At 70.0% G+C, this 57,671-nt stretch carries 52 protein-coding genes (1 of these 52 running past the window's edge); 25 read left to right on the top strand and 27 right to left on the bottom strand.

From position 1 onward, the window contains the following. Window positions 1-42: 42 nt before the first annotated feature. Window positions 43-636, top strand: a complete 594-nt coding sequence (locus tag HCA58_RS13040) for an ATP/GTP-binding protein (RefSeq protein WP_169598082.1) — start codon at window positions 43-45, stop codon at window positions 634-636. 201 nt (window positions 637-837) lie between these two features. On the opposite strand, the gene HCA58_RS13045 is transcribed toward HCA58_RS13040, so the two are convergent. The 9 genes from HCA58_RS13045 to deoC all read right to left on the bottom strand — a co-directional run bounded on the left by HCA58_RS13045 (window position 838) and on the right by deoC (window position 12,948). After that, window positions 838-3,177 (bottom strand): transposase, encoded by a 2,340-nt coding sequence (locus tag HCA58_RS13045; protein ID WP_169598083.1) that lies wholly within the window; start codon window positions 3,175-3,177, stop codon window positions 838-840. Window positions 3,178-3,216: 39 nt separating this feature from the next. Further along, window positions 3,217-4,224, bottom strand: a complete 1,008-nt coding sequence (locus HCA58_RS13050; protein ID WP_169598084.1) for a DNA primase — start codon at window positions 4,222-4,224, stop codon at window positions 3,217-3,219. A 186-nt stretch (window positions 4,225-4,410) separates the two neighbouring features. Further along, window positions 4,411-6,228, bottom strand: a complete 1,818-nt coding sequence (gene cydC, locus HCA58_RS13055) for a thiol reductant ABC exporter subunit CydC (RefSeq protein WP_169598085.1) — start codon at window positions 6,226-6,228, stop codon at window positions 4,411-4,413. A gap of 67 nt (window positions 6,229-6,295) precedes the next feature. After that, window positions 6,296-7,969, bottom strand: coding sequence for a thiol reductant ABC exporter subunit CydD (gene cydD / locus HCA58_RS13060; RefSeq protein WP_169598086.1), 1,674 nt, complete (start codon window positions 7,967-7,969; stop codon window positions 6,296-6,298). Window positions 7,970-8,188: 219 nt separating this feature from the next. Continuing rightward, on the bottom strand, window positions 8,189-9,094 hold the full coding sequence (locus tag HCA58_RS13065; protein WP_169598087.1) for a M56 family metallopeptidase: 906 nt from the start codon (window positions 9,092-9,094) through the stop codon (window positions 8,189-8,191). An 8-nt stretch (window positions 9,095-9,102) separates the two neighbouring features. Further along, a complete protein-coding gene (locus tag HCA58_RS13070) occupies window positions 9,103-9,603 on the bottom strand; it encodes a BlaI/MecI/CopY family transcriptional regulator (RefSeq protein ID WP_169598088.1) in 501 nt (166 codons plus the stop codon). A 102-nt stretch (window positions 9,604-9,705) separates the two neighbouring features. Continuing rightward, on the bottom strand, window positions 9,706-10,530 hold the full coding sequence (locus HCA58_RS13075; RefSeq protein WP_169598089.1) for an aldehyde dehydrogenase family protein: 825 nt from the start codon (window positions 10,528-10,530) through the stop codon (window positions 9,706-9,708). Then, a complete protein-coding gene (locus HCA58_RS13080) occupies window positions 10,523-11,953 on the bottom strand; it encodes an aldehyde dehydrogenase family protein (protein ID WP_169598090.1) in 1,431 nt (476 codons plus the stop codon). Before HCA58_RS13080 ends, HCA58_RS13075 begins: the two co-directional genes overlap by 8 nt. 5 nt (window positions 11,954-11,958) lie before the next feature. Next, window positions 11,959-12,948: a deoxyribose-phosphate aldolase gene (gene deoC / locus HCA58_RS13085; protein ID WP_169598091.1), complete on the bottom strand. Its 990-nt coding sequence runs from the start codon at window positions 12,946-12,948 to the stop codon at window positions 11,959-11,961. A 133-nt stretch (window positions 12,949-13,081) separates the two neighbouring features. Here deoC and upp point away from each other — a divergent pair, with 133 nt between their 5' ends. Then, the gene (gene upp / locus HCA58_RS13090; RefSeq protein WP_169598092.1) at window positions 13,082-13,714 is read left to right on the top strand and encodes a uracil phosphoribosyltransferase; all 633 of its coding nucleotides are present in this window, start codon (window positions 13,082-13,084) and stop codon (window positions 13,712-13,714) included. A gap of 83 nt (window positions 13,715-13,797) precedes the next feature. Further along, window positions 13,798-14,472, top strand: a complete 675-nt coding sequence (locus HCA58_RS13095) for a GPP34 family phosphoprotein (RefSeq protein ID WP_169598093.1) — start codon at window positions 13,798-13,800, stop codon at window positions 14,470-14,472. Between the two features lie 68 nt (window positions 14,473-14,540). Here the strand turns inward: HCA58_RS13095 and HCA58_RS13100 are convergent, their stop codons facing one another. Then, entirely contained in the window at window positions 14,541-16,223 is a 1,683-nt protein-coding gene (locus tag HCA58_RS13100) for a phospho-sugar mutase (protein ID WP_169598094.1), read from the bottom strand. Between the two features lie 48 nt (window positions 16,224-16,271). Further along, window positions 16,272-18,350 (bottom strand): serine/threonine-protein kinase, encoded by a 2,079-nt coding sequence (locus tag HCA58_RS13105; RefSeq protein WP_169598095.1) that lies wholly within the window; start codon window positions 18,348-18,350, stop codon window positions 16,272-16,274. 205 nt (window positions 18,351-18,555) lie between these two features. Between HCA58_RS13105 and HCA58_RS13110 the strand changes: the two genes are divergently transcribed. From HCA58_RS13110 to HCA58_RS13130, 5 genes are all read left to right on the top strand, one after another. Continuing rightward, window positions 18,556-20,139 carry a methylmalonyl-CoA mutase family protein gene (locus HCA58_RS13110; protein WP_169598096.1) on the top strand — a complete coding sequence of 528 codons (1,584 nt, stop codon included), beginning with the start codon at window positions 18,556-18,558 and terminating at the stop codon, window positions 20,137-20,139. 472 nt (window positions 20,140-20,611) lie between these two features. Then, window positions 20,612-21,871: an amidohydrolase gene (locus tag HCA58_RS13115; protein ID WP_169598097.1), complete on the top strand. Its 1,260-nt coding sequence runs from the start codon at window positions 20,612-20,614 to the stop codon at window positions 21,869-21,871. 119 nt (window positions 21,872-21,990) lie between these two features. Next, entirely contained in the window at window positions 21,991-22,620 is a 630-nt protein-coding gene (locus HCA58_RS13120) for an MBL fold metallo-hydrolase (RefSeq protein WP_169598098.1), read from the top strand. A 4-nt stretch (window positions 22,621-22,624) separates the two neighbouring features. Beyond that, a complete protein-coding gene (locus HCA58_RS13125) occupies window positions 22,625-23,560 on the top strand; it encodes a hypothetical protein (protein ID WP_169598099.1) in 936 nt (311 codons plus the stop codon). Between the two features lie 74 nt (window positions 23,561-23,634). Then, window positions 23,635-24,372 (top strand): hypothetical protein, encoded by a 738-nt coding sequence (locus tag HCA58_RS13130; protein ID WP_169598100.1) that lies wholly within the window; start codon window positions 23,635-23,637, stop codon window positions 24,370-24,372. 93 nt (window positions 24,373-24,465) lie between these two features. Here HCA58_RS13130 and HCA58_RS13135 read toward each other — a convergent pair whose 3' ends face one another. Further along, window positions 24,466-24,921, bottom strand: a complete 456-nt coding sequence (locus tag HCA58_RS13135; protein WP_169598101.1) for a gamma-glutamylcyclotransferase — start codon at window positions 24,919-24,921, stop codon at window positions 24,466-24,468. 106 nt (window positions 24,922-25,027) lie between these two features. Here HCA58_RS13135 and HCA58_RS13140 point away from each other — a divergent pair, with 106 nt between their 5' ends. Then, complete coding sequence (locus tag HCA58_RS13140; RefSeq protein WP_169598250.1) at window positions 25,028-26,431, top strand: NAD(P)H-quinone dehydrogenase; 1,404 nt, start codon at window positions 25,028-25,030, stop codon at window positions 26,429-26,431. A 303-nt stretch (window positions 26,432-26,734) separates the two neighbouring features. Here HCA58_RS13140 and HCA58_RS13145 read toward each other — a convergent pair whose 3' ends face one another. After that, window positions 26,735-28,174 carry a GuaB1 family IMP dehydrogenase-related protein gene (locus HCA58_RS13145; RefSeq protein WP_169598102.1) on the bottom strand — a complete coding sequence of 480 codons (1,440 nt, stop codon included), beginning with the start codon at window positions 28,172-28,174 and terminating at the stop codon, window positions 26,735-26,737. A gap of 14 nt (window positions 28,175-28,188) precedes the next feature. Next, entirely contained in the window at window positions 28,189-28,785 is a 597-nt protein-coding gene (locus tag HCA58_RS13150) for a LysE/ArgO family amino acid transporter (RefSeq protein WP_169598103.1), read from the bottom strand. A gap of 70 nt (window positions 28,786-28,855) precedes the next feature. Here HCA58_RS13150 and HCA58_RS13155 point away from each other — a divergent pair, with 70 nt between their 5' ends. Beyond that, on the top strand, window positions 28,856-29,752 hold the full coding sequence (locus tag HCA58_RS13155; protein WP_169598104.1) for a LysR family transcriptional regulator ArgP: 897 nt from the start codon (window positions 28,856-28,858) through the stop codon (window positions 29,750-29,752). Window positions 29,753-29,761: 9 nt separating this feature from the next. Here the strand turns inward: HCA58_RS13155 and HCA58_RS13160 are convergent, their stop codons facing one another. Continuing rightward, window positions 29,762-31,513: a biotin carboxylase N-terminal domain-containing protein gene (locus tag HCA58_RS13160; protein WP_169598105.1), complete on the bottom strand. Its 1,752-nt coding sequence runs from the start codon at window positions 31,511-31,513 to the stop codon at window positions 29,762-29,764. A 183-nt stretch (window positions 31,514-31,696) separates the two neighbouring features. Here HCA58_RS13160 and HCA58_RS13165 point away from each other — a divergent pair, with 183 nt between their 5' ends. Both HCA58_RS13165 and HCA58_RS13170 read left to right on the top strand, forming a co-directional pair. Beyond that, window positions 31,697-32,656 (top strand): ATP-binding cassette domain-containing protein, encoded by a 960-nt coding sequence (locus tag HCA58_RS13165; RefSeq protein WP_169598106.1) that lies wholly within the window; start codon window positions 31,697-31,699, stop codon window positions 32,654-32,656. 17 nt (window positions 32,657-32,673) lie between these two features. Then, entirely contained in the window at window positions 32,674-33,429 is a 756-nt protein-coding gene (locus HCA58_RS13170) for an ABC transporter permease (protein WP_169598107.1), read from the top strand. A gap of 159 nt (window positions 33,430-33,588) precedes the next feature. Here HCA58_RS13170 and HCA58_RS13175 read toward each other — a convergent pair whose 3' ends face one another. From HCA58_RS13175 to HCA58_RS13200, 6 genes are all read right to left on the bottom strand, one after another. Further along, window positions 33,589-34,242: an O-methyltransferase gene (locus HCA58_RS13175; RefSeq protein WP_169598108.1), complete on the bottom strand. Its 654-nt coding sequence runs from the start codon at window positions 34,240-34,242 to the stop codon at window positions 33,589-33,591. 9 nt (window positions 34,243-34,251) lie between these two features. Further along, entirely contained in the window at window positions 34,252-34,908 is a 657-nt protein-coding gene (locus tag HCA58_RS13180; RefSeq protein ID WP_169598109.1) for a Maf family nucleotide pyrophosphatase, read from the bottom strand. 181 nt (window positions 34,909-35,089) lie between these two features. Beyond that, window positions 35,090-36,256, bottom strand: a complete 1,167-nt coding sequence (mycP, locus tag HCA58_RS13185; RefSeq protein ID WP_169598110.1) for a type VII secretion-associated serine protease mycosin — start codon at window positions 36,254-36,256, stop codon at window positions 35,090-35,092. Next, on the bottom strand, window positions 36,253-37,608 hold the full coding sequence (locus HCA58_RS13190) for a hypothetical protein (RefSeq protein ID WP_169598111.1): 1,356 nt from the start codon (window positions 37,606-37,608) through the stop codon (window positions 36,253-36,255). Before HCA58_RS13190 ends, mycP begins: the two co-directional genes overlap by 4 nt. Next, window positions 37,605-38,108 carry a hypothetical protein gene (locus HCA58_RS13195; protein WP_169598112.1) on the bottom strand — a complete coding sequence of 168 codons (504 nt, stop codon included), beginning with the start codon at window positions 38,106-38,108 and terminating at the stop codon, window positions 37,605-37,607. Before HCA58_RS13195 ends, HCA58_RS13190 begins: the two co-directional genes overlap by 4 nt. A gap of 101 nt (window positions 38,109-38,209) precedes the next feature. After that, complete coding sequence (locus HCA58_RS13200) at window positions 38,210-38,422, bottom strand: acyl-CoA carboxylase subunit epsilon (protein ID WP_169598113.1); 213 nt, start codon at window positions 38,420-38,422, stop codon at window positions 38,210-38,212. 92 nt (window positions 38,423-38,514) lie between these two features. Here HCA58_RS13200 and HCA58_RS13205 point away from each other — a divergent pair, with 92 nt between their 5' ends. From HCA58_RS13205 to HCA58_RS13215, 3 genes are all read left to right on the top strand, one after another. After that, window positions 38,515-40,917 carry a serine/threonine-protein kinase gene (locus tag HCA58_RS13205; RefSeq protein ID WP_169598114.1) on the top strand — a complete coding sequence of 801 codons (2,403 nt, stop codon included), beginning with the start codon at window positions 38,515-38,517 and terminating at the stop codon, window positions 40,915-40,917. A 9-nt stretch (window positions 40,918-40,926) separates the two neighbouring features. Further along, complete coding sequence (locus HCA58_RS13210) at window positions 40,927-41,073, top strand: hypothetical protein (protein WP_169598115.1); 147 nt, start codon at window positions 40,927-40,929, stop codon at window positions 41,071-41,073. A 184-nt stretch (window positions 41,074-41,257) separates the two neighbouring features. Further along, complete coding sequence (locus HCA58_RS13215) at window positions 41,258-41,998, top strand: M50 family metallopeptidase (protein ID WP_169598116.1); 741 nt, start codon at window positions 41,258-41,260, stop codon at window positions 41,996-41,998. Between the two features lie 163 nt (window positions 41,999-42,161). Here HCA58_RS13215 and HCA58_RS13220 read toward each other — a convergent pair whose 3' ends face one another. After that, window positions 42,162-43,745 (bottom strand): acyl-CoA carboxylase subunit beta, encoded by a 1,584-nt coding sequence (locus HCA58_RS13220; RefSeq protein ID WP_169598117.1) that lies wholly within the window; start codon window positions 43,743-43,745, stop codon window positions 42,162-42,164. Between the two features lie 75 nt (window positions 43,746-43,820). Here HCA58_RS13220 and HCA58_RS13225 point away from each other — a divergent pair, with 75 nt between their 5' ends. Next, window positions 43,821-44,696: a biotin--[acetyl-CoA-carboxylase] ligase gene (locus HCA58_RS13225; protein WP_169598118.1), complete on the top strand. Its 876-nt coding sequence runs from the start codon at window positions 43,821-43,823 to the stop codon at window positions 44,694-44,696. Window positions 44,697-44,849: 153 nt separating this feature from the next. Continuing rightward, window positions 44,850-45,407: a PH domain-containing protein gene (locus HCA58_RS13230; protein ID WP_169598119.1), complete on the top strand. Its 558-nt coding sequence runs from the start codon at window positions 44,850-44,852 to the stop codon at window positions 45,405-45,407. A gap of 42 nt (window positions 45,408-45,449) precedes the next feature. Here the strand turns inward: HCA58_RS13230 and HCA58_RS13235 are convergent, their stop codons facing one another. Further along, on the bottom strand, window positions 45,450-46,151 hold the full coding sequence (locus HCA58_RS13235; protein ID WP_169598120.1) for a GtrA family protein: 702 nt from the start codon (window positions 46,149-46,151) through the stop codon (window positions 45,450-45,452). 63 nt (window positions 46,152-46,214) lie between these two features. Further along, entirely contained in the window at window positions 46,215-46,742 is a 528-nt protein-coding gene (locus HCA58_RS23165; RefSeq protein WP_205808514.1) for a GtrA family protein, read from the bottom strand. Between the two features lie 426 nt (window positions 46,743-47,168). Here HCA58_RS23165 and HCA58_RS13245 point away from each other — a divergent pair, with 426 nt between their 5' ends. The 4 genes from HCA58_RS13245 to HCA58_RS13260 all read left to right on the top strand — a co-directional run bounded on the left by HCA58_RS13245 (window position 47,169) and on the right by HCA58_RS13260 (window position 51,971). Next, a complete protein-coding gene (locus tag HCA58_RS13245) occupies window positions 47,169-49,019 on the top strand; it encodes a phosphoenolpyruvate carboxykinase (GTP) (protein ID WP_169598122.1) in 1,851 nt (616 codons plus the stop codon). 31 nt (window positions 49,020-49,050) lie between these two features. Then, window positions 49,051-49,893, top strand: coding sequence for a hypothetical protein (locus HCA58_RS13250; RefSeq protein WP_169598123.1), 843 nt, complete (start codon window positions 49,051-49,053; stop codon window positions 49,891-49,893). 133 nt (window positions 49,894-50,026) lie between these two features. Then, the gene (locus HCA58_RS13255) at window positions 50,027-51,169 is read left to right on the top strand and encodes a geranylgeranyl reductase family protein (RefSeq protein WP_169598124.1); all 1,143 of its coding nucleotides are present in this window, start codon (window positions 50,027-50,029) and stop codon (window positions 51,167-51,169) included. 31 nt (window positions 51,170-51,200) lie between these two features. Continuing rightward, window positions 51,201-51,971 carry an isoprenyl transferase gene (locus HCA58_RS13260; RefSeq protein WP_169598125.1) on the top strand — a complete coding sequence of 257 codons (771 nt, stop codon included), beginning with the start codon at window positions 51,201-51,203 and terminating at the stop codon, window positions 51,969-51,971. A gap of 34 nt (window positions 51,972-52,005) precedes the next feature. Here the strand turns inward: HCA58_RS13260 and otsB are convergent, their stop codons facing one another. From otsB to HCA58_RS13275, 3 genes are all read right to left on the bottom strand, one after another. Beyond that, complete coding sequence (gene otsB / locus HCA58_RS13265) at window positions 52,006-52,830, bottom strand: trehalose-phosphatase (protein ID WP_169598126.1); 825 nt, start codon at window positions 52,828-52,830, stop codon at window positions 52,006-52,008. Between the two features lie 69 nt (window positions 52,831-52,899). Then, a complete protein-coding gene (locus HCA58_RS13270; protein ID WP_169598127.1) occupies window positions 52,900-53,253 on the bottom strand; it encodes a hypothetical protein in 354 nt (117 codons plus the stop codon). Window positions 53,254-53,471: 218 nt separating this feature from the next. Then, the gene (locus HCA58_RS13275) at window positions 53,472-53,912 is read right to left on the bottom strand and encodes a helix-turn-helix domain-containing protein (RefSeq protein WP_169598128.1); all 441 of its coding nucleotides are present in this window, start codon (window positions 53,910-53,912) and stop codon (window positions 53,472-53,474) included. Window positions 53,913-54,176: 264 nt separating this feature from the next. Between HCA58_RS13275 and HCA58_RS13280 the strand changes: the two genes are divergently transcribed. The 4 genes from HCA58_RS13280 to HCA58_RS13295 all read left to right on the top strand — a co-directional run. Further along, window positions 54,177-54,521, top strand: coding sequence for a hypothetical protein (locus HCA58_RS13280; RefSeq protein WP_169598129.1), 345 nt, complete (start codon window positions 54,177-54,179; stop codon window positions 54,519-54,521). Window positions 54,522-54,549: 28 nt separating this feature from the next. Continuing rightward, window positions 54,550-54,978, top strand: a complete 429-nt coding sequence (locus tag HCA58_RS13285; protein ID WP_169598130.1) for a hypothetical protein — start codon at window positions 54,550-54,552, stop codon at window positions 54,976-54,978. Window positions 54,979-55,355: 377 nt separating this feature from the next. Next, entirely contained in the window at window positions 55,356-56,771 is a 1,416-nt protein-coding gene (locus HCA58_RS13290; RefSeq protein WP_169598131.1) for a PhoH family protein, read from the top strand. A 284-nt stretch (window positions 56,772-57,055) separates the two neighbouring features. Continuing rightward, window positions 57,056-57,671 carry the 5' portion of a lytic transglycosylase domain-containing protein gene (locus tag HCA58_RS13295; protein WP_169598132.1) on the top strand. 59 nt of this gene lie beyond the right edge of the window, so only the first 616 of its 675 coding nucleotides appear in the window; it begins with the start codon at window positions 57,056-57,058; its stop codon lies off the right edge, out of view.

A 57,671-nucleotide genomic window follows, 5' to 3' on the forward strand; every position in this document is an offset into this window, starting at 1 on the left:
AATTGCTGGAGAGGGTGCTGAGTGGACTTCGCAGGCTCTGACATGTCGCACCGGCCGCCGGCCCCGAGCGGGCGCGTGACGTCGGCGAAGATCGTTATCGCCGGTGGATTCGGCGTCGGCAGGACGACGCTGGTCGGCTCGGTCTCGGAGATCACGCCGCTGACCACCGAGGCCATCATGACCTCCGCCGGAGTCGGCGTCGACGACACCCGGCAGGTGCCGGGAAAGACGACGACCACGGTGGCCATGGACTTCGGCCGCATCTCAATCGATCGTGATCTGATCCTGTACCTGTTCGGTACGCCGGGTCAGACCCGTTTCTGGTTCATGTGGGATGAGCTGGTACGGGGTGCGATCGGTGCGGTCGTGCTGGTGGACACCCGCCGGCTGGCCGACTGCTTCGCGGCGATCGATTTCTTCGAGCACCGGCGGCTGCCGTACCTGGTGGCCATCAACTGCTTCGACGGGATGCAGTACCACGATCCGCAGGATGTCCGGGAGGCACTCGCCATCTCGAGCAACGTGCCGGTGGTGGCCTGCGACGCCCGCAACCGGGAGTCGACGAAGCACGTACTCATCTCGCTTGTGGAGTACGTGCTCACGATGCGGCGCTCCCGGGCTGTGGCGCCCGCCTGATATCGACGCCAGCGCCCGGTGACGGCCACCGCCGACACCGGGCGCTGGTGCATGCCCGCGTGATGCCGGTGAAAGCCCGCGTTAGTCAGTTGCGCCGGTTACCGGCGCCGCACCCTCCACCTCACCGTCGGCTCAGGCTTGGCAGAAGGAGCTTCTGCGTCACCGGAGGCCGTCGGCCGGCGACGACGCCCGGTGCGGACGTCAGGAGCGGTGACTGGCGGAGCGGTACTCGTACTCCCGGTCGTCGTCGCGATCGCCGGTGTCGCGGGTGAAGTCCCAGCCACCGGCGGATTCGCGCCCGGGGCGCCCGCCGACCGCGAACCCACCGATCTCCTGCCCTCTACGCCAGCCCCGGAAGTATCCGGTCGTGTTCTCAGCCAGGCTGGCCGCGTCCCGCACTATCCGCAGCGGACGCTCCTCGCGCAACGGCGACCCGGGCACCAGGTTGGCCTGCGGTACTCGCTTGGGTAGGCCCGCGCCGGTTTCGGCACCGACCGCGGGACGGGCGGCCTGCTCGGCGGCCTCCCATCCGCTGTCGGCCATTGTCGACCAGTCGAGGTCGGCCTCTTCGCCGTGCCCGACGAACCAGGCGGAGCGGGCCTGCGCGAAGATCAGCAGATCGCCGTCGCCCTCGTCGGAGACCGGTGGCGTCCGGTGTTCGATCGGCGGCTCCGCCGCTGGCCTGCGGGCCGGGGGAAGGTCCAGCCGCTCGGCCTCCCGGTCGCCGCGTTCGGCGCCGCTATGGTCGACGAGCCGTAGCGGTGGCGTCTCGGTCGTCGACTGGTCCGCGTTACGCAGCGCCCGATCGGCCAGCGGCGGCGGCTCGACCAGCCGCAGCACAGGCGGTTCCGGCGGCAGATCGTCGGCGAGCCACGGCGGGGTGACCCGGCGGTCCGAACCGTGGTCGTTGGGAGTTTCGGGGGCGCTGCGCCGGCCCCGTTCCTCGTACGGGCCGACGACCGGATTGAGGGGTGTAGTGTCTGCCGGATTCTCCGGGTTGTTGACAAGCGGCCAGTTGGAGCGGGATCCCGGCGGTGCGCTTTCCGGCTCCGGCCGGGAGGCAGGCAGCGGCACGCTGAGATCGGTGGCGCTGAAGCCGCCGGAAGGCGCGGGTGGTTCGCTGTTCGTCTTCGGCCGGGGCGGGATGACGGTGCGCTGGCGTTCGGCCCGCGCATTGTTGATCGCCGCCGTGGTGAGGGTCGGCCGGAACGGCTCACCCGCCTCGGCAGGGGGGATCGAGCCGCGCTGCGTCGGCGCGATCGGCGTGATCCCGGGCGGCGGTGGGGGCGGCGCGGAGATCGGTCGGTTGGCCGGACCGTCCCCGCGGGACGGGTTGGACTCGGTACGGGACGGTGAGCTGGCGACGGCGGCCGGCGTCACCGGCGCGGGCGCGACGGGCGGGGGAGTAAGTGGCGCGGGTGCCATCGGCGGGGGGCCGAGAGGACGTGGGGAGGCTGGCGGGGCGTTGCCCGGCACCGGCTCCGGGCGGCTACGTCGACCACCGGACGGCTCGGGTCCGCCGGGGCGCACCGACCGCAGGCCACTCGGGGCGCCAGGGGTGCTCGCCGACAGCTCGCCGACCTGTTCGCCGCGTCGTGCGGCAGCTCGCCGGCCGGACGCCTGCACAGGCCCGGAGGTGCGGGCACGCAGAGCGCCGACGAGCGCCTCACAGCCGGCGTCGCAGGCCCGCACCGAGGCGACCGCCTGCCTGATCGTCTCTGCGGCAGCGGAGGTGAGGGCCCGGTTGACGGTGGCCCGTCGCGGGGTTTCGGAGATGGCGACCCGCAGCGCGGTGACCGCCTCGTCGATCGCCGCCGCGTCACCCGCCCCTTCGGCGACGAGCTGAGCGGTGACCGCGTCCGCGGTGACCGCGGCGTCGCGGCCCCGGCCGGCCCCGTCGGTGAGCATGCCCGGCTCGGGAAGGGCGTCCAGCACGGCCAGCGTGATCGGCTCGGCCGGGTCGGGGTATGCCCGCAACGCGGCCGGGTAGAGCTCGCGGAGCACCTCACGCAGCGCGACGGTGGCGGAGTGTCGGCCGCTGGCGAGCGCGGCATGCGCGGCGAGGATCTGTTTGTACCCGGCGAGGTCCCGTGGGGCGGGCAGGGTCACCGCTGACAGGGCCCCGGCCTGCAACGCCCGAGCGAGACCGACGGCGCGCCGCACGGCCGGCGGCGACTGCATCTCCTCGAGAGAGTCGTCGTCGGCGAACCGTTCGGCGAAGTCGTCGACCGAGTCGTCGTCAGCGATCGCCAAGGGGCGACCGGCGGCGCTGAGTAGAGAGGTGATGGTGTGGTCGTCGCTGTCGGCGGCGATCGCCGCACCGCTCGGCCCGCCTGAGCGTTCCACGAGCAGCGTGACCAGCCGGGCATAGCCCGTCGGGTCGTCGCCGATCTCGCGGACATGCAGCAGCCGGCCTGCGTCGTCGACCACAGCGGACGTCAGCGCCGATCCGGTCGAAACCGGTCGGTCGGCCGCATCCGCCGAGGTCAGACCGCAGTACACGCGCACGAGCGCCACGGCGTCGTCCTCCTCCCGGGACACAGGTTTTCTCTGCCAGAGACTGATGCTCCCTGGTACGGGTCAGTCGCGCCAGTCCACGACCGCAGAGATCTTCCCGACAATGGTCCGCCAACCCAGGCTTGCGGTCTGTGCCCCGATCTTCTTCAGCCTACGCCGACCCATGAAGCCGCCGATTCCGCCGCCGACCGAAGACCGGAGCGCCTCGTCCAGGTCGTCGAGACTGGAGCCGGTGGCGAGCATGTCCAGCACCGCGGGCAGCCGCAGGGCGTACGCCACGTCGCGGGCGACCTCGCCGGCCTCGATGAGTAGCGTCGGATCCCAGGTGTCGTGTCCGCCGCGGAGATTCTCCACGACGAGGTCGAGCTCGTAGACGTCATCGTCCAGCGGCGCGATGTCGGCCGGTTCCACCCGTTCGGACAGTTCATTCCAACTATCCAGCTGAGACAGGTCGTTGGGCGCGCCGGACCGGACGAAACTGACAAGCGACTCGGGTGTCTTGAACAGCAGCAGTCGGCCCTTGTGGGTCAGGAAGACCGGCACCTCCTCGTCGCCGGCCCCGTCCGCGGCGACCTCGTCGGTGTCGTCCTTGCCGTCCTCCGAGGTGTCGTCCGTGCGGCTCTGCGCGGCATCGTCGCGCCGCGCCTGCTGCTCCTCGTCCTCGCTCTCGGCGAACTCCCGGGCGACGTCCTCGTCGAGGATGACGACGTCACCCTCCTCGGCGTCGTCCTCGACCGAGCCGACCTGGCGACGGGCGAGGAATGGGTCGTCGGCGTCCCGCTCGGCCACGTCGGTCGGGGTCAGCTCCCTCGCCGGCCGGTACGCCCGCAGGGTGAAACCGGTGCCGGCTGGCAGGGCGATCTCCACCGGATCGATCCGCAGCTCGTCCCAGAGTGCGCGGTTCGCGGTGTCCACTGCGGCGTCGTCGGCCGGCTCGCTGGCGCCGGTGGTGTCATCGAGCTCGGGCTCGTCGGCGTCCGGCCGTTGGGGCGACTGGCGGGCCACGGTGACCTCCGTGTGCGTCGGGCTACCACCCCCGGCGCTGATGCCGGCGAGTGACTCTGGGCACATACCCTAGTTGGCTGCGCTCGGTAACCGCTGGCCGCACCCCGGTGGCGCACCACCGGGACGACCAGCGGCGTGTCCGTACGGGTGCGCCCAGGCCGGCGACGTGGTCGGCGAGTGGAGCACCGTCAATGGGCGGAAGCGGCGCACCTACGAGGCGGCCCAGCAGGCAGGTGCGGCCCGGTCTCTGGATCAGTCCGACACCGTGAGGTAGCCGCGCTCGGCGGCCTGCTGCAGGATCCACTGGTCCCGGTACCACCCGGGCGTCGCCACGAGCGTCTGGTGTCGACCCCGCTGCACGACCCGGCCGGCGTCCAGCACCACGATTTCGTCGAGTTCGGCGAGGCCGCTGAGCCGGTGGGTGATCAACAGTACCGAGTGCCCGGCGGGAGTCGCGGCCAACGTGCTGGCCAGCACCTGGTCGGCGGCGGCCGGGTCCAGGCCCTCCGTGGGCTCGTCGAGCACCAGCATGCCCGGTGCGGCCAACAGGGCGCGGGCCAGTGCGAGTCGCTGCCGTTGACCACCGGAAAGCTGCCCGCCCTCCTCGCCGACCACCGTGTCCCAGCTGTCCGGCTGGGCCCGGACCCAGTCCGACAGCCCGGCTGCGGTGGCGGCGGAGAACAGCGCGTCATCGTCCGCCCCCGGTCGGCCGAGCAGCATGTTGTCCCGCACCGTGGCGTGGAAGACGTACGCCTCGGCGAGCAGCCCACCGACCAGGCGAGGCAGCTCCTGGGTCGGGTACGTCGACACGTCCCGCCCATCCAGGGTCACCCGGCCGGCGGTCGGTGGCACCGCGCCGGTCAGGACGGCGGCCAGGGTGCTCTTGCCCGCGCCGCTCGGCCCGACCACCGCGACCCGACGTCCGGGCGGCACGTGGAGGGCGATCTCGTCGAGCGCAGCTGCGGCACCGGGCCGGTACCGGACCGTCACCCCGTCGAACCGGACCGACGGTGCCGTGTCGACCATCCGTTCCGGGCCAGGCGGGTCGGCCGGACTGGTAAGGCTCGGTTCGGCTGTCGTGGTGCCGTGCCACCCGCTCGACGCCCGAGCGACCTCGGAGCCAGCGTCGTCGGTTCCCAACAGGTGCGCGACCCGGTCCAGCCCGGCCCGCGACCCGGTCCACTGTCGGGCCGCACCGACCAGCGCGAGGGCGATCTCCACGGCGGCCAGGGTGCCGACTGCCAGGACGCCGACCAGGACCCCGTCCAGGCCGGTGCCGAGAGCCACGTACACCACCGTGCCGGCGGTGAGACCGGCCACCAGCACCCCGGCCGCGTCGACGGCGAAGCCGAGTGCGGCGAGTCGCCGCTCCAGCCGGGCCAGTCGGCGGGCCCGCTGCCCGGCTGTCGCCAGCGCGTCGGAGGTCGCACCGAAAGCCGCCAAGTCGGCGGCGCCGTGGGTCAGATCGACCGCATCGGTGGCGAGGGCACCGCGTAGCGGTGCCAGCTCAGCACCGGCCCGACGGGTCAGCGCGGTCGCGAGCCCCGGCAGGACGACGGCGGCCACCACCAGCCCCGCAGCGAGTGCGAACGCTGCCGGCAGCGAGACCAGTGCGGTCAACCCGACGGCAAGTACGCAGACCAGCCCGGCTGCGACGGCAGGTACGACCACTCTCAGCAGCAGATCCTGTACCGCCTCCACGTCGGAGACCAGCCGACTGAGCGTGTCCCCACTAGGGTGCGGGTTGCCGCGCCGGCTCGCCAGGGTGTCGAAGATCCGCGCCCGAACGTCGGTGACCAGACGCAGCACCGCGTCGTGTCCGGCCAGGCGTTCGGTGTAACGCAGCACCCCCCGGCTCACCGCCAGCGCCCGTACCGCCACGATCGCCACGGTGAGGCGATCCAGCGGGGGTTGCCCAGCGGCGGTCATCAGCAGCCAGGTTGCGGTCGCCATCAGGGCCAACCCGGCGAACTCGGTGGCCGCGGCGAGCAACCCGGCACCGATCAGGCGTTTCAGGTACGGCCTGGCCAGCCGCAGTACGACCAGTTCGGATGAGGTGCCACTGCTCATCGCACAACCTCGCTGCGCTCGCCGTCACGATGCGCGACCACCCCGGGGGACCGCATGATCCGACGGATCATCGGCGCTCCCCGGCCGGCACCGGCGTCAGTTCGGTGACCCGCCCGTCCTCGACCCGCAGGATGCGGTCGACGCCGGTCAGCAGCGCGGGTCGGTGGGCCACCAGGAGCGCGGTACGGCCGGTGACCAGTTGACGGGTGGATGCCAGCACCGCCGCTTCGGCGGCGGTGTCGAGGCGCGCAGTCGGCTCGTCGAGCAGCACCACCGGCGCGTCCCTAAGGAAGGCCCGCGCCAGCGCCACCCGTTGCCGCTGCCCGCTGGACAGGCCGTGCCCCCGCTCGCCGAGTAGGGTGTCCAGCCCGTCTGGCAGCGCGGCGACCACCTCGTCCAACGCGGCGAGGTGGACTGCGGCGGCGAGAGCGGCAGGTGCGGCGTCGCGGTTGCCCAGTCGGATGTTGTCGGCAAGCGACACGGCGAACAGGTGGGCCCGCTGCGGTACCCACGCCACCTGCTGCCGCCAGCCGTCGAGGTCTGCGTCGGCCAGGTCGACCCCGCCGACGGTGACGCGGCCGGTGGTCGGCTTCACGAAACCGAGCAGCAGATTGAGCAGGGTGCTCTTGCCGGCGCCGCTCGGCCCGATGACTGCGATGCGCTCGCCGGGCCGGATCGTGAGCGTCACGTCGCGCAGCGCCGTGGTCCGCTCGTACGTGACGGTCACCGATTCGAAGCGGATCTCACCGGTCGCGTCCGGGAGTGTGCTCCCGTGGCCGGCCGGTGCCGGGGGTGCCGAGTCGCAGAGGGTGAGCGCATCGTCCAGCGCGGTGAGACCCTCCATGCTGGCGTGGAACCGACTGCCGGCCGCCCGTAGCGGCAGGTACGCCTCCGGGGTCAGCAGCAGCACCAGCAGAGCGGTCTGTAGCGCCAACCCGCCACCGAGCAGCCGAATGCCGACCGGCACGGCGACAAGCGCCACCGACAGGGTGGCGACCAGTTCGAGTACGAGCGCGGAGAGGAAGGCGATCCGCAGCGTTTTCATGGTGGCGATCCGGTGACCGTCGGCCATCCGCCGGACCGAGTCGGTTTGTGCACGGGCCCGACCGAAGGCGCGCAGCGTGGGCAATCCGGCCACCATGTCCAGGAAGTGTCCGCCGAGCAGGGACAGCCGCCGCCACTGGCGTTCGGTGGCCGCCTGCGCCTGCCAGCCGAGCAGCGCCCCGAAGATCGGAATGAGCGGCAGCGTCACCGCGATGATCACCGCTGAACTCCAGTCGGCGAAGAGCACCCGACCCAGCACCGCGACCGGCACGGTGACGCTCAGCACGAGCTGCGGCAGATAGCCGGTGAAGTAGGCGTCGAGGGCGTCCAGACCCCGACCGGTTAGCGTGGCGAGTTGCCCGGCCCGCTGGCCGGCGACCCAGCCGGGCCCGTGCCGGGAGACCGCACCCAGCAGGTCGTCGCGTAGCGCCGCCTTGACCGTGGCGGCTGCCCGCGCGGACACCGCACCCTGTGCCCAGACCACGAGTGAGCGGGTCGCGACGGCGGCCAGCAGACCGACAAGCGCAGCCCGGTCCAGTTGCCCGGTGAAGGCCGTGGCCAGCAGTACGGCCAGGGCGGTGGCCTGCGCCACGACAAGTCCGGCGGCCAGCACGCCGAGCAGCGTGAGCAGGGCGAGGTCGCGTCGGGCCGCAGGAACCCGGCGCAGCAGCCGAGGGTCGAAGGGGCGGCGGTTCACCAGTGCACCGTTGCCCTACCGCCCGTCTGTCTCCGCAGAATCCACAAGCACATCGCCTCGAAGCCTAGTAGGGCCGGCAGCAGCGGTATCGGCAGCCGACCCGGCAGTTGCGGGGCACCCCGGCCGGCGGCGACGAGGTGCCCAGAGGGAGTGGGTCGGCCACGACCCTGCTACCTGCGAGTCGGAATCTTGAGCTGGTTCAGGATGATCATGTGTCGGTCAGCTGAGGAAGAGCGAGATCGGCAGTGCGGCCACGGTCGTGGTCACGGCCAGGGCGGTGCCGCCGAGCAGTCGGGGCGGGCGGGCGGTGACCAACAACCGCTGCACCCGTACGTCCAGGTCCCGGTCGCCCACGCCGAGCGCACCTACCGGCGTGATCCGGTTCCCGGCGGCGGCGAACCGGCGCAGCGCACCGGCCAGCGGGGCCTCGGCGTGCAACTCGCGGGCTTTGTCATCCGCACGCATCTCCACCAGCAGGGAAACCCGTTCGTGTGCCGCACGGACCCAGCGGAACCAGGGCAGCGCCCGGCGGAGCGCGGTGAACGGCAGCAGCACAAGGTCGTGCCGTTCCTGCGCGTGCGCCCGCTCGTGGGTCAGCACCGCCGCCAACTCGGCCCGATCGAGCAGGCTGAGCGTGCCGGCGCTGACCACCACCCTGGGCCTCACCCCCGGGAGGCAGTACGCCGCCGCACCCGGATGGTCCAGTACCAGCGCGCCGGGCACCGTCGGATCCCGCCGGGCAACCAGGGTGAGCAGGTCACGATGCCGGCGCTGGGCCCTTACCGAGGCGTGGACGCTGCGCACGGTCGTGGTCAGCAGCACCGCCCCGATGCCGAGGCCGACGCCCACCAACCCCAGATGCACGGCACCGAGGCCAGCCGGCAGGGTGTCGTGGCGGAGGTCGTCGGCGAGCGCCAGCAATGCACTGCCGGTGCCCCGCTGGTACGGTGCGAGGCCCAGCGCAATCGGTAGACCCATCGCGGAGAGACCGACCCCCAGGCCGATCGCCTGCCAGCACAGAATCGCCACCCGAGGGCTACGCCACGTCCAGGTGGAGCCGGCCAGCACCTGAGCGATCAGCCAGCACGCCAGCATGGCGGCGGCGAAGTGCAGGGTGTACGCCACGGCGTCGCCTACCGTTCCGCGGTTTCGTCGGCCAGATCGGGGCGGGACGCCCCGTCGACCTGCGGCGCGTCGACCCGGTCACTCAGCCCGCGATCCGGGCCGTCGGTGGGTGCTGCGGCTACGACAGGTGCCGTCCCGGCTGGCAGGCCGGCTTCCGCCGCGAGCGCGGCGCGCAGCACGTCCGCCTCGGTGCCGGTGACCGAGCGGGCGAACCGGACCAGCGCCGCGTCCCGGCTACCGCCCAGGTCGAGCGCGTCGAGCATGAGCTGGGCGATGTACGCCTCCCGGCTTGCCGCGGGGCAGTACCGCCACGCCCGGCCTTCCCGCTCGCGCTGCACCATGCCCTTGCCGGCCAGCCGGTCCAGCACGGTCATCACCGTGGTGTACGCCAACTCGCGTCCGTCGAGAGCCTCGGCCACCTCGCGAACGCTGACACCGGGCGACGTTACCGGGACGGCGTCCCACAGCACGTCCATCACCGCACGCTCAAGATCCCCCAGCCGAGTCACCCCGCAATCCTACCCCTCGTAGTAGATCCATCCGGCCCCCGCCACGTCCAGGCGTCAGCGGCGGTGGCTGCCGGGGGAGGGGCCGCGTGGGTGCGGGGAAGGTCACACCCCCTTGGGGTGCCAGACGGTCTTCGTCTCCAGCAGGGCCGTCATCCGGCGCAGACCCGGATCCGCCGACCAGTCGTGATCTGCCGGTACCGGCCGGAGTACCCGTTTGAGGTTCTCGGCGGCCTTGACCTCAAGCTCGGCGGCCAGCTCCGGGTCTCTCACCCCGGTCAGGTCGACCGCGTTGACGTCCATGTGCGCGGCGAGCGTCGGAACGGTCTCCGACAACCTGCCGGTGAGGACGTTCACCACCCCGCCCGGCAGGTCCGAGGTGGCCAGCACCTCGGCCAGAGTCACCGCCGCCAGTGGCGCCGTCGGCGAGGCGGCCACCACCACCGTGTTACCGGTGACGATCGCCGGGGCGACCACGCTCACCAGGCCGAGCAGAGCCGGAACCTCGGGCGCAGCCACCGCCACCACACCGGTCGGCTCGGGTGCCGACACGTTGAAATACGGTCCGGCGACAGGATTCGCACCGCCGTAGACCTGAGCGAGCTTGTCGGACCAGCCGGCGTACCAGACCCAGCGGTCGGTCGCGGCGTCCACCTCGGCGCCCGGCACACCGAGCGCGACGAACTGCTCGCGCCGGCCCTCCAGCATCTCGGCGACCCGGTAGAGGATCTGACCCCGGTTGTACGCGGTCGCCCCGGCCCACCCCTTGACTGCCGCGCGGGCGGCCACCACGGCGTCCCGCGCGTCCTTGCGGGAGGCCAGTGACACGTTGGAGTCCTGCACGAGATACGACCGCCCCGACTCGCTGCGCGGGAACTTCCCGCCGACGAAAAGCTTGTACGTCTTGCGTACCGTGACCCGCTCAGACATCGAGGTACGCCTCCAGCCCGTGCCGGCCGCCCTCGCGACCGTAACCCGACTCCTTGTAACCGCCGAACGGTGAGGTCGGGTCGAACTTGTTGAACGTGTTGGCCCAGACCACGCCGGCACGCAAGCGGTCGGCCATCCAGAGGATCCGCGATCCCTTCTCCGTCCAGATCCCGGCGGACAGCCCGTACGGCGTGTTGTTGGCCTTCTCCACCGCCTCGGCCGGGGTGCGGAAGGTCAGCACGGACAGCACCGGGCCGAAGATCTCCTCCCGGGCGATGCGGTGTGCCTGGGTGACGCCGGTGAAGATGGTCGGCGCGAACCAGAAGCCCCGCTCGGGCAGGGGGCAGGGCGGTGACCAGGACTGCGCCCCCTCGGCGGCACCGGCCTCGGTCAGCTCCCGGATCCGGGTCAGCTGTGCGGCGGAGTTGATGGCACCGATGTCGGTGTTCTTGTCCAGCGGGTCACCGAGGCGCAGCTGACCCATCCGCCGTTTGAGTGACTCCAGCACCTGATCGGCCACGGACTCCTGCACCAGCAGTCGCGAGCCGGCGCAGCAGACGTGCCCCTGGTTGAAGAAGATGCCGTTGACGATGCCCTCGACCGCCTGGTCGACGGGTGCGTCGTCGAAGACGACGTTGGCGGCCTTGCCACCCAACTCCAGGGTCAGCTTCTTGCCGCTGCCGGCTACCGAGCGGGCGATGGCCCGACCGACGTCGGTCGAGCCGGTGAAGGCGACCTTGTCCACCCCCGCATGCTCGACGAGCGCGCGGCCGGTCTCGCCGGCACCGGTGACGATGTTGACCACACCGGCGGGTAGGTCTGCCTGTTGGCATATCTCGGCGAAGAGCAGCGCGGTCAGCGGGGTGGTCTCGGCCGGCTTCAACACCACCGTGTTGCCGGCGGCCAGCGCGGGGGCGATCTTCCAGGCCAGCATCAGCAGCGGGAAGTTCCACGGGATGACCTGGGCGGCCACGCCGAGTGGCTGCGGGTCGGCACCGAAGCCGGCGTGCGGGAGCTTGTCCGCCCAGCCGGCGTAGTAGAAGAAGTGGGCGGCGACCAGCGGCAGGTCGACGTCGCGGGACTCCCGGATCGGCTTGCCGTTGTCCAGTGACTCGAGGACCGCCAGTTCGCGGGAACGCTCCTGGATGATCCGGGCGATGCGGAAGAGGTACTTGGCACGGTCCCGACCGGGCAGCCGACCCCACGTCTTCTCGTACGCCCGGCGGGCCGCCCGTACGGCGCGGTCCACATCCTGCGCGCCGCCTTCGGCGATCTCGGCAAGCACCTCCTCGGAGGCGGGGTTGATCGACTTGAGGCTGCCCCCGTCGGCCGGGTCGACGAACTTCCCGTCGACGAAGAGTCCGTACGAGGGCTTGAGGTCCACCACCGAGCGGGACTCCGGTGCCGGTGCGTATTCGAACATCGCGGTCAGTCCAGGGTGAAGTAGTCGGGTCCGGCGTAGACGCCGGTCTTCAGCTTGGTGCGCTGCATCAGCAGGTCATTGAGGAGACTGGAGGCGCCGAAGCGGAACCAGTCCGGGTGCAGCCAGTCCGGCCCGACGGTCTCGTTGACCATGACCAGGTACCTGATCGCGTCCTTGGTGGTCTTGATACCGCCGGCCGGCTTGACACCGACCTGCCGTCCGGTGGCCGCCCGGAAGTCGCGTACCGCCTCCAGCATCACCAGGGTCACCGGCAGCGTGGCGGCGACCGGGACCTTCCCGGTGGAGGTCTTGATGAAGTCACCACCTGCGAGCATCGCCAGCCAGGAAGCGCGGCGGACATTGTCGTAGGTGGCCAGCTCGCCGGTCTCCAGGATCACCTTGAGGTGGGCGCGTGGTCGTCCCTGGCCACCAGTGCCGGCACCGCCGCAGGCTTCCTTGACCGCTGCGATCTCGTCGTACACCTCCGAGTAACGTCCGGCCAGGAACGCGCCCCGGTTGATCACCATGTCGATCTCGTCGGCACCCGCCTCGACGGCGGCGCGGGTGTCGGCGAGCTTGATCTCCAGTGGTGCCTGGCCCGACGGGAACGACGTGGCCACGCTGGCCAGGTGCACCTCGGATCGGCGTAGCACCTCCGCCACGTACGGGACCATCGCCGGGTAGACGCAGACGGCCCCCACGTGCGGGCAGGACGGGTCGGCCGGATCCGGCCGCAGCGCCTTGGTGGCCAACGCCCGTACCTTGCCGGGAGTGTCCGCGCCCTCCAGCGTGGTCAGGTCGACCATTCCGATGGCGAGGTCGATCGCCTGGGCCTTGGCGGTGGTCTTGATGGATCGGGTGCCGAGTTGGGCTGCCCGCTGCTCCGCGCCGACCTGGTCCACACCCGGCAGGCCGTGCAGGAAGGTCCGCAGAGCGGTCTCGGATCGTCCCAGCTCGGAGAGGTCCGACCGGGCCGACGTCGCTGTCGCCGTCATGTCCCGAAGTCTACGCAGGCTGACGCCACGTGATCTTGACTACTGCCGTCGCCGCCTCCCCCACGAGTGAGCGAGGTCGCTGGTCGTGCCCGGATCCGCGCGCCCTCACCCCGGACGGGTAGGTTGAGCGATCGTGGACGTACTCGTCATTGACCATCCGCTTGCCCAGTCCCGGCTGACCGCCATGCGGGACGAGCGCACCGACTCCTCGACATTCCGGGCGGCGCTGCACGAACTCACCACGATGCTGGTGTACGAGGCTGCTCGCTCGTTCCCGGTGGAGATGTACCCGGTGCGGACGCCGGTGACCGCCACCGAGGGCACCCGGCTGGCCAACCCGCCACTGCTGGTGCCGGTGCTGCGGGCAGGGCTCGGCATGGCCGACGCCGCGCTCGGGCTGCTACCCGAGTCCTCGATGGGTTTCGTCGGGCTGGCCCGCGACGAGGAGACCTTCGAGCCGCGCGCCTACATGGAGTCGCTGCCCCGGAACCTCGCCGGCCTGCCCGTGCTGGTCCTCGACCCGATGCTGGCCACCGGTGGCTCCCTGGAGCACTGCTGCCGGCTGCTGGCCGAACGCGGCTGCACCGACATCACCGTTCTCTGCGTACTCGCCGCACCGGCGGGGATCGGGCGGTTGGAGCGGTCCGGGCTGCCGCTGCGTCTGGTCACCGCCGCCATCGACGACGGCCTCAACGACAGCATGTTCATCGTGCCGGGGCTCGGCGACGCCGGTGACCGGCAGTTCGGCGGTATGCCCCGGTTCTGAGCAGCCGTCAGGTCACGACGGCCAGTGACCCGGCGGCGGTTCGTGCTGCGGGCGGTGGCCTCCGGCGGCTAGCGTCTCGGGCCATGACTGGTGTGCCGCTCGCCGAGGAACTGCTTCTGCTCGCCTACGACGACGAGACCGGCCGGGCGACCCTGCCGCGGATCAGCCTCGACCTGGGAATGGCCGCCGCAGTCCTCATCGAGCTGGCGTTGGCCGGGCGGATCGCGTACACCGACGGTTCCCTGACCGTGGTGGACCCGACCCCCACCGGCGAACCGGTCACCGACGCGGTGCTGGTCAAGATCGTGGCCGACACGCCGCGTAGCCCTTCCTCCTGGGTGCAGCGGCTGCGGCACGGCCTGCGCGACCGGATCCTCGGTGACCTCTGTGAGCAGGGGGTAGTCCGCGACGTCGACGAGACGGAACTGGGTTTCATCCACGTGCATCGGTACCCGGTGATGGACCCGTCGGTGGAGGAGGAGACCCGGCAGCGGCTGGCCGTGGTGCTCACCGGCGCCGCTCCGGACGAGCGCACCGCCGCACTGGCGACCCTGGTCGCGGTGCTGCGGATGGAGTCCGCACTCGGGGTCACCGGCGAGGACGCCGACGCCGCCCGACGCCGGCTCGAGGAGATCGCCAGCGGTGCCGGCTTCTCCGGCGACGTCAACCTGGAGGACTCCGTGGTTCGTCCGTCGGTCGCACTGGTGGTGGCTGCCCTCGGCCGCGCCGTCGAACACGCCCTCGGCCCCCGCCGCTAGCCCGGAAGCAGACTGGCGTGCGGGCCTCGGCAGGCGGCCTCGGGCGGTGGGCGCCGGACGGCGCTTCGTCACACGCCCAGCGCGTGGGCGATTTCGGTGCGGAGGGTCGCCACGGCGCTCGCCGCACGGGTACGGGCCACCGCGACGTCGCCGTCAGCGACCGGTTCCACCACTTCGAGGTACGCCTTGAGTTTCGGTTCTGTGCCGGAGGGTCGGATCACCACCCGGGCCGCTGCGGTCCGCAGGATCACCACGTCGGCTTCAGGGAGCAGATCCTGCGCCTCGGTGACCGGTCGACCGAGCAGGGTGGTCGGGGTGACGGCGCGGATCCGGGCCATCGCACCGGTGATCAGACGCAGGTCGTCGACGCGTACCGATAGCTGGTCGGTCTGGTGCACGCCGAACTCGGCGGCCAGCTCGTCGAGCCGGTCGGTGAGCGTAAGCCCCTGCACCTTGAGGTCGGCGGCCAACTCGGCCACGGTCAGCGCAGCCGTGATGCCGTCCTTGTCGCGTACGTGGTCCGGGGCGACGCAGTAGCCGAGTGCCTCCTCGTAGCCGAAGACGAGTGGATCGCTACCGTCACCGGCCCGGACGATCCACTTGAAACCGGTCAGCGTCTCGTCGTACGGCAGCCCGCGCGCCGTGCACATCGCCCGTAGCAACGACGACGAGACGATGGTGGTGGCGTACAGGCCGGTGACCCCGCCCCGCATCAGGTGGTCGGCGAGCAGCACGCCCACCTCGTCCCCGCGGAGCATCCGCCAGCCCGGACCGTCCGGTCCGCCGGACGGCTCGCGGACCGCGACGGCGCATCGGTCGGCGTCAGGGTCGTTGGCGATGGCCAGGTCGGCGTCGGTGCGCGCGGCGAGCGCGACCAGACGGTCCACCGCACCCGGCTCCTCCGGATTGGGGAAGCTGACGGTGGGAAAGTCCGGATCCGGCTCGGCCTGGTCGGGCACCACGCCGGGCGTCGGAAAGCCGGCGGCGGCGAACGTGGCGGTGAACACCGCAGCCCCGACCCCGTGTAGCGGGGTGTATGCCACGGTCAGCTCCCGAGAGCCACCCGGAGCGACGACACCGGCCGCCCGGGCCACGTACGCGGCGACCAGGTCGTCGCCGAGTACCTGCCCGGCGGGACCGAGGGGTACCCGCGTCAGCGAGCCGACCGCGCGGATGGCGGCCTCGATGCCGGCGTCGGCTGGCGGCACGATCTGCGCCCCGGCGCCGGAACCGCCGCCCAGCTCGGCACCGAGGTACACCTTGTAGCCGTTGTCCTGCGGCGGGTTGTGGCTGGCGGTGACCATCACCCCGGCCACCGCAGACAGGTGCCGCACCGCGTACGCCAGCACCGGGGTGGGCAGGGGGCGGGGCAGCAGCAGCGCCGAACGTCCCGCCCCGGTGGCGACCTGGGCGGTGCGCGCGGCGAACTCGCGGGAGCCGCGCCTCGCGTCGTACCCGATCACCAGTGGGCCGGCGCCGCCCTGGGCGGCGAGCCAGGCGACCAGACCGGCGGCGGCCTGGGTGACGACTGCGAGGTTCATCCCGTTCGGGCCGGCGCGCAGCGGACCACGCAGCCCTGCCGTGCCGAAGGTCAGTGGCCCGGCGAACCGGTCGGCCAGCTCCGGTGCACTGCCCGGCAACTGGTCGAGCACCGCCCGCAGTTCCGCCCGGCCGGCTGGGTCGGGGTCGTCGGCAAGCCAACGCTCGGCCCGCTCACGGATGGTGTCTAGGTCAGTGGTCTCCGCCGCCATGGCCTCTTGATAGCACGGCGGCGGATCTCCACGGGCGTGCGCCCCGGCTCAGCCGGCTGCCGTGAGCTGGAAAGACTTGAGCATCTCCGTGTAGATCGGGCGGCTTTCCTCGAAGCGGGCGTCGTTGGAGGTGAGATAGAACGAGTAGAGCCGACCGTCGTGGGCCACCCCGTGCCAGATGCCGTGCCGCATCTCGTCGCCTTCACCGCAGGTGTACTCGAACTCGACGGAGGGCCGGCCGGCCAGTTCCTTCTCGACCGCGGCGATCTGGGTGTACGGCTTGGCACACGAGGACGGCCGGGTCTTAAGGCCGTTCTCGGCGACCTCCGCCCACCGGGCCGAGGTACCGTTCCACTTCTCGTTGAGGATGCGCACCCGACGGCCGCTGTCCTCCGGGTCGGTGTAGTCGATGTAGACCCCGCCGGACGGCGCGGCCCGTGTCCAGCCCTTGGGCACCACCATCTGAATCCCCCGCGCCGAGTGTTCCTGCATTTCTATGCCCGGGCCCTCGTCCGCGGAGGCGGACGGCTCGGCGACCGGGACGGTGGACGTGTCGTCACCACCGCCGGCGAAGACCACGACGCCGATCAGCAGCAGCACCGCGAGACCGCCGGCCGCCGCCAGCTGCATCTTGCGGGGCCAGCCCTGCACGGTGTCGATCATCCGGGTTCCGACAGCCTTCGCCCGGTCGACCGCACCGCCGCCGGCGGATGCCGGTGTGCCGTAGGGCTGGTTCGGTGCGGCCGGCCACTGGGTAGCTCCGTAGCCGCCGACCTGCTGCGTCGCGTCGGCCTGGCCGCCGTAGCCACCGACCCGCTGGGTCGCCTCCGACTGGCCGCCGTAGCCACCGAACTGCTGGGTGGCGTCGGGCCCGGCGAAGCCGCCGATCCGCTGCGTCGCGTCGGTCCGGCCGCCGTAGCCGAAAACCTCCGGCCCGACCCGCTGGGTGGTGTCCGCGCCGCCGTGGGCACGGCCCGGGGACGACGCGGCGCCGTGCTGCCCGGGGCGGGCCAGTGCGTCGGCGCTGGTGTCCTCCATCGCGGCGGCGCTGGCCGCGGCGGCCTGGCCGGGACGCTCGCCCCGGCGCAGTGCGGCCAGCCGGTCGGTGAGCGACTCGCCGGGGCCCAGCATGGCCGGGCCGCCGATCTGTCCGGACGGGGCCGGCTTGGCCGGAGCAGCCGGTGCGGGCTGCGGCATCGGCATCACGGAATACTGGTCGGTCATCGAGTTGACCCCGGCGGCGCTGCTGCTCAGCGGACCGGCCAGCAGCTCACGCAGCATGGCGCGAGCCGTGTGCACGTCGAGCCGGCGGGACGGGTCCTTCTCCAGCAGACCCATCAACACCCGCGTCAACGGGCCGCTGCGCTGCGGTGGGGCAGGCGGGTCCTCGACCACGGCGTGCATGGTCTCGATCGGGTCGCCCCGGTCGAACGGCGGCCGGCCCTCCACCGCGGTGTACAGCGTCACGCCGAGGGAGAACAGATCGCTGGGTGGGCCGAACTCCTGCCCCATGGCCCGTTCGGGAGAGATGAAGTGCGGTGAACCCAGCACCATGCCCGGGGTGGTGAGCTGCACGTCGGTGGGCATCCGGGCGACACCGAAGTCGGTGAGTACGCAGCGGCCGTCCGAGCAGATCAGCACGTTCGCGGGCTTGACGTCGCGGTGCAGGACGCCGATCGCGTGTGCCACCTCGAGTGCGCCGAGCAGCGCAATGCCGATCTTGGCGACCACCCGTTGGGTGAGCGGCCCGTCCTCGATCACCATGTCGGCGAGGCTGCGGGCGTCCAGCAGCTCCATCACGATCCACGGCCGGCCGGCCTCCGTGACCACGTCGTACACCTGCACCACCGCCGGGTGGGCGATGGCCGCGGCGGCGCGGGCCTCGCGCAGGGTGCGTTCGTACATCGCGTCGCGGTCGCTCGGTGCCAGGCCCGGTGGGAGGACGACCTCCTTGACCGCCACGTCACGCCGCAGAAGTGTGTCTGTGGCCCGCCAGACCGTGCCCATGCCACCGTTACCCACCGCTGAGCGCAGCGAGTACCGCTCACCGATGACGGTGCCGGGAGTCGCGCGTCCGTTGGTGGTGGTGCTGACTGGTCCGCCGCTCCACGTCGGGATCTGAGTCACAGAAAAGCCACCGGGGGAAGTCGAGAGGGCTGGGACACAACCCCCCTATCTTGCTGGTTCAGACGCCGGATGCGAAAGCCGGCGCGGCGGACGTTTCCCTTACTCGACGGTACGTATGCGAACCCTCACCTCTTGTCGTCGGCGGCTCGGGCGGTGTGGGTAATCCCTCTCCCGGCGCCCGTGCCGGGCGTCCTACCATCCGGTGATGAGTCAACGGCGGTCAAGCGAGTCCGGTTTTCCGATCAAGGGCGTCTACACGGCCGACGATCTACCCGGTGAGCTGGACCTCCGCCTCGGTGCGCCAGGTGAGTACCCGTACGCCCGTGGGGTGTACCCCACCATGTACACCTCCCGTCCGTGGACCATGCGCCAGTACGCCGGTTTCGGTACCGCCACCGAGTCCAACGCGCGTTACCACCAGTTGTTGCGGGCCGGCACGATGGGGCTGTCGGTCGCCTTCGACCTGCCCACCCAGATGGGGTACGACTCCGACGACCCGATCGCGCACGGCGAGGTGGGTAAGGTCGGCGTCGCCATCGATTCCATCGAGGACATGCGGCTGCTCTTCGCCGGCATCCCGCTGGACAAGGTCTCCACCTCGATGACGATCAACGCCCCCGGCTCGGTGCTGCTGCTGCTCTACCAGCTCGTCGCGGAGGAGAACGGCGTGCCGGGCGCGGCGCTCAACGGCACCATCCAGAACGACATCCTTAAGGAGTACATCGCCCGGGGGACGTACATCTTCCCGCCGAAGCCCTCGCTGCGGCTGGTCGCCGACACCTTCGGCTACTGCCGCAGCGAGGTGCCGAAGTGGAACACGATCTCGATTTCCGGCTATCACATGGCCGAGGCTGGTGCCTCGCCCGTCCAGGAGATCGCGTTCACTCTCGCGAACGGGGTGGAGTACGTCCGGGCGGCGATCGCCGCCGGGCTCGCGGTGGACGACTTCGCCCCCCGGCTGTCGTTCTTCTTCGTCGCCCGGACCACCTTGCTCGAAGAGGTGGCGAAGTTCCGGGCGGCCCGACGGATCTGGGCCCGCCTGATGCGCGACGAGTTCGGGGCGAAGAACCCGAAGTCGATGATGCTGCGCTTCCACACCCAGACCGCGGGCGTGCAGTTGACCGCCCAGCAGCCCGAGGTGAACCTGGTCCGGGTGGCGGTGCAGGGGCTCGGCGCGGTGCTCGGTGGCACCCAGTCGCTGCACACCAACAGCTTCGACGAGGCGATCGCGTTGCCCACCGAGAAGGCGGCCCGGCTGGCGCTGCGTACCCAGCAGGTGCTGGCGTACGAGACGGATCTGACCGCCACCGTCGACCCGTTCGCCGGCTCGTACGTGGTGGAGGCGATGACCGCGGAGATCGAGACGGCGGCGGACGCGTTGATGGCCCGGGTCTTCGAGCACGGTTCGGCGGTGGACGCGATCGAGGTCGGCTTCCAGAAACGGGAGATCGAGCAGTCCGCGTACCGGATCGCACAGGAGATCGATTCGGGTGACCGGGTGGTGGTCGGGCTCAACCGGTTCACCGTCGACGCCGAGGAGCCGTACGAGCCGTTGCGGGTCGATCCGGCGATCGAGGAGGCCCAGGCCGAGCGGCTGGCGAAGCTGCGGGCCCAGCGGGACTCCGCAGCCGTGGAGCGGGCCCTGGTGGAGCTGCGGGAGACCGCGTCGGGCACCGGCAACGTACTGCACCCGATGAAGGTGGCGTTGCGTGAGCGTGCCACCGTCGGTGAGGTGTGCGGGGCGCTCCGCGAGGTCTGGGGAAGGTACCAGCCGACCGATCGGTTCTGATCCCGCCACTTCTCGCCGACGGGCACTGCCCGTTGCGCAGCGTGTCGAACGGGTGGTGCCGGGGGTATGCCGCTGACGGTGATCACGTGGACGCACACGGTGTGCGGGCGGGTGGCGGCTGAGCGTGTGAGCGTGCACGGGTGATCGTTGCTGTCGGTGGTCGGGTAATTGTCGTACCGTCAGTTCATTGGCGCGACCAATGCGACAATTCGGATCGGCGACGATGGTTTCGAGAAGATTCTCGGTGCTGTCGGCACGGTTACGCGTTGTAGGAGGTGGAGGGCGGATGGCGGCGTACGACCACGATCTACCTGCTGTCCCGTCCGCCTTCGGGCGCTCTCATCAGGGGATACGTGACGCTGCGCGGTCCGATCATCACCGGAACGAGGTTGCGCAGAGTCACCATCGGGGGTCTACGCTGTCTGCGGTTCCCGATGATCCATCCACTTCTAGTGATCGAAGAGAATTCGACGTGACGAGTGCGTTGACGATGCCGACCGGTCACCAACTTGCGCCGTCCTGGCCGGATGCGCCGACCGGATCCCAACCCCTGCCCTTCGAGTTGGACCACCTGCTCGCCCTCCGGGTACCGGGCCTGGTCGCCACGCGCCGTCACATCCACTCGCACCCGGAGCTGTCCGGCGCGGAGTTCGAGACGGCGGCCCTCATCGCCCGGGAACTCTCCCTGGCCGGGCTGCAGCCGCGGCTGCTACCCAAGGGCAACGGGGTGATCTGTGACATCGACGGCCGCCCCGACGGTCCAGTGGTCGCACTGCGTGCCGACATCGACGCGCTGCCGCTCACCGATGTCAAGGACGTGCCGTACCGCTCCACGGTCGACGGGGTCTGCCACGCCTGCGGCCACGACGTGCACACCACGATCATGTTGGGTGCGGGCATGCTGCTCGCACAGCTGGCAGACCTGGGTGAACTACCCGGCCGGGTCCGGCTGATCTTCCAGCCCGCCGAGGAGGTCCTGCCCTGCGGCTCGCTCGAGGTGATCGAGGCCGGTGGCCTCGACGACGTGGTGCAGATCTTCGCGCTGCACTGCGACCCGAACCTGCCCGTCGGTCAGGTGGGCCTGCGGGTCGGCCCGATCACCGCCGCAGCCGACAACGTCACCGTCCGGCTCACCGGTCCGGGCGGTCACACCGCCCGCCCACACCTGACCGTTGACCTGGTGGACGCACTCGGTCGGCTGGTCACCGAGGTGCCGGCGCTGGTCAGCCGCAGGGTGCCGGCGAACAGTGGACTGCTGCTGGTCTTCGGGCACGCCTCCGCGGGCACCCGGTACAACGTCATCCCGTCCGAGGCGTCCGCCTCCGGCACCTTACGGGTGATGGACCGCGACACCTGGGAACTGGCGCCGAAGATCGTCTCTCAGGTGGTGCGGGACGTCATCGCACCGACCGGAGCCACCGTCGACCTGGAATACCTGCGCGGTCGCCCGCCGGTCTGCAACGACGCGCGGGCCATCGAGGTGCTGACCGCGGCCACTGTCGCCGCGCTCGGCCCCGGCGGTACCGCGCAGACGCCGCAGAGCATGGGCGGCGAGGACTTCTCCTGGTATCTGGAGTACGTCCCCGGTGCCCTGGCCCGGCTCGGGGTCGGTCGCTCCGGGCCGAACGTCGACCTGCACCGGGCGTCGTTCGACGTGGACGAACGGGCCATCCCGGTGGGGGTACGGCTCCTGGTGCAGACCGCGCTCCAGGCGCTGGCGGCGGCGCGCTGACACACCGGTGACGGTGTGCCCCTGACACCCGCGAACTCCCCACTCGGACGCCACATCCGCGAGCAGGTTCCGGCAGACTGCGCTCAGGACGTCACGAACCGACATGGGAGGGCATCACGATGCGGCTCACCAAGTACGCCCACTCGTGTGTGCGGGTCGAGCACGACGGCGCGGTCCTGGTCATCGATCCGGGCATATTCAGTGAGTCGGCGGTGGCGCTGGACGGAGCCGATGCGGTGCTGATCACCCACGAGCACCCGGATCACCTGGACGTGGCGGCGGTGAACCGGCAGTTGGAGCGGCGCCCCTTCCCCATCCACGGCCCGGCGTCGCTGGCCGGCGCGCTCGGCGACGCGGCTGACCTGCTGCGCCCGGTGACCCCCGGGGAGTCGTTCACCGCAGCCACGATCCCGGTGAGCGCCCACGGTGGCCGGCACGCCGTGATCCACCCTGACATTCCCGTGATCGACAACCTCGGCTACCTGCTCGACGGCGTCGTCTACCACCCCGGCGACGCCCTCTTCGTGCCGGACATCCAGGTCGACACCCTCTTCGCTCCGATACACGCCCCCTGGTCGAAGTTCTCCGAGGTGGTCGCATTCATCCGGGCGGTGGCACCGCGTCGGGTCTTCGCTTTGCACGACGCGCTGCTCAACGACAACGGCTACACGGTGCTCGACCGGCAGTACACGGCGCTGTCCGGCAGCGAGTACCAGCGGCTGGAGCCGGGCAGCCGGATCAACGGTTGAGCCGATGCCCGGCCCCCCACCCGACCTCGTCGAGCAGCTGTACCGCACGCCGCCGGACCGGTTCGTCGCCGCGCGGGACGCCGCCGTCGCACAGGCCCGGAGCGCCGGTGAACCGGGCACCGCCCGGGAGATCGCCAGGTTGCGCCGGCCCACCGTGGCCGCCTGGCTGGTCAACCTGCTGGCGCTGGAACGACCGGAACTGGTGTCCGAGTTGGCGCAGCTGGCCGAGGCCCTGCGAGAGGCGCAACGCGAGCTGCGCGGTCCCCGCCTGCGGGAGCTGTCCGCGCAGCGGCGGGCGGTCGTCGGCGCGCTGGTCGGCGAGGTGCGCCGACTCGCAGCCGACGTCGAGGGCGCCCCGTCGGGCGGGAAGCTGCCGCTGGCCGAGGTCGAGGCGACCCTCAACGCCGCACTGTCCGACGTCGAAGTGGCCGAGCAGGTGCGCTCCGGGCGGCTGCTGCGGCCGGCCCACTACGCCGGGTTCGGCGAGGTGCCCCGGCCACAGTTGCGTCTGGTCACCGGCGACGAGGAACCGCCGCCCGGCGAGCCGACGCGGCAGCGGCCAACGGGCAGTGGAGCGCTGCGGGCCGAACAGGCACAACGAGCTGCCCGCGCCGAACGTTCCCGTCGCCGGCGGGCGCTGGCGACGGAACTGCACCGGGCGCGTACCGATCAGGAACGAGCCGAGACCGAGCTGGCGGGCGCGGTCGCGACCGAACGCGACGGGACGGTCGCGTTGGACGCCGTGGAGGCGGAACTGGCCGAACTGGAACGCCGCCGGGACGTCGCCGAGCAGGAGCTCAGCCGCTCCCGGCTGGCCCGCCGGGCAGCCGAACGGGCGGTGAGCCTCGCGCGGCGCCGCGCTGGCGAGGTCGAGGCCGCGATGGAGGCGTTCGACGCCGAGGAGGGGGATGCCGACGCCGCCCGTCGACCGGCAGACTGATCCTTCATGGACGGACCTTCGGGTAGATCCTTCAGGTACGCGGCGTCCGATGTGCCACACGCGGGCGGGACAGGATGACGCCGGAGCAGGTCGCGGCGGCAAGCAAGCCGGTGGTGCTCACCCTCGGGGAGGCCTACACCAGGTGCCCGACCACGCTGCGTCGGGCGCGGCTGCTCGGCATTTCCGGGTGGGCGTTCTACGTCACCGGTCGGGCCGGTGCGCTCGGAGACGTACGGGCCGAGACTGTGGCGGCTGCGCTCGGCTTCATCGCCCCCGACGCGGTGGCTGACGGCTGGGACGCCGCCGCCCGCACGGTCCGGCCAGCTGAGGTGGCCGCCGCCAGCTTCGCCGAGTGTTGCCGGTGGGGCGAGGAGGTGCTCGGCGACCTGCCCCGCGTCGATCGACTCGCGAGGCTCGTGGAACGGGCCGTCGCGGCAGCCGACGCCAGTGCCATGCCACTGTTCGCGGCCTGGCGGGCCATGCCGTCGGAGGCGGCGACGCCCGGTGCCCGGGGCGCCGCCGGTCTACGGCTGCTCCGTGAACACTTCACCGGCGCGCACCTGGTGGCCGTACGCGCCAGCGGGATGACCCCGCTGGAGGCGGTGCTGGCCGGCCCCGAGGGGGCGAGCGGTGCGATGGCCTGCGGTTGGCCGCCGCCGTACCCGCCGGTCGGACCGTTGGTGCGGCGGCGCCTGTGGGCGGAGGCGATGACCGACCGGTTGGTCGCCCCTGCCTTCTCGGCGCTCGGTGCGGCCGACGGTACGGAGCTTGTCGAGCTGCTGACCACGGCGCGGACCCACGCAGAGCGCTGAAACCGGCCCATTGCGGGACGATCTTCCCGGGACCCCGGGGGCGGCGCGCGACGCCACCACGTCCGGTAGCAGACTGGAGAGGTGCGAGACGAGCTACGCCGACGCGGTGCCGGTGGGCCGGGAGCGCAGCTCGACGACGTAGTCGTCCGGCGCGCCCGCCTTCTCGGCAGCGTTGGCGATCTCGGAGAGGTACCAGGACGTGGGCAGTCCGCCCTCGTAGCCGTCGAAGACGTAGACCCAGGCGGTCACATCGCCATCCAGGGTCGAGACGCGGACGGTCAGCTTCCGGTACGTACCGGAGGTGACTCCCTCGATCTCGTCCAACTGGGCCGCGTCGTAGGGGTGGATGTCGTAGAGCGCCACGAACACCCGCTCGCCGGGCGACTCGACCACGGTGCTGACCGCCCCCTCCCAGCCGATGACGTCCTCACCGGCGAAGGTGAGCCGCCACCCCTCCAGCCAGCCGACACCCACCATCGGCGAGTGCGGGCAGTAGGCGCGCATCCGAGCAGGGTCCAGGTTCGAGCCGTAGGCGGCGTAATGACGCACGGCGATGACGATAGCCCGGTCGGCGCGTGGGGGAGAATACGACGGTGCGTGTCGGACACGTCGGGGAGAAGAAAGTCACTGTGAGCATGGAGGAAGGGCGGTCGTGGTGAGCCGGATCGTGATCATCGGTGGGGGGCCGGCGGGCTACGAAGCGGCACTGGTGGCGGCCCAGCTGGACGCCGACGTGACAGTCGTGGAGGCCGAGGGTGCCGGCGGTGCCTGCGTGCTGTCGGACTGCGTACCGTCGAAGACGTTCATCGCCAGTTCCCAGGTGGTGACCGGCTATCGCGACACCGAGGTCTTCGGGGTGCACTCCGACGGTCTGGAGGCGGTCACCGTCGACGCTCAGGCGGTGAACGACCGGGTCAGGCGACTCGCGCTCGCCCAGTCCGCCGACATCCACACGAAGCTCGTCAAGGCCGGGGTCACCTTCGTGTCCGGGCGCGCCCGGCTCGGCGAGGACACCCTCGGGCACACCCACCGGGTGATCGTCACGCCGGACGGCGAGGAGGCCGCGTACGCCGTCGACGCCTCGACCGTGCTGGTCGCCACCGGTGCCACGCCCCGCCAACTGCCCACCGCCCGGCCGGACGGCGAGCGCATCCTGACCTGGCGACAGATCTACGACCTGCCCGAACTGCCCGAGCACCTGATCGTGGTCGGCTCCGGCGTCACCGGCGCCGAGTTCGCCAGCGCGTACCTCGCGATGGGTGTCGAGGTGACCCTGGTCTCCAGCCGCGACCGGGTGATGCCGCACGAGGACGCCGACGCCGCCCAGGCCATCGAGCGGGTCTTCCGGACCCGGGGCATGAGCATCCTGAACAATTCCCGCGCCGAGGCTGTCCGCCGCACCGGCGACGGCGTCGAGGTCGAGCTCTCCGACGGGCGTACGGTGTCCGGGTCGCACGCGCTGATCGCGGTCGGCTCGATCCCCAACACCGCCGAGCTGGGCTTGGCCGAGTACGGCGTCGAACTGGCCCGGGGTGGTTTCGTGACGGTGGACCGGGTCTCCCGGACCAACGTGCCGGGCATCTACGCGGCCGGCGACTGCACCGGGGTGCTACCGCTGGCCAGCGTCGCCGCGATGCAGGGCCGGATCGCGATGTGGCACGCGCTCGGTGAGGCGGTCCGGCCGCTGCGGCTGCGTACCGTCTCCGCGAACGTCTTCACCGATCCGGAACTGGCCACGGTCGGGGTCTCGCAGGACGAGGTGGACGCCGGCCGGGTGCCGGCGCGTCAGGTGATGCTGCCGCTGGGCGGCAACGCCCGGGCGAAGATGGACGAGATCCCGGACGGCTTCGTCAAGCTGTTCTGCCGTCCGGCGAGTGGGCAGGTGATCGGTGGAGTGGTGGTCGCACCGAAGGCCAGCGAACTGATCATGCCGATCACGCTGGCGGTGGAGAACAACGTCACAGTCAACGAACTGGCCCAGACCATCACCATCTACCCCAGCCTCTCCGGCTCCGTCACCGAAGCGGCCCGCCAACTGATGCTCCACGAACTCGAATGACCCACCCCACCCCACTAGCCGATCACGCAGATGTGGGCGCTGCCCCGGCGGATCGGCGACGAGGGTCAGCGGCAGGGGACGGTCGTCGAAATCTGCCTGGGCGGCGTACCGTTGTCGGCGCGCGGCCCGGTGAGCGTCGGGTCCCCCGTTCCTGACGCCGGGCCGCCGTCGGGCCGCTGGCAGGTCCCGTGCCAGCGGCCCGGCTCCTCCGACGGCCGCCCAGGGCGTCCTCCCGCCTCGGAGGGCACCCGCCGTCGGCCGAGTCGACGCCGGTAGCGCGAGTCGTCGACGCGGCCACCACCGTCACCAGCTGGTCGGTAGGGGCATTCCCTCCGTGTAACCGGCAGTGCTCTGTACGCCGACGAGTACCCGCTCGTGGAACTCCTCGAGGGTGCGCGCACCGGCGTAGGTGAACGCGCTCCGCACCCCGGAGATGATCTCGTCTATCAGGTCTTCCACACCGGGTCGGGTCGGGTCGAGGTACATCCGGGCCGACGAGATGCCCTCCTCGAAGATCGCCTTACGGGCCCGATCATAGGGACTGTCGTCACCGGTACGCGCGCTGACCGCCCGCGCCGAGGCCATGCCGAAGCTTTCCTTGTAACGCCGGCCCTCCTCATCGGTGAAGAGATCACCGGGGGATTCGTAGGTGCCGGCGAACCAGGAGCCGATCATCACGTTGGACGCTCCGGCGGCCAGCGCCAGCGCCACGTCTCGGGGGTGCCGCACCCCACCGTCGGCCCAGACGTGGCGGCCGAGGTCCCGGGCAGCTGCCGCGCAGTCCAACACTGCGGAGAACTGCGGCCGTCCCACCCCGGTCATCATCCGGGTGGTGCACATCGCACCCGGACCGACCCCGACCTTGATGATGTCGGCACCCGCGTCGACCAGATCGCGTACCCCGTCAGCGGTGACCACGTTGCCGGCTGCCACCGGCACCGCCGGGTCGAGGCCGCGTACCGTCCGCAGGGCCGCGATCATCCGTTCCTGGTGGCCGTGCGCGGTGTCCACGACCAGGGTGTCCACCCCGGCGTCGAGCAGCGCCTGCGCCTTGCCCGCCACGTCGCCGTTGATGCCCACCGCCGCCGAGATCCGCAGCCGGCCGTGACCGTCCACCGCCGGCCGGTAGAGCGTCGCCCGCAGCGCACCAGGGCGGGTCAGCACACCGACCAGCCGGCCCGCATCGTCGACCACGGGCGCGAGCCGCCGCCGGCCCGCCGAGAGCCGGTCGAAGCCGGTACGCGGATCAGCGTCGACGGGCACTGTGTGCAACTCGGTCGACATCACGTGCCGCAACTGGGCGAAACGGTCCACGGAGACGGTGTCGGCCTCGGTCACCACCCCCATCGGGCGGCCGTCGTCGTCGACCACGATCACCGCACCGTACGCCCGCTTGGGCAGCAGATGGATGGCGTCACCGACGGTGTCGTGGGGGCCCAGCGCGATCGCCGTGTCATGCACCAGGTGCCGCTGCTTGACCCAGGTGACCACCTCCGCCACCACGTCGATCGGGATGTCCTGCGGGATCACGACGATGCCCCCGCGTCGGGCCACCGTCTCTGCCATCCGTCGCCCGGCCACCGCCGTCATGTTCGCCACCACCAAGGGAATGGTGGTGCCGGTGCCGTCGCTGGTGGCCAGGTCCACGTCGAGGCGTGAACCCACCTCCGAGCGGGCCGGAGCCATGAAGACGTCGTTGTAGGTCAGGTCGTAACCGGGATTCACCCCGTTGAGGAACCGCACCCGGCCATCATGACTCAGCCCAGCAGCAACGCCACCGCCACCGCGATCATCACCACCGCGATCACGCCGTCGAGCATCCGCCAGACCCGTCTACGCGCGAGCAGCGGGGCGAGCCGGTAGGCACCCGCACCGAGCGCGGAGAACCAGAGCACGCTGGCGCCCATCGCGCCGACGCCGAACAGCCACCGGTGCGGATGCTGCTGGGCGATCCCGCCGAGCAGCAGCACCGTGTCGAGATACACGTGCGGATTGAGGTAGGTGAAGGCGAGGCAGGCCAGTAGCGTCGGGCTGAGCCGGGCCGGTGGCCGGTCGGTCGGCGTGAGCGCGGCGGGACGCCACGCCCGGTGGGCAGCGAGTGCCGCGTACCCGAGGAGGAAGACCGCCCCACCCCAACGGATCACGTTGAGCAGGACCGGCCGCCCCGCCACCATCGAGCCCACCCCCGCTATCCCCACCCCGATCAGCAGGGCGTCGGAGAGTGCGCAGGTCAGCACCACCGGCACCACATGCTCCCGGCGCAGTCCCTGACGCAGCACGAAGGCGTTCTGCGCGCCGATGGCGACGATGAGGGCGATGGACAGGGAGAAACCGGCGACGACAGAGGTGAGCATGCGCCTGAAGGTAGAAGTGCTCCCCGAATGAGTCCAGCTAAAGATTCTTCATCTGGTTAAGCTCAGCTACGTGAGCGGTCTCGACTCCACGCAGCTCCGTACCCTGGCGGTCATCGTCGCCGAGGGCAGCTTCGAGGCAGCGGCCCGACTGCTGCACGTTACGCCGTCGGCGGTCAGCCAACGGATCAAAGCGCTGGAGGAGACCGTCGGGCAGGTGCTCGTACGCCGCCACCGACCGTGCGACGCCACCGAAGCCGGCCGCCCACTGCTGCGCCTCGCCGGTCAACTCGCGCTACTCGAACGAGAGGCACTCGCCGACGCCCGCGGACCGCTCGGCGGTGACCGGGGCCGCACCCGGGTCGCCCTCGTCGTCAACGCCGACTCGCTCGCCACCTGGTTCCCCGCCGCGCTGGCCCGGCTGCCCCAACAACCGGAACTATCCTTCGACATCCGGCAGGACGACCAGGACCACACCGCCGAACTGCTGCGAACCGGCACGGTCACCGCCGCAGTGACCGGCCAGCGTGAAGCGGTACAGGGCTGCCGAGTTCGCCGTCTCGGCGCGATGCGCTACCGGGCCCTGGCCGCGCCCGCGTTGGCGGAACGCTGGTTCGCCGACGGACTGACCCAGGCGACGGCCGCGGCGGCGCCGCTCATGCTCTTCGACCGCAAGGACCGGATCCAACACCGTTTTCTGCGTACGGTGACCGGGCGTGCACCGGACCCGCCCGTGCACTACGTGCCGTCGGTGCCGGCCTTCAACGAGTCGATCAGGCTCGGACTCGGTTGGGGTCTGATGGCCGAGCAGATCGCCGACGCGGAGGTGGCTGCCGGCCGGTGCGTGGACATCGCCCCCGGACGAGTGCTCGACGTCCCGCTCTACTGGCAGCACTGGCGACTCGACTCGCAGGTGTTGACCGCACTCACCACCGTCGTCTGCGCCGTCGCCGCCGAGACGCTCCGCTGACCCCGCCCCTCAGGCGATGGTGCAGATCGGTGCGCCGGCGGTGATCACCGCACCTACCTCGGCCGACAGTCCGCTGACCGTACCGGCTTTGTGCGCGTGCAGGGGCTGCTCCATCTTCATCGCCTCCAGCACCACCACCAGGTCACCCTCGGCGACCGTGTCGCCGTCGGCAACCGCGATCTTCACGATGGTGCCCTGCATGGGGGAGGTCAGTGAGTCACCGCCCGCCGGCACACCCGAGGTGGTCCCGCCACCCCGACGGGTGGGCTTGCGTACGGCCGGTGTGGCACTGACCGGACCGGTGCCGAAACCAGCGGGAAGGCTCACCTCCAACCGTTTGCCATCGACCTCGACCACGACGGTCTCGCGTTCCGCCTGACCCGACGCAGCCCCGGTGACGGCGGTGAACGGCGCGACGGTGTTGTCGAACTCCGTCTCGATCCACCGGGTGTGCACACTGAACGGCTCGGCGGTGAACGCCGGATCGCGCACCACCAGACGGTGGAACGGCAGCGCGGTGGCCATACCCTCGACCATCATCTCGTCCAATGCGCGGCGGGCCCGTTCCAACGCCTCGGTCCGGGTTTCGCCGGTGACGATGACCTTGGCCAGCAGGGAGTCGAAGTTGCCGCCGATCACGTCGCCGGCCGAGATGCCGGTGTCGACTCGTACCCCGGGGCCGGTTGGCAGCCGCAGGGCGGTCACCGCGCCAGGGGCGGGCAGGAAGTTGCGGCCCGGGTCCTCCCCGTTGATCCGGAACTCGACGGCGTGCCCGCGCGGGGCCGGATCCTCGGTGAACCGCAGCTTCTCACCGTCGGCGATGCGGAACTGTTCCCGGACCAGGTCGATGCCGGAGGTTTCCTCGGTGACCGGGTGCTCCACCTGCAGCCGGGTGTTGACCTCCAGGAAGGAGATGGTGCCGTCGTCACCGACCAGGTACTCGACCGTGCCGGCACCGTGGTAGCCGGCCTCCCGGCAGATCGCCTTGGCGCTGTCGTGGATCTGGGCCCGCTGTGCGGTGGTGAGGAACGGCGCCGGGGCCTCCTCGACCAGTTTCTGATGGCGCCGCTGTAACGAGCAGTCGCGGGTACCCACCACGATCACGTTGCCGTGCTGGTCGGCGAGGACCTGCGCCTCCACGTGGCGCGGCTGGTCGAGGTACCGCTCGACGAAACATTCGCCCCGCCCGAACGCGGCGACCGCCTCCCGGGTGGCCGACTCGAACAGCTGCGGAATCTCCTCCACCGTCCGAGCCACCTTCAGGCCGCGCCCACCGCCGCCGAAGGCCGCCTTGATCGCCACCGGAAGGCCGTGGTCGACGGCGAAGGCCATCACCTCGTCAGGGCTGCCGACCGGGTCGGCGGTGCCGGGGACCAGTGGGGCGCCGGCCCGCTGGGCGATGTGCCGGGCGGTCACCTTGTCACCCAGGTCGCGGATCGCCTGCGGGGTGGGACCGATCCAGGTCAGGCCGGCATCGATGACCGCCTGGGCGAAGTCGGCGTTCTCGGAGAGGAAGCCGTACCCGGGATGCACCCCGTCTGCGCCGGAGCGGCCGGCTATGTCGATCAGCTTGTCGATGCGCAGGTACGAATCTGCGGCGGTGTCACCACCAAGGGCGTACGCCTCGTCGGCGAGCGTGGTGTGCAGGGCGTCCCGGTCCGATTCGGCGTACACGGCGACGCTACAAAGGCCAGCGTCCCGGCAGGCACGGATGACCCGGACGGCGATCTCGCCCCGGTTGGCGATGAGTACCTTGCGCACGTGGTGACTCCTCCCGGCGAGTTACTGACCGGGAGTTTATCGGGCTCGCCACCGACCTTAACGATCGCTCAGTGTGGGGTGACGCACTGCCGGTCCGATTTATAGGTGGCGTGGTGTCGTAGGCATGTGATCGAGTGCCGGCGAGGATTGTCACCGACACAGGCCACGAGCGGGGAGCAGGACATGATCGAGACCAGAGGGCTGAGGAAGTCGTTCCGCAGCCGGGCCGGTCGGGAGACGAAGACCGTCGAAGCGGTACGCGGTGTCGACCTGGATGTCCCAGCCGGTGAGATCTTCGGGTTCCTGGGCCCGAACGGCGCCGGCAAGACCACCACGCTGCGGATGCTGGCGACACTGATCGAGCCCGACGGGGGCGAGGCCACCATCGCCGGCGCCGACCTGCTCAAGGACCCGGGCGGGGTTCGTCGCCGGATCGGCTACGTCGCCCAGGGCGGAAGCACCTGGGACGACTCCACCGGCCGCGAGGAACTGGTACTCCACGCCCGGATGTACGGCATCGGTAAGGCTGAGGCACTGCGGCGGGCGGCTCGGGCGCTTGAGGCGTTCCAACTCACCGAGTTCGCTGACCGTAAGTGCAAGACGTACTCCGGTGGCCAGCGGCGCCGGGTCGAGATCGCGCTCGGCATCATCCACGAGCCGAAGATCGTCTTCTTGGACGAGCCCACCACCGGGCTCGACCCGCAGAGCCGGGCACACATGTGGGATGAGATCCGCCGGTTGCGCGCCGACGGGATGACGGTCTTCATCACCACCCACTACCTCGACGAGGCCGACGCGCTTTGCGATCGCATCGCCATCATGGATCACGGCGAGGTGGTCGCCGAGGGGACGCCGACCGACCTCAAGCGGGAGATTTCTGGTGACGTGGTCCAGGTCGGCCTGGACGTCACCGCCACCGGTGAGGCTGAGAAGCTGTTCGACGGCGAGGAATACGTGAACCGCCTCGAACCGCTCGACGAGGGTGGGCTGCGGCTCTTCGTCGACGAGGGCGCCACGGCCATCCCGCGGATCCTGCGCCGGGTCGATGCGGCTGGGCTCGACCTCAGGTCGATCGAGCTTCACCGCCCGAGCCTCGACGACGTCTTCCTCACCAAGACCGGCCGCTCGCTGCGCGAGTCCTGACCCGATTCGGAGACACCATGAAGCTCGCCCGCGACACCTGGCTGATCTTTCAGCGGCAGTTGCACCTGCTGCTGCGTAATCCCGTATGGGTCTTCGTCGGCGTCTTCCAGCCGGTGATGTATCTGCTGCTGTTCGCCCCACTGCTCAAGCCGGCCCTGGGCGCTGCCACCCAGGCCGAGGCGTACAAGATCTTCGTTCCTGGTCTGTTGGTTCTGCTGGCAATCTTCGGTGGTCTGTTCCAGGGCTTCGGCCTCATCGCCGAGCTGCGGGCCGGGGTCATCGAACGTTCCCGGGTGACCCCGGTGAGCCGGCTCGCACTGCTGCTCGGCCGATCGCTACGCGATGTGGTGTCGCTGATGGCCCAGGCCGTCATCATCACGTTGCTCGCGCTGCTGTTCGATCTGCGCGTGTTCATCGGTGACCTGCTGTTGGCGTATCTGATGCTCGCCCTGATCGCGCTCATGACCTCGGCGGTCTCCTACGGTGTCGCGCTGAAGGTGAAGAGCGAGAACGCTTTGGCGCCGCTGATGAACACCGTGGCCCAACCGGTGCTGCTGCTGTCCGGCATCCTGCTGCCGCTCGCCTTCGCGCCGGGATGGCTGCAGGGAGTGGCCAGGTGGAATCCGTTCTCCTGGGCGGTCGACGGCACCCGGGCCCTGTTCAGCGGCGACATCGGCGACGACCGGGTCTGGCAGGGGCTGGCCATCATCACGGTACTCGCGGCAGCAGGTGTCTACTGGGCCGCCCGCCAGTTCGCCCGCAGCGTCCGCTGACTGCCAGCTCAGGCGCACCCCGCTCCGCACCAGCGGACCACCCCGATCCCGGCCGGGGTCGAGGCGCCCCGGAGTCTCGGTAGGCCGGGGTTGCGGCATGCCGGGGCTTCCCGTCGGCGGGAAACCGCGACGTGCCGCAACCGGAGCTGACCGGTGGTGTCAGTGCACGTGGGCGAGGGTCAGGCCGTCGGCGATGGGCAGCATCACTGCGTCTACCCGCACGTCGGCCACCACGTCGTCGTTGAACGCGGCGATTGCCCGGTCGTCGGCGCTTTGCGGCGCTACGACCCGGCCGTGTCGTAGGACGTTGTCGATGGCGATGACCCCTCCGGGCCGCATCCGAGGCACCAGTTCGGCCCAGTAGATCGGGTATCCGGTCTTGTCGGCGTCGATGAATGCGAAGTCGAGGTACCTTTCGCGCGGCAGTTCGCGTAGCTTGTCGCTGGCGTGTCCGATGCGCAGTTCGATCCGGTCCTCGACTCCTGCCCGGGCCCAGTATCGACGGGCGATGCTCGTGTACTCCTCGGAGATGTCGAAGCAGGTCAGCTGCCCGTCCTCGGGAAGCCCTCGGGCGATCGCCAGCGACGACATTCCGGTGAAGGTTCCCACTTCCACCGCTTGCCGGGTGCCGAGCAGCCTGGTCAGGAACGTCAGGAAGGCCGCCTGTTCTGGCGCAACCTGCATCGATGCTTCTTCGGGTAGCAGCTCCAGCGTTTCCCGAGCCAGGTCACTGAGGATTTCGTCCGGCGGGGTGCCGTGTGCTACGAGGTACCGGTGCAGGTCGTCGGTGAGCGGAATTGACTTCAGGGTCATGTGCGCAACCTAGTTGAGTGGTTCGACGATCTGGTTGCCCGGCGGGACCTTCGTCCACAGATCGGTGATCTTGAGGTCCAGTTCGGCCAGCAGTTTCCGTAACAGCGGCAGGGAGAGCCCGACGACCGTACTCGGGTCGCCTTCGATCCGTTCGACGAAGGGCCCACCCAACCCGTCGATGGTGAATGCGCCCGCTACTGCCAGCGGTTCGCCGGTGGCAACGTAGGTAGCAATCTCCTGGTCGCTGATGCTGGCGAAGTGCACCACGGTGGAGGCGACTGCTTCGGCGCGGCGCCCGGCTTCGATGTGGACGAGGCAGTGACCACTGTGTAGCACGCCGCTTCGGCCGCGCATCCGTTCCCATCGCCGGGTTGCGTCAGCCTCGCTGTTGGGCTTGCCGAGAATTTCTCCGTCGAAGGCGAGCACCGAGTCGCAGCCGAGCACGAGGGTGCGTTCCTGTCCGGTTGGGCGGAGCCGGCTGAGCACAGCCTGCGCTTTGAGCCGGGCCAGCTCAAGGCAGAGGTCTTCGGCCTGGTCGGTTACTACGAGAGACTCGTCGACTCCGCTGACCAGCACATCTGGTTCGATGCCGGCAGCCCGGAGGGTTTTGCGGCGAGCGGGACTCGCCGAGGCGAGCACGAAGCGAAGCGGCAGGGCATCAGGCACCCGTCGACGTTACCGCCTGCCCGAGTCCACCACGCCGCGCATCTCGTGCTCATCTTTGACGCCGGCTCGCCCGGCCGCCTCCGGACAGTCCTCGGCTGCCGATCCCGGCGAGGCTCGGCGGTGCAACAAGTCTCCCACGAAGCATCCCATTGAGACATAGCCGCATGCGGCGCGCGGCGGGTCAGTGAGTGATCCGGGGTGGCGGATCATCGGAGCGGCGTCGGCGTCGGGCTACAAACGCCCAAATGGCGCCTGCAGCCGCCAGTACCCCCAGCGTGACCAGACCGCGTACTTTCGCCCTCCGCTCCTCTTCGCCACGCGGACCATCGGCCGTCGCTGTGGAAGAGCCATTCCCGTCCGGCACGGTCGTCCGCGCCGCCTCGAAACCCAACGGCGGTACGTCTGCCGTCAGTGCAGCCACCAAGTCGATGACCCCGTAGCCGTACTGGTCGTCCCGTCCCGGAGGCCCCTTGTCGATCGCAGTTGCAGTGAGCCGGTGAGCCACTTCGTCAGCGGGCAGATACGGATACTTGGCACGAATCAACGCCGCCGCCCCCGCCACAATAGCCGCCGCCCCAGAAGTCCCCGTACCTCTTGAGTAACGCCCGTCATAGCTCGTGCTGTATAGGTTTGTAGCAGGTGCTGCTACGGTTATTTCCGGACCGGCGACTGAGATTGAGTCATGTCGACCATTGTGATCAATGCCAGCGACCGCAATGACGCCAGGATGTAAAGCCGGGTAGCCCACTCTTGAGTTGTTCGGCTTATTTCCGACGCCTGCAACGACTACTATATCTGCTGCAATGGCGGCCGTAAGTGCTTGAAATAGCTTTGGGCTAGTGCCACCTACGCTTGAGATGCTGATAACGTCAACCCCGCTATCGACCGCAAAATCGATAGCATCAGCAAGTGCATCGGGCTTGCCTGTCCCGTGTGCTGGCATGCAAAACAAGGGGAGAATTTTAGCTTCAGGGGCAACGCCAAGGGCGCCTGTATCGGTGCCCTTTCCGTGCGCCGCTATCAAGCCAGCCATCGCTGTTCCGTGGCTGTCTCGATCCTGTTTTCCGTTCCCCTTGCCGCCAGGAATGAAATCTGCGCCTAAGAGTAGGTTATTTCGTAGATCGGGATGGGGGGATACTCCTGTATCCGGTACAGCGACGACGGAACCTGAGCCCCGACTAAGTTTATGCGCCTTCTCAACTTCGAGATATCGAAGGTGCCACTGTTCGCGACGGATGCGGTCAGTCTCGCCTAATGCCGACTTTCCGCGTAGATTGACAGGAAGTGCGATCGGCGTCTGGAGGGCAACGATAGTGGCAAGAGTTAGTGCCGCCGACCGACTCTTCACCTGTTCAGGCCTATGGCGGGGCCGGGGTCAATCGGTCCATCGTCGTCGGGTGGAATCACTATAGGGGGGACGCCGCTTGCGGTGTTCCAAGGGTCGTCCTGGCTCCACTTACGTGCACCTCTGTTGATGGACACCGAATGCGTATATTGCCCTTTTTGTTCGCCTGCCGCCGTCACTCGATATGCGCCGGGTGGGCTCCCATTCGAAGGGTAAAGAGGAATGCCCTCTATGCCTCTACCTCCGCCCGGTCTAGAACCGGCACCCCCGGTGGGGGCTGTTCCTGCTGCTCCGCCGCCGATCAAGCCGCCGAATGGCTGGGTTGGCCTGGCGGATGCATTGTGTGAGGTTGGATGGTCAAGGCTTGCGGCCGGTGGTCCGCCGATTAGGCCACTAGTTGGTGTAGAGCGGACCGGGGTAGCCCCCGTAACCTTTGGTGGCTGCCTGGCTGGAAACCCGCGAATATCATGATCATTCTTAGAGATTATTGGCTTTCTATTATCGCTCGGCAAGGCCGTCGGGGAGGAATCCGTGGTGGTGTCGAGGTGTGGAATTGTGCCAGTTGGTTTAGCGGATGGAGGGTTGCTCGGAAATGACGATCTCCGAGCGGTCGAACTTTGGGCATTTTCACCCGTCTGGGTTGGCTCAACCCGAGGTGGTTTTGCAAGTAGTTTACCGGCGGCTGGTGCCGGGGCGGTCGGAACTGGAACGATAGGATTAATTAAGGGGGGTGGGCTGCTCGTCGCATACACATCCGGATCGCTCGTCTGGATGCTGGTGCGGGGAGTAAGTGGAGGGTGGCGGAGTTGGGTTTGGGCTTGTTGGAGTTCGATGCTCAGGCCGTACATGATGTTGCGGGCTTGAACGTTCAACCGTTCCAGCTCGGCATCGGTGACCGGTGGATGGATAGCGCGGCTGGCGGCGGCGGCTTTCGGGTCGGCGGCGGTCTGTTCCCATGACCGCTTCTGTTGCAGTTTGTCGGCGTACTCTTCGTGGATTTCTTCGATTTTGGCTCGGCTGCTGCTGAGGGCCTGGGTCGCAGCGGAGAGGGCTGTCTGGTTGGTCGCGGCGGCGTCGCGCGTATGGTTCACCTGGTCGATCAGCTCGTTGAGCTTGGCGAGGTAGGCGTGGGAGGCCGCGTTGGTCTCCGGTGGCCAGGCGTGGGCCAGGTGCTCGCGGTAGGTCCGCAGCCGTTCGAGGTGTTGTCCGGCCAGTTCGGCGATTTTGCGCCAGCCTGCGACGTGCCGCCAGTGGTTGTCGGTGTGGTGGCCGTGCAGGCAGGCCCACATGTCGGCAACGTTCATCAGATGCCAGTCGGTGAGGCCGCCGCTGCGGCCGATGCCCGGTTCCCTCACGGCGCCACCACCGGGTTGGTGTTGTCGTTGCCGGTGGGGTCGGTGAGTGACGGCGAACCGACGGTCGGTGGTGGCGGTGGAGCGGTCGGCCTGAGTGCGTCGTCGACATCTCGTGTGGGCCCGCCGTACTGCCCGAATGCCCGGTGAACGTCGGCCACCCGGGCGGCGGAGAACGCGTCGGTGTCGGCGTACTGCTCGGCCACGAGTTTGGCGGCGTCCGCAAGGAGACCAGTGGCGTCACCGACGCCCCAGACCGCGTTGGTCGTCGCCTGTTGGGTTTCCCAATGGGTACGCATGAACTGCACCAGCTCGATGAACGCGTCGGCCGGGTTGGGGACTGCGGTGAGCATGTCGTCGGCGATGTACGGCAGGTGCGGGGCGTAACTGCTCTCCACATCGGCGCGAAGCCGGTCGGCGAAGTCCTGTAGCTGACGGATGTCGGCCTCGACGCCCCCAGAACCTCGTAGCCAGGATGCTTGCCGATCCTCCTCAGGGATCATCGGCCCTCCCAATCTGTCACGGGCTCGCTCCCCTGGGTGAGATTAGACGGTGAACGCCCCCTGCGGCAGCCCCGGACACCGCTGCCGCCAACCAGACTGGGTCAGCGTGGCAGGCAGGAGACGCGCCACGCGCCGGCACCGGGCGTCGGCGCCGCACCCGTCGGGCGGCCACTGCGCGCCCACACCGACGGCGGGTCCGGCGCAGGCCGGGCTGCGGGACGCGACCGTACGGCTACCACGCCCACCAGCGCGGCCAGTTCCTCGGCGCTCGGCACGCCGCGTACGACCCGGAACAGCGGCTCTTCGGCAGACATGACCTCAGGTTACGCGTGGGTGAGGCGAACCTTCATCGCACAGTGGCGTGCCGGCGGTGTGACCGTCCGCGCTGCCGGGTACCGTCTCAGCGATGTCAGAAGCTGCCCCCCCACTCGTCGCCGACCGGTACCGGCTGCTCTCGCCGCTCGGTCAGGGCGGCATGGGTCGGGTATGGAAGGCGCGCGACGAGGTGCTGCACCGCGACGTCGCGATCAAGGAGCTGGTGCCGCCGCCGGGCCTGACCAGCGACGAGCGTCGCGAGATGCGCGAACGTTCGCTGCGCGAGGCACGCGCCATCGCCCGGCTCAACAACATCAACGTGGTACGCATTTTCGACGTGCTCCGCACCGACGGCGATCCGTGGATCGTCATGGAGTACGTGGCGTCCCGGTCGTTGCAGGACACCATCGCCGAGGACGGCCCGGTGTCGCCGGCGCGTGCCGTGGAGATCGGTCTGGGTGTGCTGAACGCGTTGAAGGCCGCGCACAAGGTCGGCATCATGCACCGCGACGTCAAGCCCGGCAACGTGTTGCTCGGCATCGACTCTCGGGTGGTGCTGACCGACTTCGGCCTGGCCACGATTCCCGGCGATCCGAACGTCACCCGTACCGGCATGGTGCTCGGCTCGCCCGCGTACATCGCGCCGGAGCGCGCCCGGGACGGCACGTTCGGCCCGGAGGCCGACCTGTGGTCGCTCGGTGCCACCCTGTACGCCGCAGTGGAAGGCAAGTCCCCCTTCGCGCGCCCCTCGGCGATCAGCACCCTGGCCGCGCTGGCCACCGAGCCGGTGCCGCCGGCCCGCAACGCCGGCCCGCTCAAGCAGGTGCTCGCCGGGCTGCTGCGTAAGGACCCGCAGGAGCGGATCACCGCCGAGTCGGCGGAGCGCATGCTGCGCCGGGCCAGTGGGCGCCGGGCCCGGGGCATCTCGCTGCTCGACGGCGTACGCCGGCCCGGGCCGAACGGACCGCGCGAGCCGCGCCTACCGTTGGTGCCTGCGCCGCGTCCCTCCGGTGAGCGGCCGTCGATCCCGGTCACCCCGCCGGCACCTCGTACGCCACCCACCTCCGGGCTGGCCGGTGGCGCGGCGGCAACCGGTGCCGCAGCCGACAGTTCGACAGGTACCCAGCCCGGCTCGGCCGCCGACCCGACGACGAAGGTCGCCGGGGCCGATGCCGCGCCGACGGCCAACGTCGCCGGTGCGAGCGGTAGCTCCGGTGCCGACCCGACGGCGCAGGTCTCACCGACCAGCCCGGTGGACGCCGCCCCGGACGACCTGGACAACGGCCGGTCCGGTACTGCCACGTCGAAACCGGCCGGCGAACGGGACACCGCTGCGGGTACCGCCTCGACCGCTGGTGCAGCAGCCGGCGGGCAGGGGGAAGGCACCGCCGACGGGCAGGCCGTGCCCCCGAACGACCACATCGGAACGGACGCCACAGTCGGCGACCGGACCGACCCGAGCCCGACGGGTCCGGGCGTCGACGCGACGGAGACCGGCGTAACGGCTGGCGAGGCTCACCCTGGGGCCGCCGCGCCGGCAGGCCCGGCCGCGACGAACACCGACGCCACGGAGAGCACCGGCACCGCGGGCGAGTCCGCCGCAGCGACGCCAACCGCGACGGAGGCCGGCACGACCGGTGGCGGGGCCGCGCAGGCGGATCGGCCGGCGGTCGAGGGTACGCGGCGTCCGTCGCAGCCGACCTCGGCCATGCCGGCGGCACCGGTGAGCCCGGCCCCGACCCGGGGAAACGTCTTCAAGGCCGGCCAGTTCCGTTCCGAGCGGACCCGGCGTGCGGTGCTCGTTGGCGCCTTGGTGGCGCTGCTGCTGCTCGGTCTGGTGGTGGCGGTACCGCTGCTCACCAGCGGCGACGAGGACGGCGGTACCCTGCCTCCCACCGCCGGCACCAGCAGCGCACCGCCGCCGGCCAGCTCGGAGCCGGCCGTCCCACCGAGTGACGCGCCCGCCAGCCCGTCGGCGTCACCCAGCCCGTCGGCGTCACCTAGCCCGTCGTCCTCGCCGAGTCCTGCGCAAACCGCCGGTGGCCTGCCCGAGGGCTGGACGCTGCGGACCGACCCGGTGGGCTTCAAGCTGCCGGTACCCGACGACTGGCGACGCAGCGCTGGCCGTACCTCGATCACCTACCGGGATCCGAACGGCGTCAGCTTGCTGCTGATCGACCGGACCGACACGCCGAAGGACGATGCCGAGGCAGACTGGAGACGCATCGAGCCGGACCGGAAGAATGTCCGTGGCGTGCAAGACTACCGGCTGATCGGCATCTCGTCGTTCGACTGCAAGTGGCGGACCTGCGCCGACTGGGACTGGTATCAAACCCGCGACGGCGTCGAACTCCGGGTCCGCAACCGTGCCTTCGTCCCCGCCAGCAATCGCGGCTTCGCCCTGCGCTGGGAGGTGCCGAACCGGGAGTGGGACGCCCGACTCGACGACTTCGAGATGATTTTCCGGGAGTTCGTGCCGGACCGTCAGGACTGATCGACAGGCATGGCCTCCGGCCGTTCGACCATGCTGAGCCTGGTGACGCTCGCCGGGGCCGCGTTCGCCGGCCGGCACCTCACCCGCCGGGGCAGTGTGTCCCGCAGCGCGGGGATGAGTGTGCCTGTCACGTTGGCCGCACGGCGGCGGGCCTGAGATTCGTGGTCACGCACGGCCCGGCGACAGCGGTCCGAGTGCGGCACGACGGCAGCCTGACGCCAGCTCCGAGCGAAGGACGCCCTCAGTTTCACACGAGATGACCGGTTGGCCCGCGACCGACACCGGAACGCCCACCCGGCTCGGCGCCGGCGACGGAACGTGGGCGGTAGGCTCCCGCCTCATGGTGTCGATCGAGGGCATGACCGAGTTCTGGGACCGCCTGCTCGGCGCGCAGCCCGATCCGCCTCCGCTGCTGGTGGTGCTCACCGGGTTGGTCGCGCTGCTCGTCGTGGTCACCCGACTGCCGTGGCGGATCGCCCGAAACGCGATCACCATCGCCCACGAGGGCGGTCACGCGCTCGTCGCCGTACTCACCGGACGCAAGCTGCACGGCATCCGGCTGCACTCGGACACATCCGGCCTGACCCTGTCCGCCGGGCGGCCCACCGGCCCCGGCATGGTGCTCACCCTGCTCGCCGGATACCTGGCCCCGCCCCTGGTGGGCCTGGGTGGGGCATGGTTGCTCGCCGGCAACCGCATCACCCTGCTGCTGTGGATCGCGGTGATCCTGCTGCTGGCCATGCTGGTGATGATCCGAAATCTTTACGGTGCGTTGACGCTTGTGGTCACCGGCGGCGCGGTGCTCGCCGTCTCCTGGTACGCCAGCCCTCAGGTGCAGGCCGCCTTCGCGTGGACCGGGGTGTGGTTCCTGCTGCTCGGTGGCGTACGCCCGGTGGTGGAGTTGCAGCGGCTGCGTGCGCGGCGCGGCATGCCGGCCTCCGACGCCGACCAGTTGGCCGGGATCACCCCGCTGCCGGCGTTCTTCTGGGTGGTCCTCTTCGGTTTGGTGAACCTCGCCGTGCTGACGGCCGGCGGCCTGATGCTGGCCGGCCCGCTACTCGCCGAGGCCGGCCTCACCTGATTTCGTCGGCCGGGCGGCAACCTGCCTGTCACGCCGGTGAGAGTCAGTCGGAGCTGCGCCGGCTGGTGACCGTGGCAGCCGACCGGCTCTGCGTCGCTGTCAACCCACCGTGCTGGCGGGCCCTCCCGACGCGCTGGCAAACGAGAGAGCCCGGTCGTGGCACCTACAGCGGGATGTTGCCGTGCTTCTTGGGCGGGAGGGTCTCCCGCTTGGTCCGCAGCACCCGTAGCGCCCGGACGAGTTGGGTACGGGTCTCGTGCGGCGGGATTACCGCGTCGACGTAGCCGCGCTCGGCGGCGACGTACGGGTTGGCGAGGGTGTCCTCGTACTCCGCGATCTTTTCGGCGCGGATGGCCGCCGGGTCCTCGGCGGCGGCCAACTCCTGCCGGTAGAGGATGTTCACCGCGCCCTGCGCGCCCATCACCGCGATCTGGGCGGTCGGCCAGGCGAAGTTGAGATCGGCTCCCAGGTGCTTGGAGCCCATTACGTCGTACGCCCCGCCGTACGCCTTACGGGTGATGACGGTGACCTTCGGGACAGTGGCCTCGGCGTACGCGTAGAGGAGCTTCGCGCCCCGGCGGATGATGCCGTCCCACTCCTGGCCGGTGCCGGGCAGGAAACCGGGAACGTCCACGAAGGTGAGTACCGGGATGTTGAAGGCGTCGCAGGTGCGGACGAAGCGGGCCGCCTTCTCGCTGGCCGCGATGTCCAGGGTGCCGGCGAAGTGCATCGGTTGGTTGGCCACCACACCGACCGGCCGACCCTCGACTCGACCGAAACCGACCACCATGTTCTGCGCGTAGAGCGGCTGGACCTCCAGGAACTCCCCGTCGTCGAGCACGTGCTCGATCACCCGGTGCATGTCGTACGGCTGGTTGGCCGAGTCGGGGATCAGCGTGTCCAGTTCCCGGTCCGTGTCGCTGATCTCCAGGTCGGCCGGTGCCTCGAAGACCGGTGGCTCGTCCAGGTTGTTCGAGGGCAGGTGGGACAGGAGCGCCTTGACGTAGTCGATCGCGTCGGCCTCGTCGGTGGCGAGGTGGTGTGCGTTGCCACTGCGGCTGTTGTGGGTGCGGGCGCCGCCCAGCTCCTCCATGCCGACGTCCTCGCCGGTGACGGTCTTGATGACGTCCGGTCCGGTGATGAACATGTGCGAGGTCTGGTCGACCATCACGGTGAAGTCGGTGACCGCGGGGGAGTACACCGCGCCACCGGCGCACGGGCCCATGATGAGCGAGATCTGCGGGATGACGCCGCTGGCCCGGACGTTGCGGAAGAAGATCTCGCCGTAGAGGCCGAGCGAGGCCACGCCCTCCTGGATCCGGGCGCCGCCGGAGTCGTTGATGCCGATGACCGGGCAGCCGATCTTCATGGCCAGGTCCATGACCTTGACGATCTTCTCGCCGAAGACCTCGCCGAGGGAGCCGCCGAAGACCGTGAAGTCCTGGGCGAAGACGCAGACCTGCCGACCGTCGACCGTGCCGTAGCCGGTGATCACGCCATCGCCGTAGGGGCGGGTCCGGTCCAGCCCGAAGTTGGTGGACCGGTGCCGGGCGAACTCGTCCAGCTCGACGAACGACCCCTCGTCGAGCAGCAGCTCGATGCGTTCCCGGGCGGTCTTCTTGCCGCGGGCGTGCTGCTTCTCGACGGCGCGGGCCGACCCGGCGTGCACCGCCTCGTCGACCCGTCGTGCCAGGTCCGCCAGCTTGCCCGCAGTGCTGTGGATGTTGGTCCCGGTCTCGGTAGTCACCCTGGGAATATAACGATGGTTCAGGCCGCCGCCGCTGTGCACTGCGCCTCAACTACCGACCCGTAGGCTGGTGGGGTGCCGGGTTCGCCGTACACCGACCTTGATCGTCCACCGCTGTCGGTGGCCCGGCTGCGTCGGGCGCTCGTCGCGCCGTACGGCCCGTGGTCCCGGCTGGAGTTGCGCACGGAGACCGGCTCTACGAACGCCGATGTCGCTGAGGCTGCGCGGGCCGGGGAACCGGAGGGTCTGGTCGTGGTGGCCGAACGGCAGACCGCCGGCCGGGGCCGGCGCGGGCGGGTCTGGCAGTCGCCGCCGCGTGCCGGCATCGCCACCAGTGTGCTGCTGCGGCCCGGTGAGGCGGTGCCGGCTCGGGGTTGGTCGCCGGCACCACCTGCGGGGTACGGCTGGCTGCCGTTGCTGGCCGGTGTGGCGCTGGCCGAGGCGGTGACCCTGTTGGCTGAGGTGGACGCGACCCTGAAGTGGCCGAACGATCTGCTCATCGGGGGTGCCAAGTGCGCCGGGATCCTGGCCGAGGGGGTGCCCGGTCCGGGGCTGAGTGATCTGCCGGCCGTCGTCGTCGGTATCGGGCTGAACGTGACGCTGCGCGCCGACGAGCTGCCGGAGCATCCGACCGGTCTGCCGGCCACCTCGCTGCGACTGTCCGGCGCGGTGGCCACGGACCGCGATCCGCTGCTGCGGGCCCTGCTCCGGTCGGTCGCCGACTGGTACGCCAGGTGGCGGGATGCCGGCGGGGACGCGGCGGCCAGTGGACTACGTGAGGCGTACCTGGCGTTGTGCGGCACCGTCGGCCGGGAGGTACGCGCCCTGCTCCCTGACGGTACGGACGTCTTCGGCACCGCCACCGGCGTCGACGGTGACGGTCAGCTCGTCCTCACCACCCCCTCCGGTCCGCGTTCCCTGGCTGCCGCCGACCTCCGTCACCTCCGCTGACCGGCCCCGCCCACGCTGCTGTATTCGGGGCCACCCCGAATACACGACCTTGCAGCCGGGCCGGGGGTCGGGGGTAACGAGCCGCGTGGCGGATGCGGGGCGGTGGCGGTGGGGGGTTACGGTCTGCGCGTCCGTTCCTGCGAGGAGGTTTCCGTGGCGTTCCCCGAGGACGTGCTCAGCGAGGATGAGCATGTCGTGCTGCACCTGCATCCGCACTGGAAGGCGCTGGTCCGGCCGGTGGCGGTGCTGGTGCTCGCCGTCACCGCGGTGGTGGTCGGCGTACTGTTCCTGCCCTCTGGCGGGGGCGGGTCGGTGACCCTCGCGGTGCTCGGCGGGCTGGCCCTGCTGGCCGTGCTGGTGCTGGCGGTGTGGCCGTACGTCTCCTGGCGCACCACGCACTACCTCTTCACCAACGAGCGGGTCGTGCTTCAGCACGGCGTCCTGTCCCGGGAGCGTCGGGACATCCCGCTGAGCCGGGTCAACGACCATTCGATGAGCCAGCGGCTCGCCGGTCGGGTGCTCGGCTACGGCACCCTCACCATCGAGTCGGCTGGTGAGCGCGGGCAGTCCGTGCTGCACGACGTGCCGAAGGTGGACCGGGTGCAGACGAAGCTCTACGAGCTGGTGGAGGCGTTCCACGACCGGCATTCGCTCGGTGAGGACGAACTGCGCGAGGTACTCAGCGAGCGCGACAAGAGCGCCGGGGCGTAGCGCCGGGGCCGGTCGACCGGGACCAGTCTGTGCCGGCGACGGTCAGCGGCGGCGGGAGCGGCGGCGGGCCGGAGCTGGCTGCAACTGGGCAGCCAGCTCCGCCTCCAGTTCGGCGTCCAACGCCGCCGTCAGCGGGGCCTCGTCGGGCAGTGTCGCGTTCCTCGGCTGCAGCGGTCGGGGAGCCGCCCCGGGCTTCTGCTTCTCTTCCAGCTCCGTCACCGACTCGGCCAACTCGGCTACCGGGTCCATCCCGGCCATGGTGTCCCACTCGTCGCGGGGCAGGCCGTGCCACTGCGTCGCCTCGGCGGGTGCGGCTGGCTGGAAGACGAAGGTGCGGTACGACCAGAAGCGGAACAGGGTCGCGAGCACCACGCCACCGGTCTTCGCGATGTTGAGCGCCAGCAACCCGGTCACTCCCAGCCCGTACTTGGCGACGGCGAGCACACCGAGTTCGATGAGCAGCCCCGCACCGTTGAAAAGGAAAAACAGGGCGTATTCTCGCTGCATCGCCGATTTCGGACGATCGCGGTACGTCCAGTGCCGATTCATCAGATAGGACGTGATGGTGGCGACGATGGTGGCGACGATGGTGGCCTTGAGTTGGCCGTCGACGAAAATCGTGAGCGCCAGCGCGTTGAACACGGCGTAATTGATGACCGTGTTGACGCCGCCGACCAGACCGAATTTGAGTGCCTCGTGGATGAACTTCTGCCAGCGCTCAGGCAGCAGACGGACGAGAGGCATGTGCAACACCTTAGGGCTGTGGGTCGGGGTCGGCTGGCTCCGACCGGACGGGTGGGCGGCAGGTCACGCCCGGCGTTCCTGGTTCGCTTCCGCGACCGGTGGTGTTCCCGCCTCGACGAAGACGAACCGTCGGTACGACCAGAATCGGAACAGCGTGCCGAACCCGGTGCCCACGACGAAGCTGGCGACGTTGTCGGCCAGCGGGGTCCGGAAGACGGACGGCCAGATGCTGCCGAGCCCGTAGTGGCTGATGGCGAGGCAGGCCACCGCGATGCCCAGCCCAACCGTGTTGAAGAAGAAGAACAGGGCGTACTCCCGCGCCGGGTGGGAGCGTTTGCGGTGCCGCCAGGTCCAGAACCGGTTGCCCAGGAAGGCGAAGGTCGCGGCGATGACCGTCGCGATCGTCTTCGCGGTGATCTGCTCCACGCCCTGCGGCCCGATCAGGTAGTTGAACAGGGCGAAGTCGATGAGGAAGGCGACCCCGCCGACGGTCGCGAACTTGCTCATCTCCCGGACGAGGTGACCGAAACGGTCGATCAGGGTGCGAACCAGACCCCGGCGGGTCTGCCGGGAGTCTGTCTCACCTGTCATTGTGGCGGCCACCGTGCGAGCGTACCGGTTGGCGGCCTCGGGAGCGGGTAGCAACCGGTAGCGGGACGCGCCGTCGCGGGGGCACGGACCTGCGTCGACGGAACGTAACGGTACATGTGCGTTCGGGTTTCGATATCCGGTTCGGTACTCCCGGTCGTGAGAATCTCCGCCGCCTCGGTGCGGCTGCCGTCGACGGAAGGGTCCCGGAGGATTTGCGTGAAACTGCGCGTGAAAGCGGGTAAAGGCTCGTGAAGCCGCAGCGTGACCGTACCTTGTGCAGTTCTTCACAACCAGTCCCACTGACGGGAGAGGTCCCTCGGTTTACGCTGAGGCCAATCCCAGGTTTCCACGAAGGCGACGCACAACGCGGCGCCGAGACTCGTGCACTCCATAGACAGGTCAGCGTCGACCACAAGGAGATGTGTCATGGTTGCTCCGGCCACCGTTCGGGGTATCGATCAGGCCCCTACGTCCCACCCGAAACTGCTCGCCTGGGTCCGTGAGGTCGCTGAACTGACCACCCCTGACCAGGTCGTCTGGGTGGATGGGTCCGACCAGGAATGGCGTCGTCTCACCGACGAGCTGGTCGAGACCGGCACGCTCGTCCGGCTCAACCCCGAGAAGAAGCCGAACTCGTTCTACGCCCGCACCGACCCGACGGACGTCGCCCGGGTCGAGGAGCGCACCTTCATCTGCTCCGTGGACGAAGCGGACGCCGGACCCACGAACAACTGGATGGCTCCGGCTGAGATGAAGCGGACCATGACGCAGCTCTACCGCGGCTCGATGCGTGGCCGGACGATGTACGTCATCCCGTTCTGCATGGGCCCGGTCGAAGCCGAGAGCCCGATGTTCGGCGTCGAGATTACCGACAGCCCGTACGTGGTCGCCTCGATGCGGATCATGACCCGGATGGGTGCCGCTGTCCTGCGGGCCATGGGTGACGACGCGGACTTCGTGCGCGCCCTGCACTCGATCGGGGTGCCGCTGGCCCCCGGTCAGCAGGACGTCGCCTGGCCGTGCAACGACACCAAGTACATCTCCCACTTCCCGGAAACCCGCGAGATCTGGTCCTTCGGCTCCGGGTACGGCGGGAACTCGCTGCTCGGCAAGAAGTGCTACTCGCTGCGGATAGCCAGCGTCATGGGACGCGACGAGGGTTGGCTCGCCGAGCACATGCTGATCCTGAAGATCACCTCTCCGGAGGGGAAGGTCTACCACATCGCCGGTGCCTTCCCGTCCGCCTGCGGGAAGACCAACCTGGCCATGCTGGAGCCGACCATCCCCGGCTGGAAGGTCGAGACGATCGGCGACGACATCGCCTGGATGCGGTTCGGCCCTGACGGCCGGCTCTACGCGGTCAACCCGGAGTACGGCCTGTTCGGCGTCGCCCCGGGCACCGACTGGAAGACCAACGCCAACGCCATGCGGACGCTGGACCGGGGCAACTCCATCTTCACGAACGTCGCCCTCACCGATGACGGTGACATCTGGTGGGAGGGCATGGGCGAACCGCCGGCCCACCTGATCGACTGGAAGGGCAACGACTGGACGCCGGAGAGCGAGAACCTTTCCTCCCACGCGAACAGCCGGTTCTGCACCCCGATCACCCAGTGCCCGATCCTGGCCGAGGACTACTACGACCCCAACGGCGTACCGATCGACGCGATCCTCTTCGGTGGCCGGCGTCGCGACACCGTTCCCCTGGTGACCGAGGCCCGGGACTGGGTGCACGGCGTCTACCTGGGGGCCACGCTCTCCTCGGAGACCACAGCAGCCGCCTCCGGTGCCGTCGGTGTGGTCCGTCGTGACCCGATGGCGATGCTTCCGTTCATCGGCTACCACGGTGGCGACTACTTCCGGCACTGGATCGAGATGGGCAAGGGCGCCGACGGCGACGAGTCGAAGCTGCCCAAGGTGTACTACGTCAACTGGTTCCGCAAGGACCCGGAGGGCGGTTTCCTGTGGCCCGGCTTCGGTGAGAACTCGCGGGTGCTCAAGTGGATCGTCGAGCGGATCGAGGGCCGCGCGGACGCCGTCGAAACCCCGATCGGGATGGTTCCGACCCTCGACTCGCTCGACGTCGAGGGACTGGACCTGACGCCGGAGGATGTCCGCATCGCGCTGAAGGTGGACCCGGACGAATGGCGGAACGAACTGCCGCTGGTCACCGAGTGGTTCGACAAGTTCGGCGACAAACTGCCCGGCGTCCTCTGGGCCGAGCTGGATGCGCTCCGGGCCCGTCTCGACGCGGAGCAGCCGCAGCGGGGGGTGTGACCGACGCCGGATCCGGGCATCATCGGATTCCATGAGAACGGCCGCCGAGACCGAGGTCCGGCGGCCGTTCGCCGTCCGGGCACTGACCCCACTGCTGGCGGTGACGGCTGCGGCCACCGTCGTGGTGGAGGTGCTCAACTGGTGGTACGCGCCGGAGCAGGGCTTCGGGCTCGCCGTACGCACCGGCTGGGCGATGCTGCGCTCGTTCGGTTTCCTGCTGCTCATCGGGCATGTGCGGCGCGGCCGGACAGTGGCCCGTCCGTTCGGTCTGATCCTGGTCGTCACCACCGTCGCCGCGGTCGGTCGGCTGATCGTGCCCCGGCAGGGCGTACCATCACTGCCCGGGCTGATCGGGTTCGCTCTGCTCGTCGGGCTCTGCGCGACAGTTGTCCTGCTGCTGTACCGGTCGTCGGCGCTCGCCGGACACCTGGTCAGGCACCGGTCGCGGCTGGTGATCGACCGCTCCGGTATTTCCTGGCGGGAGATGCCACCGAGCCGGCCGGAGGCGAGCGCGTGGCTGCTGACCGCCCGGGTGGCGGCGTTCACCTACAGCCCGCTGATGCTGGTGCCGGCCCTGGTCGCCGCCGCCGCGATCCTGGACGGGCGGTTGCTCGCCGTGCCCGCCGTGCTGCTCTGGCTGGGTGCCGGAATCGTGACGAGCTATCTGGTGCTGTTCTGCACGGCTTTCCTCCTGCGCGGCCGGCGTTGGGCGGGCACACTGCTCACCGTCGTCACGGTTGCCGTGCTCGCTGTCGATCTTCCGTTGTGCTGGTGGCTGCTCGGTGTCGACGGCCTGCTACGTGACGGTGCGCCTCTGGTCGTGGCCGCACTGCTCACGATCCACGGCATCCACCGTGCCGCCCACCCAGCCTGATACCCGTCACACCAGTGCGGGCTCATTCGTAGGTCCTTCAGGCTAGGTCGGGTCCCGCAGCGGACGCAGGGCCTTCGCGGGGCAGGTACGAAGGCAGACGTGACGCTCCGGTTCGGAGCGGGAGGAGAACGCCGTGCGTGACGATTTCGACGTGGTGGTGGTCGGGGCCGGACCCGCAGGGGTGGCGGCCGCACTGGCGGCCCGGCAGGCGGGCGCCGATGTGTTGCTGTTGGACCGGGCCGTGTTCCCCAGGGACAAGGCCTGCGGTGACGGTATCGCCGCGCACGCACTCGACGTACTCGCCGAACTGGGTGTGCGTGACGCGGTGGCCGGTTTCGCCCCGGTGTCGGCGTTGCGGCTGGTGGCGCCGGACGGCGGTGCTGTGGCGCGGGCGTTGCCCCGACCCGCGTACACCGTGCCCCGGCAGGTGTTCGACGCCCGGTTGGTCGCGGCGGCGATGCGCCAGGGCGTGCCGTTGGGTCGGCGGGTGGTGCGCCGGGTCGAGGTGCGCGGCGACCGGGTGGTGCTGGACGGCGAGATCTCCGCGGGGGTGGTGGTGGGCGCCGACGGCGCCGGGTCGGTCGTGCGCCGCGCGCTGGGCGAACCGGCCAATCCGGACCGTCACCTGGCGCTTGCCATCCGGGGGTACGCGCCCACACCGCCCGGTCCGCCCGCCCAGCTCATCGTCACCTCGGCCACCCGCTGGCCGGCGTACGCCTGGTCGTTCCCGATCGGCGACGGCCGGGCGAACGTCGGGTACGGGGAGGTGCTGCGGGGCGAGTCGCTGACCCGCGCACATCTGCTCGATCGGCTGTCCGCGCTGCTGCCGGGCACCGATCCGGCGACGGTCGACTCGCTGCGCGCCCATCACCTACCCCTGTCCACGTTCCGCCCGGTGCCGGGTCGAGGTCGGGTGGTGCTCGCCGGCGACGCGTACTCGCTGGTCAACCCGCTCACCGGCGAGGGGATCTTCTACGCGTTGCGGTCCGGTGCGTTGGCGGGGTGCGCCGCCGCCGGTGCTCCGGAGCAGGCGGCACGGCGGTACGCGGCAGCCCTGCGCCGTCGGCTCGGCACCCATCTGCGGCACAGTACGGCGGCGGCGTGGCTGGCCCGACGTCGTCGGGTGGTGGACGCGGCGGTGCGGGCGGCCGGCCGGGACGGACTGGTCTTCGGCAGGGTGGCTGAGCTGGGACTGGGCGATGGTCTGCTGGACGGCCGGACGCTCGGCCTGATCGCCCTCGGCCTGTCGGTGCGGCAACGGCCACCGGCACACTGATCCGTACGAGGGCTCGCTACCCTGCTAGGTGATGAGTCTGCGGAAACTTCTCTACTCCGTCTACGAGCGGCGGCTCACGGCCAAGCTCGCGGGTCGCCCGGTGCCCCGCCACGTGGGCGTGATGTGTGACGGCAACCGCAGATGGGCGCGGGAGATGGGCTTCGTCGATCCGAACGACGGGCACCGGATGGGCGCCGAGCGGATCAAGGAACTGCTGCGGTGGTGTGACGCAGCCGGCGTGGGGCACGTGACCCTGTGGTTGCTCTCCACCGACAACCTTTCGCGTCCGGCGGCGGAGTTGGATCCCCTGCTACAGATCATCGAGGATCTCACCACCGAGCTGGCCGAGGAGGGCAATCCCTGGCGACTGCGGATGGTGGGTGCGCTGGACGTGCTGCCGACGCGCCTCGCGACGGCGCTCAAGGCCGCCGAGGAACGGACCCGGGAACGCACCGGCAACGCCCAGGTGAACATCGCCGTCGGCTACGGCGGGCGACGGGAAATTGCCGACGCGGTCCGCTCGTTGCTGTTGGAGCACGCGGCGAACGGCGGCACGCTTGAGGATCTGGCCGGGTCGCTCGACGTCGACGACATCTCCGAGCACCTGTACACCCGGGGTCTGCCGGATCCGGATCTGATCATCCGGACCAGCGGGGAGCAACGCCTCTCCGGCTTCATGCTGTGGCAGTCAGCGCACTCGGAGTTCTACTTCTGCGAACTCAACTGGCCGGATTTCCGGCGTGTCGACTTCCTCCGCGCGCTGCGTTCGTACGCCACCCGTCAGCGCCGCTACGGGGTCTGAGCCACGGCACGGTGCAAGACGGAGCATCCGCCGCTCAGGTGAGGTGGTGGGTGGCTCCGGTGAGAAAGTCCCCCAGGTCGGCGGGGGAGTCGATGGTGAGGTCAGCGGCCTCGGCGACTTCGGCACCGGTCTCCGGGTTGGCGACGGCGACGCAGACCCCGAGGAAGTCGGGGTCTGCGGCGGCGCGGCCCCGCAGCGCGGCGAAGGCCTTGATGTCGGAAACGTCGTCGCCGAAGTACCAGGCCGCGCGAACTCCCCGCACCAGTTCGTCGATCACCATGCCTTTGTCCCGGTCGACCGGTGGCTTGATCTCCAGGACCATCCGCCCGACCTGCACCCGCAGGCCGAGGCGCTCGGCCTGTTCCCGGCCCCACCGCTCGACGGTGGTGGCGAGCTGCGGCGTGGTACGCCAGTGCAGGGCGACCGACAGCCGCTTGTATTCCACGAGGGTGCCGGGGGGCAGCTCGGCGCGGGCGAGTTCGGCGAGTTCGGCCATTGTGGGCACCCACGGCAGGGCGGCCGGTTCGGTGACCGTAGCGCCGCCGGAGTGGCTGTGTTCCAGGCCGTAGAGCCCGTACAGATCGACTCCGGTGAGCCCATCGAAGTGTTCGCGCAGGAAATCCACCGGCCGGGCCGAGACGATCGCGATGCGTCGCACGACGGTGGCGAGTGTCGCGATGGCGGTCAGTACCTTCGGCGCGGGCTGGACCTGCGTCGGATCGTCGGCGACCGGCGCGAGGGTGCCGTCGAAGTCGAAGAAGAGGACGGTCTCGGCCGCCCGGTCGGCGGTTTCCCGCCAGGCCTGGTCGGCGTTCAGGGGGGTCTTCGGCTGCTGGTTGCCCAGATTCAACGGCGGCACGCGCGACAGCGTACCCCGGGTTCGACTACTCAATCCTGATGTGAATCCGCTGTGGGTGACGGGCGTTACTCAGCGTTCGGCGGCTCCACGTCCCCGGCGACCGAACGGCACCACCGCCGCTTCCTGGCCGTGGCTGAGCAGGTAGCCCTCCACGAAGCCGGAGTTGCGGTCGCCGGCGTGCGCTTCGATCTCCCGCAGCCGTTCCACAAGGAACTCGGTGAGCGCGGTGAGCCGGTCGTTGAGCCGGTCGTGCAGCTCGGCAACGACAGCGAGGACCACTGCGGTGCCCGCGGCGGTGAGCGCGAAAAGGTTGACGAGCAGTGGAAGCTGCCCGCCGTTGAGGGTCAGGGTCACCGCGTTACCGGTGATGCACAGCGTCACCGAGACCGTCGCGACCATGACAGCCAACCATTTCAGGGTCATGGGGAGACCCCCTTCTGTCCCGCAGGGCTGGGTTCGGCCTTGTCCCGTCCCCCCGCCGACGACGAGCCCAAGCAGTACGAATACGGACGCTAGCGTGTCCGATCCCGCCACGTAGCGAAACGAATGAGGCTGTCCTGCCGTTCTTTCGCCATCTGAGGAACTGTGACGGACCTGCCGGTCTTCGCCGTCGGCCCCGGCGGGGACACCGTTGCACCGCGCTAGCTCGCGGCGTCCCCTCGTTTCTGGGCGCCGAGCGGCAGGGTCGGGCGGTACGCGAGGTAGCGGATGGTCTCCCGGATGTGGAACTTCTCCGCGTCCGAGACGTCGGGGTCCACCAGTCGGCGGAGCAGTGCCTCGACGTCGGGGTCCATCGGCGGTGGTGACGTGGAGGTCCGTCGGGTGGCTGTCCGCTCCCAGCCCAGCGCCGCGAAGGCGACGGTCGGGTCGAGCCCGAGGCCCTCGCAGAAGGCAACCACCCGTTCGGCCTCCGGGTCGCTTGCCCAGTCGCCGCGTACCCACCGGTTGATGGTCTGCCGTGAGACGCCGGTACGTCGGGAGACTTCGGTGCCGCTCCAGGCCCGGGTCGCGCGGGCTTCGTCGAGGGCGCGTCGGACGAAGGTGGCGAAGGCAATCTTCCGCGCGTTGGCCGTCTCGGTCACCTCGTGACCGTACGACCGTTGAGCCTTGGTAGCGGCAACTGCCACGCGTCTGTCACGCTTGCGTGACGACGATCCGGTATGACCGGAGGGGGGTCCGGGGCTTTTCATGAGGGGTCTCACCTGGGCAGGATAGATGTGCGTAGGTGTGGAGGCAAACGGACGAAAAGCTGATACTGTCACGCCCATGGGACAACCTACGGTGTGTCGCGTGTATGAGACGTTCAGTGCTCACCTGCGTCACGCGCCCGGTGCGAGGGAGGCGCGGTGACCGAACTCGCTACCCGCGCCCAGGCGTTCAGCCTGGTGGCCGAGGGGGTCGCCGCCGGGCTCAGCGCGCCCTGGCGCGTCTACCTCGCCCGAGGCTGCCGCCACCTGTCGCTGAGCGTGGGGGACCGGGCCGAGTGGAATGCCTGGCGGACCCACCTCGGCTGCCCGGAACTGAGTGTCCGGGTCTACGACGCCGGTGGCGAGATCCGCCGCTCCTCGATGGCCGAGGTGGTCATGGACGGCTGCCGGATCAGCGTCGAACTGGTGGAGGAGATCGGCACCGACGACCTGGACCGGCTCCTGGCCGTCGACCCCACCAGCATCGAGCCGGAGGAACGATGAGGGCCGCGCGGCACCCTGGGGCCGCCGGATGAGCCCGTTCCTGGCGATCTTCCTCGTACTCGTGCTCGCGGCGACGAGCTACGCCGCCGGCCGGCTGCACGGGCAGCTCAGCTACCGGATCGGTTACCGCTTCGGCTACCGGCAGGGCTACTTCGACGGAGACCGTGGCGCATGGAACCGGCGCCGTCGGGACGCCCAGGCGGCCATCGCCTCGGCACTCGCCGTCACCGGGCCCCCGCCGTCTCCCGCTCGGTTCGCGGCCACCGTGCACCCGCTTCAGCCACGCGGTACGGGCACGTCAGCTCCGGCCCTGCGTACCGATGGACCGTCGGGTGAAATCGAGGACACTGCCGCCGCGCGCCCGGGTACCACCTACACCGGTCGGTCCTTCGGAGAGTCGGCCGCTTCGGCCACCGGGCGGAACCCGACCGGCACCCTGGTCCGACGGACCGGGTGAACCGGTCGACGGGCGCCAGGCCCGTGCACAGCGCGGCGCGTACGCCCTGCGGGCTGCGCCGCCGGGGTCACGTCGAATCGTTGGCGGTGGCCCCACCGGCCGGGATGCGCGCAGGGGGCATGCATCCCGGCCGGTTCACCGCATCGGCCCTTACAGGTTGGGTCCGAAACCGCTCGCCGGCACCCGTTCACGAACGACCACTAGCCGCGACGGGTGCGGAGAGCTAGCGTCTAGGCATGGCGCGGGGTTGTCCCGAGCCAGCCGGCCCGCCCGGCCTGCGACCTCGCGCACGGGGCCCGCATCCGACCCCGTGTCAGCCGGGCATCCGGAGGAGGCGGACCGCGGATGGCCGGGTGCCCATCCGCCGGAGCAGGCCTGTGACGACTCGCCGTACGACCGCCGGTGCCGACCAGGGCCCGGCCGCGACTACCACGACCCGCCGCAGCACCCGGAGCCGCCGTACGGCGGCAGCCGGTTCGGCCGACCCCAGGGAGCCTCGACCAGCGGGCCAGTCCTTCGTGCTGGACACCTCGGTACTGCTGAGTGACCCGGCGGCGTTTCATCGCTTCGCCGAACACGAGGTGGTGCTTCCGCTGGTGGTGATCTCCGAGCTGGAGGGCAAGCGGCACCACCCGGAGTTGGGCTGGTTCGCGCGTCAGTCCCTGCGCATGCTCGACGAGCTGCGGGTGCGCCACGGCCGGCTCGACCGGCCGGTTCCCGCGAACGACGTCGGTGGCACGCTGCGGGTGGAGCTGAACCACACCGATGACGGGGTGCTCCCGCCGGGCTTCCGCAACGAGTCCAACGACGCCCGGATCCTCTCCGTCGCGCTGAACCTGGCCGCCGAGGGGCAGGAGGTGACCCTGGTCAGCAAGGACATGCCGTTGCGGGTGAAGGCCGCTTCCGTCGGGCTGCGCGCGGACGAGTACCGGCACGGTCAGGCCAGCGACCCGACCTGGACGGGGATGTCCGAGCTGGAGCTCACCGAGGACGACATCGGCAGGCTCTACGCGGGAGATGTCATCGACGTGGACGCGGCGGCGGGCCTGCCCTGCCATACCGGTCTGGTGTTGCACTCGTCCCGGGGCTCGGCGCTCGGCCGGGTGCTACCGGACAAGACGGTGCGGCTGGTCCGTGGTGACCGGGAGGCGTTCGGCGTACACGGACGTTCGGCCGAACAGCGGGTCGCGCTCGATCTGCTGCTCGACGAGTCGATAGGCATCGTGTCGCTCGGTGGCCGGGCCGGCACCGGAAAGTCCGCTCTGGCGCTGTGCGCGGGGCTGGAGGCGGTGATGGAGCGTCGCCGGCACAAGAAGGTGATCGTCTTCCGGCCGTTGTACGCCGTCGGCGGGCAGGAGCTGGGCTATCTGCCTGGCTCGGAGTCGGAGAAGATGTCGCCCTGGGCTCAGGCGGTCTTCGACACCCTCGGCGCGGTGGTGCACGAGAACGTGCTGGAGGAGGTCACCTCACGCGGTCTGCTGGAGGTGTTGCCGCTCACTCACATCCGGGGGCGGAGCCTGCACGACGCCTTCGTCATCGTCGACGAGGCACAGTCGCTGGAGCGTGGGGTGTTGTTGACGGTGCTCTCGCGGATCGGCCAGGGCTCCCGGGTGGTCCTCACCCACGACGTCGCGCAGCGGGACAATCTGCGGGTCGGTCGACACGACGGTGTCACTGCGGTGATCGAGGCGTTGAAGGGGCATCAGCTGTTCGCGCACGTGACGCTCAGTCGTTCGGAGCGGTCGCCGATCGCCGCGATGGTGACGGACCTGTTGGAGGATGTCCCGACCTGAGGGTTTGTTTAGGGGTATTGCGTTGATTTTTGTGTGACCCACGTCACATTAAGAGTCCGTGGTTTCCCATCAGCCTCACTGTGCGCGATCGTGTCCCACGGGCGCCCATGTACCCGACGCATCGCTGGTGATCGTTAGCGACTCTGTTGCCGGAGCGGACGACACCGGGAGGCGACGCGGTGCATCCAGGTGGCCGGCACGCCGGCCACGGGCGCCCGTGGTGCGCTACGACCAGGAGCGGTCGGAGTGCACCGCGACCTCGACCCCGACGAAGGGATCACTTCGTGAGTCGGCCGTGGAGCCGGTTCGCCGCCCGCACCGCAGCCGTTGCGCTGTTGTCGGTGGGCGTGGCCGGCGGTTTCTACCTCAGTGAGGACCGCCAGTCCCAGCGCTCAGGCCCCGGCGCCCAGGTTGCCGGCAGCGTGAGCGATATCGACGTGAACGTCGAATACCGGCAGAAGGAGTCCGTCTCCCGCCAGGTCCGCACCGTACGGCAGCAAGCCACCGAGGTGAGGAAGCAGGCCAAGGCCGCCGCCGAGAAGGCGCGCAAGGCCGAGGAGGCGGCACGTAAAAAGGCCGAGGAGGAGGCTGCCAAGGAGGCTGCGGCCCGGGCCGCGAAGCCGTACGACGGTCCGATCCCCGAGTCCTGCGAGGAGTACAGCGGCAACCGCAAGGTCGGCTGCGCACTCATGATGGACGCAGGGTTAAAGATCGATCAGTTTCCCTGCCTGGACAAGCTGTGGAACAAGGAAAGCGGTTGGAACCACAAGGCCCGTAACAGTTCCTCCGGGGCGTACGGCATCCCGCAGGCGTACCCGGGCAACAAGATGTCCTCGGTCGCAGACGACTGGGAAACCAACCCGGTCACCCAGATCAAGTGGGGGCTCGGCTACATCAAGG

The organism is Micromonospora sp. HNM0581 (genome assembly GCF_012726175.1).
Classification (GTDB): Bacteria; Actinomycetota; Actinomycetes; order Mycobacteriales; family Micromonosporaceae; genus Micromonospora.

What these genes read in the sequence shown, in the direction of transcription:
- HCA58_RS13210 (WP_169598115.1), top strand. Translation starts at nt 40,927, where the DNA reads ATGGCCTCCGGCCGTTCGACCATGCTGAGCCTGGTGACGCTCGCCGGG.
- HCA58_RS13120 (WP_169598098.1), top strand. Translation starts at nt 21,991, where the DNA reads ATGCGGCTCACCAAGTACGCCCACTCGTGTGTGCGGGTCGAGCACGAC.
- HCA58_RS13040 (WP_169598082.1), top strand. Translation starts at nt 43, where the DNA reads ATGTCGCACCGGCCGCCGGCCCCGAGCGGGCGCGTGACGTCGGCGAAG.
- cydC (WP_169598085.1), bottom strand. Translation starts at nt 6,228, where the DNA reads ATGAGCAGTGGCACCTCATCCGAACTGGTCGTACTGCGGCTGGCCAGG.
- HCA58_RS13050 (WP_169598084.1), bottom strand. Translation starts at nt 4,224, where the DNA reads ATGTGCCCAGAGTCACTCGCCGGCATCAGCGCCGGGGGTGGTAGCCCG.
- HCA58_RS13095 (WP_169598093.1), top strand. Translation starts at nt 13,798, where the DNA reads ATGACTGGTGTGCCGCTCGCCGAGGAACTGCTTCTGCTCGCCTACGAC.
- HCA58_RS13125 (WP_169598099.1), top strand. Translation starts at nt 22,625, where the DNA reads ATGCCCGGCCCCCCACCCGACCTCGTCGAGCAGCTGTACCGCACGCCG.
- HCA58_RS13175 (WP_169598108.1), bottom strand. Translation starts at nt 34,242, where the DNA reads ATGACCCTGAAGTCAATTCCGCTCACCGACGACCTGCACCGGTACCTC.
- HCA58_RS13165 (WP_169598106.1), top strand. Translation starts at nt 31,697, where the DNA reads ATGATCGAGACCAGAGGGCTGAGGAAGTCGTTCCGCAGCCGGGCCGGT.
- HCA58_RS13080 (WP_169598090.1), bottom strand. Translation starts at nt 11,953, where the DNA reads ATGTTCGAATACGCACCGGCACCGGAGTCCCGCTCGGTGGTGGACCTC.
- HCA58_RS13170 (WP_169598107.1), top strand. Translation starts at nt 32,674, where the DNA reads ATGAAGCTCGCCCGCGACACCTGGCTGATCTTTCAGCGGCAGTTGCAC.
- HCA58_RS13285 (WP_169598130.1), top strand. Translation starts at nt 54,550, where the DNA reads ATGAGCCCGTTCCTGGCGATCTTCCTCGTACTCGTGCTCGCGGCGACG.
- HCA58_RS13205 (WP_169598114.1), top strand. Translation starts at nt 38,515, where the DNA reads ATGTCAGAAGCTGCCCCCCCACTCGTCGCCGACCGGTACCGGCTGCTC.
- HCA58_RS13215 (WP_169598116.1), top strand. Translation starts at nt 41,258, where the DNA reads ATGGTGTCGATCGAGGGCATGACCGAGTTCTGGGACCGCCTGCTCGGC.
- HCA58_RS13235 (WP_169598120.1), bottom strand. Translation starts at nt 46,151, where the DNA reads ATGCCTCTCGTCCGTCTGCTGCCTGAGCGCTGGCAGAAGTTCATCCAC.
- HCA58_RS13100 (WP_169598094.1), bottom strand. Translation starts at nt 16,223, where the DNA reads ATGGCGGCGGAGACCACTGACCTAGACACCATCCGTGAGCGGGCCGAG.
- HCA58_RS13260 (WP_169598125.1), top strand. Translation starts at nt 51,201, where the DNA reads ATGAGTCTGCGGAAACTTCTCTACTCCGTCTACGAGCGGCGGCTCACG.
- HCA58_RS13200 (WP_169598113.1), bottom strand. Translation starts at nt 38,422, where the DNA reads ATGTCTGCCGAAGAGCCGCTGTTCCGGGTCGTACGCGGCGTGCCGAGC.
- HCA58_RS13245 (WP_169598122.1), top strand. Translation starts at nt 47,169, where the DNA reads ATGGTTGCTCCGGCCACCGTTCGGGGTATCGATCAGGCCCCTACGTCC.
- HCA58_RS13150 (WP_169598103.1), bottom strand. Translation starts at nt 28,785, where the DNA reads ATGCTCACCTCTGTCGTCGCCGGTTTCTCCCTGTCCATCGCCCTCATC.
- HCA58_RS13110 (WP_169598096.1), top strand. Translation starts at nt 18,556, where the DNA reads ATGAGTCAACGGCGGTCAAGCGAGTCCGGTTTTCCGATCAAGGGCGTC.
- HCA58_RS13130 (WP_169598100.1), top strand. Translation starts at nt 23,635, where the DNA reads ATGACGCCGGAGCAGGTCGCGGCGGCAAGCAAGCCGGTGGTGCTCACC.
- HCA58_RS13195 (WP_169598112.1), bottom strand. Translation starts at nt 38,108, where the DNA reads ATGATCCCTGAGGAGGATCGGCAAGCATCCTGGCTACGAGGTTCTGGG.
- HCA58_RS13075 (WP_169598089.1), bottom strand. Translation starts at nt 10,530, where the DNA reads ATGTCTGAGCGGGTCACGGTACGCAAGACGTACAAGCTTTTCGTCGGC.
- HCA58_RS13250 (WP_169598123.1), top strand. Translation starts at nt 49,051, where the DNA reads ATGAGAACGGCCGCCGAGACCGAGGTCCGGCGGCCGTTCGCCGTCCGG.
- HCA58_RS13270 (WP_169598127.1), bottom strand. Translation starts at nt 53,253, where the DNA reads ATGACCCTGAAATGGTTGGCTGTCATGGTCGCGACGGTCTCGGTGACG.
- deoC (WP_169598091.1), bottom strand. Translation starts at nt 12,948, where the DNA reads ATGACGGCGACAGCGACGTCGGCCCGGTCGGACCTCTCCGAGCTGGGA.
- HCA58_RS23165 (WP_205808514.1), bottom strand. Translation starts at nt 46,742, where the DNA reads ATGACAGGTGAGACAGACTCCCGGCAGACCCGCCGGGGTCTGGTTCGC.